The organism is Morganella sp. HSTU-ASny43 (genome assembly GCF_022819185.1).
GTDB lineage: Bacteria > Pseudomonadota > Gammaproteobacteria > Enterobacterales > Enterobacteriaceae > Morganella > Morganella morganii.
The window spans coordinates 115,344-167,114 of the sequence record NZ_WSPG01000004.1 but is presented as its reverse complement, the minus strand read 5'-3'; the positions used below and the strand labels follow the sequence as shown (position 1 = coordinate 167,114).

48 protein-coding genes, 1 tRNA gene and 1 pseudogene (1 of these 50 cut by a window edge) are annotated in these 51,771 nt (G+C 51.4%); 31 read left to right on the top strand and 19 right to left on the bottom strand.

Annotated features, from left to right (window positions below; genetic code table 11):
* The 4 genes from GN208_RS03800 to aspA all read right to left on the bottom strand — a co-directional run bounded on the left by GN208_RS03800 (position 1) and on the right by aspA (position 3,730).
* Positions 1 to 73, bottom strand: a tRNA-Phe gene (locus tag GN208_RS03800).
* Positions 74 to 200: 127 nt separating this feature from the next.
* Positions 201 to 773 (bottom strand): transcriptional regulator, encoded by a 573-nt coding sequence (locus tag GN208_RS03795; RefSeq protein WP_004240606.1) that lies wholly within the window; start codon positions 771 to 773, stop codon positions 201 to 203.
* 115 nt (positions 774 to 888) lie between these two features.
* On the bottom strand, positions 889 to 2,190 hold the full coding sequence (locus GN208_RS03790) for an anaerobic C4-dicarboxylate transporter (protein WP_004234961.1): 1,302 nt from the start codon (positions 2,188 to 2,190) through the stop codon (positions 889 to 891).
* A gap of 115 nt (positions 2,191 to 2,305) precedes the next feature.
* Positions 2,306 to 3,730 (bottom strand): aspartate ammonia-lyase, encoded by a 1,425-nt coding sequence (gene aspA / locus GN208_RS03785; RefSeq protein ID WP_004234963.1) that lies wholly within the window; start codon positions 3,728 to 3,730, stop codon positions 2,306 to 2,308.
* Positions 3,731 to 4,108: 378 nt separating this feature from the next.
* Here aspA and GN208_RS03780 point away from each other — a divergent pair, with 378 nt between their 5' ends.
* From GN208_RS03780 to GN208_RS03750, 7 genes are all read left to right on the top strand, one after another.
* Entirely contained in the window at positions 4,109 to 4,615 is a 507-nt protein-coding gene (locus tag GN208_RS03780; protein ID WP_004234964.1) for an FxsA family protein, read from the top strand.
* Positions 4,616 to 4,787: 172 nt separating this feature from the next.
* Positions 4,788 to 5,081, top strand: a complete 294-nt coding sequence (locus tag GN208_RS03775) for a co-chaperone GroES (protein WP_004240601.1) — start codon at positions 4,788 to 4,790, stop codon at positions 5,079 to 5,081.
* 64 nt (positions 5,082 to 5,145) lie between these two features.
* Positions 5,146 to 6,792 (top strand): chaperonin GroEL, encoded by a 1,647-nt coding sequence (gene groL, locus GN208_RS03770; RefSeq protein WP_004234968.1) that lies wholly within the window; start codon positions 5,146 to 5,148, stop codon positions 6,790 to 6,792.
* A gap of 161 nt (positions 6,793 to 6,953) precedes the next feature.
* Positions 6,954 to 7,694, top strand: coding sequence for a MurR/RpiR family transcriptional regulator (locus tag GN208_RS03765; RefSeq protein ID WP_243828295.1), 741 nt, complete (start codon positions 6,954 to 6,956; stop codon positions 7,692 to 7,694).
* Between the two features lie 270 nt (positions 7,695 to 7,964).
* Positions 7,965 to 9,521: a PTS transporter subunit EIIC gene (locus GN208_RS03760; protein WP_004234974.1), complete on the top strand. Its 1,557-nt coding sequence runs from the start codon at positions 7,965 to 7,967 to the stop codon at positions 9,519 to 9,521.
* Between the two features lie 11 nt (positions 9,522 to 9,532).
* Complete coding sequence (locus GN208_RS03755) at positions 9,533 to 10,903, top strand: adenylosuccinate lyase family protein (RefSeq protein WP_015422996.1); 1,371 nt, start codon at positions 9,533 to 9,535, stop codon at positions 10,901 to 10,903.
* A 187-nt stretch (positions 10,904 to 11,090) separates the two neighbouring features.
* Positions 11,091 to 11,438 carry a DUF4156 domain-containing protein gene (locus GN208_RS03750; protein WP_004234982.1) on the top strand — a complete coding sequence of 116 codons (348 nt, stop codon included), beginning with the start codon at positions 11,091 to 11,093 and terminating at the stop codon, positions 11,436 to 11,438.
* Between the two features lie 15 nt (positions 11,439 to 11,453).
* Here GN208_RS03750 and GN208_RS03745 read toward each other — a convergent pair whose 3' ends face one another.
* The 3 genes from GN208_RS03745 to epmB all read right to left on the bottom strand — a co-directional run bounded on the left by GN208_RS03745 (position 11,454) and on the right by epmB (position 13,900).
* Positions 11,454 to 11,681 carry a hypothetical protein gene (locus GN208_RS03745; protein WP_004234983.1) on the bottom strand — a complete coding sequence of 76 codons (228 nt, stop codon included), beginning with the start codon at positions 11,679 to 11,681 and terminating at the stop codon, positions 11,454 to 11,456.
* A 308-nt stretch (positions 11,682 to 11,989) separates the two neighbouring features.
* Positions 11,990 to 12,772, bottom strand: coding sequence for a class I SAM-dependent methyltransferase (locus GN208_RS03740; protein ID WP_015422995.1), 783 nt, complete (start codon positions 12,770 to 12,772; stop codon positions 11,990 to 11,992).
* 99 nt (positions 12,773 to 12,871) lie between these two features.
* Positions 12,872 to 13,900: an EF-P beta-lysylation protein EpmB gene (gene epmB / locus GN208_RS03735; protein WP_004240597.1), complete on the bottom strand. Its 1,029-nt coding sequence runs from the start codon at positions 13,898 to 13,900 to the stop codon at positions 12,872 to 12,874.
* A 40-nt stretch (positions 13,901 to 13,940) separates the two neighbouring features.
* Between epmB and efp the strand changes: the two genes are divergently transcribed.
* A complete protein-coding gene (efp, locus tag GN208_RS03730) occupies positions 13,941 to 14,507 on the top strand; it encodes an elongation factor P (RefSeq protein ID WP_004234989.1) in 567 nt (188 codons plus the stop codon).
* Between the two features lie 54 nt (positions 14,508 to 14,561).
* Here the strand turns inward: efp and GN208_RS03725 are convergent, their stop codons facing one another.
* Both GN208_RS03725 and eptB read right to left on the bottom strand, forming a co-directional pair.
* Positions 14,562 to 15,401 (bottom strand): hypothetical protein, encoded by an 840-nt coding sequence (locus tag GN208_RS03725; protein WP_004234991.1) that lies wholly within the window; start codon positions 15,399 to 15,401, stop codon positions 14,562 to 14,564.
* A gap of 41 nt (positions 15,402 to 15,442) precedes the next feature.
* Entirely contained in the window at positions 15,443 to 17,116 is a 1,674-nt protein-coding gene (gene eptB, locus GN208_RS03720) for a kdo(2)-lipid A phosphoethanolamine 7''-transferase (protein ID WP_004234993.1), read from the bottom strand.
* Positions 17,117 to 17,372: 256 nt separating this feature from the next.
* Here eptB and GN208_RS03715 point away from each other — a divergent pair, with 256 nt between their 5' ends.
* The 12 genes from GN208_RS03715 to GN208_RS03660 all read left to right on the top strand — a co-directional run bounded on the left by GN208_RS03715 (position 17,373) and on the right by GN208_RS03660 (position 29,126).
* Complete coding sequence (locus GN208_RS03715; RefSeq protein WP_004234994.1) at positions 17,373 to 17,993, top strand: 4Fe-4S dicluster domain-containing protein; 621 nt, start codon at positions 17,373 to 17,375, stop codon at positions 17,991 to 17,993.
* Positions 17,990 to 20,005, top strand: coding sequence for a hydrogenase 4 subunit B (hyfB, locus tag GN208_RS03710; RefSeq protein WP_004234996.1), 2,016 nt, complete (start codon positions 17,990 to 17,992; stop codon positions 20,003 to 20,005). The genes GN208_RS03715 and hyfB overlap by 4 nt, the downstream gene beginning before the upstream one ends.
* A gap of 11 nt (positions 20,006 to 20,016) precedes the next feature.
* Positions 20,017 to 20,967 carry a respiratory chain complex I subunit 1 family protein gene (locus GN208_RS03705; protein WP_004234998.1) on the top strand — a complete coding sequence of 317 codons (951 nt, stop codon included), beginning with the start codon at positions 20,017 to 20,019 and terminating at the stop codon, positions 20,965 to 20,967.
* Positions 20,968 to 20,980: 13 nt separating this feature from the next.
* Positions 20,981 to 22,423: a hydrogenase 4 subunit D gene (locus tag GN208_RS03700; protein ID WP_004235000.1), complete on the top strand. Its 1,443-nt coding sequence runs from the start codon at positions 20,981 to 20,983 to the stop codon at positions 22,421 to 22,423.
* A 12-nt stretch (positions 22,424 to 22,435) separates the two neighbouring features.
* A complete protein-coding gene (gene hyfE / locus GN208_RS03695) occupies positions 22,436 to 23,086 on the top strand; it encodes a hydrogenase 4 membrane subunit (RefSeq protein WP_004235001.1) in 651 nt (216 codons plus the stop codon).
* A 4-nt stretch (positions 23,087 to 23,090) separates the two neighbouring features.
* Positions 23,091 to 24,671 (top strand): hydrogenase 4 subunit F, encoded by a 1,581-nt coding sequence (locus GN208_RS03690; RefSeq protein ID WP_004240593.1) that lies wholly within the window; start codon positions 23,091 to 23,093, stop codon positions 24,669 to 24,671.
* 2 nt (positions 24,672 to 24,673) lie between these two features.
* The gene (locus GN208_RS03685; protein ID WP_015422994.1) at positions 24,674 to 26,407 is read left to right on the top strand and encodes a hydrogenase large subunit; all 1,734 of its coding nucleotides are present in this window, start codon (positions 24,674 to 24,676) and stop codon (positions 26,405 to 26,407) included.
* A 15-nt stretch (positions 26,408 to 26,422) separates the two neighbouring features.
* Positions 26,423 to 26,974, top strand: coding sequence for a hydrogenase 4 subunit H (gene hyfH / locus GN208_RS03680; protein WP_004235005.1), 552 nt, complete (start codon positions 26,423 to 26,425; stop codon positions 26,972 to 26,974).
* A complete protein-coding gene (locus GN208_RS03675; RefSeq protein ID WP_015422993.1) occupies positions 26,971 to 27,753 on the top strand; it encodes an NADH-quinone oxidoreductase subunit B family protein in 783 nt (260 codons plus the stop codon). Before hyfH ends, GN208_RS03675 begins: the two co-directional genes overlap by 4 nt.
* Positions 27,746 to 28,180, top strand: coding sequence for a formate hydrogenlyase maturation HycH family protein (locus tag GN208_RS03670; protein ID WP_004235007.1), 435 nt, complete (start codon positions 27,746 to 27,748; stop codon positions 28,178 to 28,180). Before GN208_RS03675 ends, GN208_RS03670 begins: the two co-directional genes overlap by 8 nt.
* Complete coding sequence (gene hycI / locus GN208_RS03665) at positions 28,177 to 28,668, top strand: hydrogenase maturation peptidase HycI (protein ID WP_004235008.1); 492 nt, start codon at positions 28,177 to 28,179, stop codon at positions 28,666 to 28,668. The genes GN208_RS03670 and hycI overlap by 4 nt, the downstream gene beginning before the upstream one ends.
* Before the next feature lie 143 nt (positions 28,669 to 28,811).
* A complete protein-coding gene (locus GN208_RS03660) occupies positions 28,812 to 29,126 on the top strand; it encodes a hypothetical protein (protein WP_004235010.1) in 315 nt (104 codons plus the stop codon).
* Between the two features lie 55 nt (positions 29,127 to 29,181).
* Here GN208_RS03660 and GN208_RS03655 read toward each other — a convergent pair whose 3' ends face one another.
* The 3 genes from GN208_RS03655 to GN208_RS03645 all read right to left on the bottom strand — a co-directional run bounded on the left by GN208_RS03655 (position 29,182) and on the right by GN208_RS03645 (position 32,854).
* Positions 29,182 to 29,379, bottom strand: coding sequence for a YbdD/YjiX family protein (locus tag GN208_RS03655; protein ID WP_004235011.1), 198 nt, complete (start codon positions 29,377 to 29,379; stop codon positions 29,182 to 29,184).
* A gap of 77 nt (positions 29,380 to 29,456) precedes the next feature.
* The gene (gene cstA, locus GN208_RS03650) at positions 29,457 to 31,559 is read right to left on the bottom strand and encodes a pyruvate/proton symporter CstA (RefSeq protein WP_004235012.1); all 2,103 of its coding nucleotides are present in this window, start codon (positions 31,557 to 31,559) and stop codon (positions 29,457 to 29,459) included.
* 707 nt (positions 31,560 to 32,266) lie between these two features.
* Entirely contained in the window at positions 32,267 to 32,854 is a 588-nt protein-coding gene (locus GN208_RS03645) for a hypothetical protein (protein ID WP_004235014.1), read from the bottom strand.
* Positions 32,855 to 33,060: 206 nt separating this feature from the next.
* Between GN208_RS03645 and GN208_RS03640 the strand changes: the two genes are divergently transcribed.
* Entirely contained in the window at positions 33,061 to 33,456 is a 396-nt protein-coding gene (locus GN208_RS03640; RefSeq protein WP_004235015.1) for a type III secretion system chaperone, read from the top strand.
* Between the two features lie 17 nt (positions 33,457 to 33,473).
* The gene (locus GN208_RS03635) at positions 33,474 to 34,076 is read left to right on the top strand and encodes a hypothetical protein (protein WP_070579689.1); all 603 of its coding nucleotides are present in this window, start codon (positions 33,474 to 33,476) and stop codon (positions 34,074 to 34,076) included.
* A gap of 280 nt (positions 34,077 to 34,356) precedes the next feature.
* Here GN208_RS03635 and GN208_RS03630 read toward each other — a convergent pair whose 3' ends face one another.
* Complete coding sequence (locus GN208_RS03630) at positions 34,357 to 35,268, bottom strand: O-acetylserine/cysteine exporter (protein ID WP_004236215.1); 912 nt, start codon at positions 35,266 to 35,268, stop codon at positions 34,357 to 34,359.
* A 495-nt stretch (positions 35,269 to 35,763) separates the two neighbouring features.
* Here GN208_RS03630 and fdhF point away from each other — a divergent pair, with 495 nt between their 5' ends.
* Positions 35,764 to 37,917, top strand: coding sequence for a formate dehydrogenase subunit alpha (gene fdhF / locus GN208_RS03625; protein WP_079549326.1), 2,154 nt, complete (start codon positions 35,764 to 35,766; stop codon positions 37,915 to 37,917).
* Between the two features lie 232 nt (positions 37,918 to 38,149).
* Here fdhF and GN208_RS03620 read toward each other — a convergent pair whose 3' ends face one another.
* Positions 38,150 to 39,757 (bottom strand): sigma 54-interacting transcriptional regulator, encoded by a 1,608-nt coding sequence (locus GN208_RS03620; protein ID WP_004240587.1) that lies wholly within the window; start codon positions 39,755 to 39,757, stop codon positions 38,150 to 38,152.
* Positions 39,758 to 40,197: 440 nt separating this feature from the next.
* Here GN208_RS03620 and hydN point away from each other — a divergent pair, with 440 nt between their 5' ends.
* From hydN to GN208_RS03600, 4 genes and pseudogenes are all read left to right on the top strand, one after another.
* The gene (gene hydN, locus GN208_RS03615; RefSeq protein WP_015422989.1) at positions 40,198 to 40,746 is read left to right on the top strand and encodes an electron transport protein HydN; all 549 of its coding nucleotides are present in this window, start codon (positions 40,198 to 40,200) and stop codon (positions 40,744 to 40,746) included.
* 10 nt (positions 40,747 to 40,756) lie between these two features.
* Positions 40,757 to 41,098 carry a hydrogenase maturation nickel metallochaperone HypA gene (hypA, locus tag GN208_RS03610; RefSeq protein WP_004236221.1) on the top strand — a complete coding sequence of 114 codons (342 nt, stop codon included), beginning with the start codon at positions 40,757 to 40,759 and terminating at the stop codon, positions 41,096 to 41,098.
* A gap of 36 nt (positions 41,099 to 41,134) precedes the next feature.
* Positions 41,135 to 41,407, top strand: a complete 273-nt coding sequence (hybG, locus tag GN208_RS03605; RefSeq protein ID WP_004236222.1) for a hydrogenase maturation factor HybG — start codon at positions 41,135 to 41,137, stop codon at positions 41,405 to 41,407.
* Between the two features lie 242 nt (positions 41,408 to 41,649).
* Positions 41,650 to 41,841 (top strand): annotated as a pseudogene (locus GN208_RS03600) (glycosyl hydrolase family 32); the annotation flags it as partial.
* A gap of 123 nt (positions 41,842 to 41,964) precedes the next feature.
* Here GN208_RS03600 and frdD read toward each other — a convergent pair.
* From frdD to frdA, 4 genes are read right to left on the bottom strand one after another with little or no spacing between them, the layout of a single operon-like run.
* A complete protein-coding gene (frdD, locus tag GN208_RS03595; RefSeq protein WP_004236224.1) occupies positions 41,965 to 42,321 on the bottom strand; it encodes a fumarate reductase subunit FrdD in 357 nt (118 codons plus the stop codon).
* A gap of 17 nt (positions 42,322 to 42,338) precedes the next feature.
* Positions 42,339 to 42,731, bottom strand: a complete 393-nt coding sequence (gene frdC, locus GN208_RS03590) for a fumarate reductase subunit FrdC (protein ID WP_004236225.1) — start codon at positions 42,729 to 42,731, stop codon at positions 42,339 to 42,341.
* A gap of 11 nt (positions 42,732 to 42,742) precedes the next feature.
* Positions 42,743 to 43,477 (bottom strand): succinate dehydrogenase/fumarate reductase iron-sulfur subunit, encoded by a 735-nt coding sequence (locus GN208_RS03585; RefSeq protein WP_004236226.1) that lies wholly within the window; start codon positions 43,475 to 43,477, stop codon positions 42,743 to 42,745.
* Positions 43,470 to 45,272, bottom strand: a complete 1,803-nt coding sequence (frdA, locus tag GN208_RS03580; RefSeq protein ID WP_015422988.1) for a fumarate reductase (quinol) flavoprotein subunit — start codon at positions 45,270 to 45,272, stop codon at positions 43,470 to 43,472. Before frdA ends, GN208_RS03585 begins: the two co-directional genes overlap by 8 nt.
* 605 nt (positions 45,273 to 45,877) lie before the next feature.
* Here frdA and glpA point away from each other — a divergent pair.
* The 4 genes from glpA (at position 45,878) to GN208_RS03560 (ending at position 50,787) form a co-directional block, all read left to right on the top strand.
* On the top strand, positions 45,878 to 47,524 hold the full coding sequence (gene glpA / locus GN208_RS03575; protein ID WP_243828294.1) for an anaerobic glycerol-3-phosphate dehydrogenase subunit A: 1,647 nt from the start codon (positions 45,878 to 45,880) through the stop codon (positions 47,522 to 47,524).
* A complete protein-coding gene (gene glpB, locus GN208_RS03570) occupies positions 47,514 to 48,800 on the top strand; it encodes a glycerol-3-phosphate dehydrogenase subunit GlpB (protein ID WP_004236229.1) in 1,287 nt (428 codons plus the stop codon). The genes glpA and glpB overlap by 11 nt, the downstream gene beginning before the upstream one ends.
* Positions 48,797 to 49,993, top strand: coding sequence for an anaerobic glycerol-3-phosphate dehydrogenase subunit GlpC (gene glpC, locus GN208_RS03565; protein ID WP_243828293.1), 1,197 nt, complete (start codon positions 48,797 to 48,799; stop codon positions 49,991 to 49,993). Before glpB ends, glpC begins: the two co-directional genes overlap by 4 nt.
* A 125-nt stretch (positions 49,994 to 50,118) precedes the next feature.
* The gene (locus GN208_RS03560) at positions 50,119 to 50,787 is read left to right on the top strand and encodes a DUF3313 domain-containing protein (RefSeq protein ID WP_004236231.1); all 669 of its coding nucleotides are present in this window, start codon (positions 50,119 to 50,121) and stop codon (positions 50,785 to 50,787) included.
* 73 nt (positions 50,788 to 50,860) lie between these two features.
* Here the strand turns inward: GN208_RS03560 and GN208_RS03555 are convergent, their stop codons facing one another.
* Positions 50,861 to 51,771 carry the 3' portion of a glycerol dehydrogenase gene (locus tag GN208_RS03555; RefSeq protein ID WP_004236232.1) on the bottom strand. Its footprint extends 193 nt past the window's final position, so 911 of the gene's 1,104 nt are visible here — the last part of the coding sequence; its start codon lies off the right edge, out of view — the gene reads right to left on this strand; it ends in the stop codon at positions 50,861 to 50,863.

The window sequence follows — 51,771 nt, the reverse complement described above, 5'->3', positions numbered from 1 at the left end:
TGCCCGGACTCGGAATCGAACCAAGGACACGGGGATTTTCAATCCCCTGCTCTACCGACTGAGCTATCCGGGCAACGGGGCGCATTAAACCGTATTCCGTGGTTTGCGTCAATGCCTTTCTGTCAAAAAACCATAAAAAAAGTGTGAGTGTGCTCTTTTTATGCAGAATGCGGACGCAATTTATGCATGTGGTGAATAAATCAGCTGAGTGCGCCGTTTTTACGGCAACGGGCGATAGTCAGCACATCTTCTGCCAGCCGCCGGGCGGTGGCGATATCATCGGTACTGCGGGATATCAGCAGTTTGCTCAGGCATCCTTCCAGAATCAGTTCCAGCTGACGGGCCACCATATCGCAATCATCAATATCCAGCTCTCTGAGCAGCTCTGTGGTAAATGCAAAGGCACTTTGTTTCTGCTGGCGGGATAACTGATGGATAGGGTGATCCGCATCAGGAAAGGCGCTGCTGGCCGCAATAAACAGACATCCCGGAAAACGGTTTTCGCGGACACGTTCCGCCAGTGCCGTGTAACGGGCAAGCAGTTTATCTTCACAGGACAGCGACTCATCCAGCAGAATGCGGCGCTGCCAGATATCAATCTGATTACCGTGGTAACGCAGGCAGTCGTAGAGCAGGTCATTACGGGTCGGCCAGAAAATCCGCAGGCGTTCGGGATCAATGTCCAGGTTATCGTTGAGGGTGGCTTCAGACATCAGAAGGCCGTGGTTTTCCAGCAGACTCAGTGCCTGATTGAGGACGTCTTCACGTTGCACAGCAGGTTCTCCCTGATAAAGGCATATGATCCAGAATAACGTGAGTGCTGATGAAAGGCGAGAGACGCAGGTAAATAAAATCCGCCCCGGAGGGCGGATTTATCAGTGCAGGGAATTACAGAACGACACTGCCGATCAGGAAGCCGAAGCAGACCGACAGTGCGACACCAATGGTGCCCGGGATAAAGAACGGGTGGTTGAAGACCAGTTTGCCGATACGGGTGGTACCGGTGTCATCCATCTGAACCGCCGCGACCAGGGTCGGGTAGGTCGGCAGGATAAACAGACCGGAAACCGCAGAGAAAGAGGCAATGGCAGTCAGTGGTGTAACACCCAGCGCCAGTGCCATCGGCATCAGCGCTTTGGCGGTGGCGGCCTGTGAATAGAGCAGGGCAGAACAGAAGAAGAAAATAACCGCCAGCAGCCACGGATGCTGCGTGATTAAATCACCGGCAGTCAGTTTGATCCACTCCAGATTTGCCTGAACGAAGGTATCGCCCAGCCACGCCACACCCAGGATACAGATACAGGCGCTCATCCCGGCTTTAAAGGTACTGGAGTTCAGGATGATATCCGTCTCTACCTTGCATATCAGGGTAATAAGTGTCGCGACACTGAGCATGATAATCAGAATGGCGTTGGTGGTGGACATAATCGGTTCAGACAGCAGCCCGACACTCTTACTGTTGACAACCGCAAAGACCACAACGGACAGGACACCGAGCAGGAACAGGAGAACAGACAGTTTGGCAGCTGGTTTGATGGCAGCTTTTTCACTGCGGTTCAGTTCCACCACGCCTTCAGCAAGACGTTTCTTAAAGACCGGGTCATTGGCGAGTTTGTCATCAAACAGCCAGGACACAATAAAGGACATCAGGATGATCGCGACAAAGGTGGATGGCAGCAGGATCATCAGCAGATGCAGGTAACTGACGCCCATCGGCTCCATGACCGATGACATATACACCACCGCCGCTGAAATCGGTGATGCGGTGATCCCTATCTGTGCGGCCACAACGGCGGTGGAAAGCGGACGGGAAGGTTTAATCCCCTGTTCTTTGGCAACTTCGGTGATCACCGGCAGGGTAGCCAGTGAAATATTACCGGTTCCGGCAAACAGTGTCAGAAAATAGGTGACGATCGGGGCGAGGATGGTGATATAGCGCGGATTGCGGCGCAGCAGTTTTTCAGTCTGCTGAACCAGATAATCCAGCCCGCCCGCGACCTGCATGGCAGAGATTGCAGCGATAACAGCCATTATAATGGAGATAACGTCGAACGGGATGCTGCCCGGTTTCACGCCGATGGCGGCGAGGGCAAGAACCCCCAGTCCGCCGGCAAAACCGATACCTATCCCTCCGAGGCGCGCCCCGAGATAAATGGCCAGCAGTACGATAATAAATTCGATGGCTAGCATAAGTGCTCCTGTAAAATCCCGTAGAAAAATGTTAAATTTTTGTAGTAGGGTAATAAAAAAGCACGTTACCTTGCGATGACGTGCTTTTGTGTTCTATGTATTTCTTATTATTATATTAGTCATCAAAGCGTTTTGCTTTATAGGCCGGATTCTTTAAGTTCTCAATTGAGAAAATATCATCCAGCTCAGCTTCTGTCAGAAGACCGCGCTCCAGAACCACTTCGCGCACACTCTTGCCGGTTTCCGCACAAATCTTACCGACGATATCCCCGTTATGGTGACCGATGAACGGGTTCAGGTAAGTCACGATACCGATAGAGTTGAACACATACGCTTCACAAATTTCTTTGTTGGCGGTAATACCGGAAACGCATTTCTCACCCAGGTTGCGGCAGGCGTTGCTCAGCAGAGAAATAGATTCAAACATCGCCTGGCCGATAGCCGGTTCCATTACGTTCAGCTGTAACTGACCCGCTTCGGCGGCCATGGTGACGCAGACGTCGTTACCGATGACTTTGAAACACGCCTGGTTTACCACTTCCGGAATCACCGGGTTCACTTTTGCCGGCATGATAGAAGAACCCGCCTGCATTTCCGGCAGATTGATCTCTTTGAGACCCGCACGCGGACCGGAGGAGAGCAGACGCAGGTCATTACAGATTTTGGAGAGCTTCATGGCCAGGCGTTTCAGCGCACTGTGCAGCATCACGTAAGCACCGCAGTCAGAGGTTGCTTCGATCAGATCTTCTGCCGGCACACACGGCAGACCGGTCACTTCCGCCAGTTTTTCCACCGCCAGTTTCTGATAGCCCGGTGCGGTGTTCAGCCCGGTACCAATCGCGGTGGCACCCAGGTTCACTTCCAGCACCAGTTGTGCAGAGTGGTGCAGGTTTTTGACTTCTTCTTTCATCAGGATGGCAAAGGCGTGAAATTCCTGGCCTAATGTCATCGGAACCGCATCCTGTAACTGGGTGCGACCCATTTTTAGGATGTCTTTGAATTCATTTGCTTTGGTATCAAATACGCCTTTCAGATACTCAACGGATTTAATCAGCTGGGTAATTGAATTATAGACGGCGATACGGAAGCCGGTCGGGTAAGCATCGTTGGTGGACTGGGCTTTGTTCAGGTGATCATTCGGGTTGAGGAACTCATATTCCCCTTTTTTATGGCCCATCAGTTCCAGGCCGATATTTGCCAGTACTTCGTTTGTGTTCATATTCAGTGAAGTACCGGCACCCCCCTGGAAAACATCCACAGGGAACTGATCCATACATTTACCGTGGATCAGGACTTCATCGCAGGCTTTGATGATGGTATCCGCAATCGCACGCGGAATAGTGTGCAGTTCTTTATTCGCCATGGCAGCGGCTTTTTTCACCATCACCATGCCACGGATAAATTCCGGGACATCATTGATTGTACGGTCGCTGATATAGAAATTTTCGATAGCCCGCAGTGTATGGACACCATAATACACATCGTCCGGTACTTCGCGTTTACCCAGCAGGTCTTCTTCGATACGAAAATTATTTGACATGAGAACCTTCTTTGATTGAATGGTTGTCTTACTTAATAGTAAAGACAGCAATTATATTATTTTGTCCGATATTAATAGAGAGTATCACTTAGTTTATTGCATTCTCAGTGATGATATTCTGTATTTGCGTTGAATCCTTTTAGCCAGATCACTTATTAACTGAAATGTTTGCACTATTATCACTCTTATGTGCGATAAATCACAAATATCATGTGCGATTCCGGCACATGCCGCGCTTGAAAACGTCTGAAATGACCCCATCATTATGAACATCCATGACTAAAAATCGAATTTACAGCGCGTCTCTTAGAAGTAGTTCACAAAGGCTGACAAAGGGGCGGTTTTTTACATCACAGTGCACCACATAAGGAAGACGTTATGCGTTGGTTACCCCTTATCCTCATTTGTCTGCTGATCTATATTGAGGCGGTCATTTTTGTTCACGTGGCATCCGCCATCGGTGTGTTTATGACACTGGTGCTGGTGGTGCTGACATCCTGTCTCGGCGTATCTCTGGTGCGCAATCAGGGAATGCGTAATCTGAGTCTGATTCAGCAGAAAATTCAGGCGGGTGAGAGCCCTGCGGCAGAGATGATCAAAAGCGTCTCTCTGGTGCTGGCCGGTATCCTGCTGGTCCTGCCGGGCTTTTTCACCGATTTCTTAGGGCTGCTGTTGCTGCTGCCGCCGGTACAGAAACTGCTGGTGTCCCGTGTGCTGCCGTTTATCCGCGTGTATCAGCCGCGGACGAACCCGTTCGCCGGTAACGCGGCAAACCGGGGGAATGTGTACGAAGGGGAATTTGAGCGCCGGGGTGACACTCCATCTCAGCGGCTCAACCAGTCACCGGCGTCACACAACGATGATAATCCGCAGGATAAACCCTGATATCTGAACAGTTTGGACAGAGACCGTGAAATTTCGTATTTTTTTCATCTCTGCCCCCTTGAACTTGTCCGGAACTGACCCCATCTGCTCAAACATGGCAATGGTATTAGTATCCGGCCTGAACCTTTAATCCACGTTATTTGATACGGATTTTTTTACAGGAGATCTATCAATGAAAATTCGTCCTTTGCACGACCGTGTTATTGTTAAGCGTAAAGAAGTTGAAGCGAAATCAGCGGGCGGGATCGTCCTGACCGGTACAGCGGCAGGTAAATCGACCCGTGGTGAAGTGCTGGCAGTAGGTAACGGTCGCATCCTGGAAAACGGCGAAATGAAACCACTCGACGTTAAAGTCGGTGATATCGTGATTTTCAATGATGGTTACGGCGTAAAAGCTGAAAAAATTGATAATGAAGAAGTGCTGATTATGTCTGAAAGCGACATCCTGGCGATTGTCGAAGCATAATTACACCGTACTGGTTGTACTCAGATCTTCTTAAACCATAAAAGCATTCGAAGGAATAGAAATAATGGCAGCTAAAGACGTAAAATTCGGTAACGACGCCCGTGTTAAAATGCTCCGTGGTGTCAATGTTCTGGCAGACGCAGTAAAAGTCACTTTAGGTCCGAAAGGCCGTAACGTTGTGTTAGACAAATCATTCGGCGCACCGGTTATCACTAAAGATGGTGTGTCTGTTGCGCGTGAAATCGAGCTGGACGACAAGTTCGAAAACATGGGTGCACAGATGGTGAAAGAAGTTGCCTCCAAAGCGAACGACGCTGCGGGCGACGGTACCACCACTGCAACCGTACTGGCTCAGTCTATCATCACTGAAGGCCTGAAAGCCGTTGCTGCGGGCATGAACCCGATGGATCTGAAACGCGGTATCGATAAAGCCGTTGTTGCAGCCGTTGAAGAACTGAAAAAACTGTCTGCACCATGCTCTGATACCACTGCAATCGCGCAGGTAGGTACTATCTCTGCAAACTCCGATGAAACTGTCGGTAAACTGATTGCGGAAGCAATGGATAAAGTCGGTAAAGAAGGCGTTATCACTGTCGAAGAAGGCACCGGCCTGGAAGACGAACTGGATGTTGTTGAAGGTATGCAGTTCGACCGCGGTTACCTCTCCCCGTATTTCATCAACAAACCGGAAACCGGTTCTGTTGAGTTAGAAAACCCGTACATCCTGCTGGTCGACAAAAAAATCTCCAACATCCGTGAACTGCTGCCGGTTCTGGAAGGCGTTGCCAAAGCAAGCAAACCGCTGATGATCATCGCAGAAGATGTTGAAGGTGAAGCACTGGCAACACTGGTGGTTAACACCATGCGCGGTATCGTGAAAGTGGCTGCGGTGAAAGCACCGGGCTTCGGCGACCGTCGTAAAGCGATGCTGCAGGATATCGCAACCCTGACCAACGGTACTGTTATCTCTGAAGAGATCGGTATGGAGCTGGAAAAAGCAACTCTGGAAGACCTGGGTCAGGCAAAACGTATCGTTATCAACAAAGATACCACTACTATCATTGATGGTGTGGGTGACGAAGAGACTATCGCAGCACGCGTTGGTCAGATCCGTCAGCAGATCGAAGATTCAACCTCAGATTACGACCGTGAAAAACTGCAGGAGCGCGTAGCGAAACTGGCAGGCGGTGTTGCTGTTATCAAAGTCGGTGCGGCAACTGAAGTTGAAATGAAAGAAAAACGTGCCCGTGTTGACGATGCTCTGCACGCAACCCGCGCAGCCGTTGAAGAAGGTGTGGTTGCCGGCGGCGGTACTGCATTAGTCCGCGTTGCGGCTGCTCTGACTGCCCTGACCGGTGATAACGAAGATCAGAACGTGGGTATCCGTGTTGCGCTGCGCGCAATGGAAGCACCTATGCGTCAGATCGTTGAAAACGCAGGTGAAGAACCATCTGTTGTTGTTAACACCGTGAAAGGCGGTAAAGGTAACTATGGTTACAACGCAGCCACCGAAGAATACGGCGACATGATCGCAATGGGTATCCTGGATCCGACTAAAGTAACCCGTTCTGCTCTGCAGTTCGCCGGTTCTATCGCGGGTCTGATGATCACCACTGAAGCGATGATCACTGAACTGCCTAAAGACGACAAAATGGATTTAGGTGCAGCCGGTGGTATGGGCGGCATGGGCGGTATGGGCGGCATGATGTAATCATGTAGTCTGACTGCAATTGTTTGCTGAAAAAGCCCGTAACCTGATTGGTTACGGGCTTTTTTTGTCTGTCCGGTTTGTATTTTATAATATCCCACTGTTTATCATCATTATGAGGTATTATTGAGAGATACCGCTGCTGAAATGGGGGAGTGCCGGATATGCTGGATTTTCTGAAGAATTACGACAACTTAACCGTCAGTGAGAAGAAAGTATTAAAATATCTTACGGAAAATATTGCCGATATTCCCTGGTTAAATATTAATGAATTAGTCGCCAAAACGTTTGTGTCCAAAACGGTGATTATCAATTTATCTCAGAAATTAGGTTTCAGCGGGTTTAAAGAACTTAAATTTCAGATTAACAATCATATCCTCTCACAAAATAAAGCAGAGAAAAAAGCACCGGCATCCTATAAAAAGCAGCTCGAGAATAATATTCATAAGACCTTCACACTGATTAATGAAGATCAGATCCGCGATTGTGCAAAAACATTGCGCGGTTCACGGAATATCTTTCTGGTGGCACGGGGAACCAGCAAGGCAGTCGGTTACTATCTGGAGCATTTATTATTTTCGCTGGGACTGCACTGCTTTTTTATTAATGATTATAACCTTTCTGATTCCTTTACCCGCCTTGTCAGCAAAGATGACACCGTGATTTTTATCTCCCTTTCCGGCGGAACTAAAAAGATCATTGAAACCGCAAAAATCGTCCAGCTGAAAGATGCCCATATCATCAGTATGACTGCCTTCCACACGAATGAACTGACCACATACGCAAATAACACACTCTTTTGCTTCTCTGACAGTTATGACACCAAACGGGATGACTCAAAGTCCAGAACAGGGTTTTTTATCCTGGTGGATTTATTAATTAATAAGCTGGAAAGTTTGCTGTAAATAAACTCATTATTTAGCTTAAGTTGAATTGAATGCTTTTTGTTCAATAATTCCTGCTTTTTTTAAAATAATCGTTTATTCAGAAAATCATTAACAGAACGTCTTAAAAATTATTATCATCCTGATTTTTAAATCATTATCGCCTTAGAATGACCCGGGTCATAATTTAAGACCTGAGATAATATTTAAAACCGTACCATCATTTCATTTCAAAAACGCAGTGCTAGTATTCCGGGTAATATCAATATTCTTCGTCGCAGGGAAAATAATATGGCTAAAAGAAAATTCGGAGAGTCGATCCAGCGCTTTGGCCGGACACTGCTCCTGCCAATCGGGGTTTTGGCTCCGATAGGTATGATTCTGGGGATCAGTGGTGCATTAGTGCAGACCTACATGATTGCCCGGTTTCCTTTCCTCGGAAATGAAACGGTTAACGCACTGCTTGTCAGTATCCGCTCTATTGCGGGCGTTATTTTTGACAATATTCCACTGCTCTTTGCCATGGGGGTTGCCTACGGGATGAGCCAGCGTGATAAGGGGATCGCGGTCTTCGCCTCCGTGGTGGGGTATTTGTCGCTGATTATCACCATGAATATCTGGCTGGTACTCACCGGCAAACTGGCTGATCCGGCCATTATGGGACAGGTGGGGCAAATTAAGGTTCTGGGGATCCAAACCTTAAATATCAGTGCCGCCGGGGGGATCATTACCGGTCTGATTGCCGCCTGGGCAACGGACAAGTTTTACAACCTTGAACTGCCGACTGCCTTCGCTTTCTTCTCCGGTAAAAAATCCGTTTCCATCATCATGGTCGGCCTGATGATCATGGTCGGCGCGACATTACCGTTTATCTGGGAAGTGCTGGTTCAGGGGCTGATGAAGCTCTCTGCTGTCTTTCTGAGTCCTGTCGGTCCGTTCTTTACGGCGGGCGGTGAGCGTCTGTTTATTCCGTTCGGTCTGCACCACGTCTGGAACGTGCTGTTCAGATTTACCGAAGCCGGCGGTACCTATGTGATTGACGGACAAACCTATGTCGGTGTTGTTCCGGCGCTGACTGAAGTGTTATTCAAACAGGGCCCCGGAACTGAATACTGGGCGATGATGCCAAGCCTGACGCGCTTTATGGCGCAGCAGCAAATGCTGGTGACGCTGTTCCTGTTCCCGGCAATCGCGTTAGCTATCTATAAAACATCGAAGAAAGAGAACCGCGCGGAAGTGAAATCCATGCTGGTGACGATGGTACTGACCGCCATGCTCGGTAACGTCACGGAACCGCTTGAATTTACCTTCGTGTTTATCGCACCGCTGCTGTATTTAATTTATGCCATCATCGTGGGTATTGGTGCGGTATTGCTGTCATTCGCCGGTGTCGCGATTGGTTATATCCGCGGAACCATCTTCGATTTCACGATTTTCGGCCTGCTGTACGAACGTACTAACTGGATATTCCTGGTGCTTATCGGTACCGGTCTGGCGGTGGTGACGTTCTTTATCTTCCGCTGGGCTATCCTCCGGTTTGATATTAAAACGCCGGGCCGTGAAGAATCCAGCAATCTGAAAAACACGTTAATTAAAGAAAAACGTTATGGTGAAATTGCGGAAATTCTTATCGAGGCGTTAGGCGGAAAACAAAATATCCGTAACGTTGATAACTGTATTACCCGTATGCGTATCGATATCGCAGAAGTGAATAAGATTGATAAAGAGTTAATGTCGGAATCAGGATGTACTGCATTCTTCTTTCCATCGGCAAACCACGTCCATGTTGTTTACGGACCGAAGGTTGAATTTGTCCGCAACGCTGTTGATGAAGCAATGAAGAAATAAAAGGATATATGATGAGAGCTTTATATGATTCTAAAAGTAAAACCATCGATGACCGCGGCATAAAAGCGCTGCTGTCAGATGAGGCCAAATACAATACCTGGCTGATGTTTGAATCAGTGCTAGCTCAGGCACAGGCAGAACTGGGGTTTATTCCCCGGTCTGCTGCCGATGAAATTAAAGAAAAGGCGGTTATTGAGAATATCGATTTTGAAGAGATGAGCCGTATCTATCAGAAAATCGGTCATGGCTTCGTACCGTTTTTAAAAGTATTAGTGAATGCCTGCTCGGAAGAGAGTGGTAAATATATCCATTACGGTATTACCACACAGAATATTCAGCAAAGTTCGCAACTGTATATGATGAAGACAGTGCATAATAAATTTATGCTGCTGTTAAGCGAGATCCTCGAAAATTTATCGCGTCTCGCAGAAAAAACCAAACACATGGTGATGCCGGGCAGAACACACGGCCGTCACGCCATTCCTATCACTTACGGCTACAAAGTGGCGGTGTGGATCAGCGATTTTATTGATTGCAGCCAGCGCATGAAAGAGTGTGAAAAGCGTGTATTCACTATCATGATGGGCGGCGCGGTCGGGGCATTTAACACCATGCCGGGCATCGGGCTGGAAGTCCAGAAGCGGGTTGCTGAACTGACCGGCATGCATGCGATGGAAGTGCCGTCCCGCAACCTGAGCACTCATAAACTGGAATATATGGCGAACCTGGCGCTGATGGCGAATATCTGCCACAAAATCGGTGAGGAAGTTTACAGCACCACGCTGGAAGAGATCGCGGAAGTTTCCGAAGGCTTTACCAAGGGTACCGTGGGCAGCAGCACCATGCCGCACAAAATTAACCCGAAACTGGCCAAAGGTATTATCGCGAACTCCCAGAAACTGTACTCACTGCCGGGTGTCGGCATGTACTCCGCCGTCAGACCGTATGAGGGTGACAGCAGCTCTTATATGTTATTCGACGGACTGATCGAGGAAGCACTCGAACTGACCACCGAAGTGCTGCTGAGAACAGAAGAGCTCACCAGAACCATCGTACCTCATGAAGAGAGAATGCTGCACAACGTCATGAGAAACAAAGGGCTGGATAACACCGAATACGTGATGATGAAAATGGCGGAAAAGCTGGGTAAGGATAAGGCGCATTCATTATTGTATGAGGAAGCGATTAAAACCGCTGCAGATGGTGAGGATTTCTACACAAACCTGACGAAAAACGACACTATTACCGCTGCCTTCAGCAATGAAGAAATCAAAGCAATGTTAGATCCGCGCGCGTATATTGGTCTGTCTGTCGAAATCGCCGAAAAAGAAGCGAAACGCGGTTCAGATGCCGCTCAGAAAATTAAAAAAGACTATCAGTAAATTACCGGGCTGACACAGGAAAAACCAAACCGGCACTCTGAGGAAACTCAGGTGCCGGTTTTTTTATGCATAATTTGTGGCTGATTGCGATCAGCGGGTGGTTTTCAGCGATTAGTTTTTGAAGTCGCTGCCACAAAGTGGTTAAATTAGCTGTATAAATTTTTTCCAACCGTGAATGAGGAAAACTATGCGGATTAAAATGTTACCCGGTGCGCTGGCACTGTTATTACTGGCAGGCTGTACGACCACGAACGAACTGAGCTCCGCCGGATCACAGGTCCGCTTTTCCGAAGAGCAGCCACCGGCAGAATGTCAGAAATTAGGTGAAGTTACCGGTGTACAGAGCAACTGGATGACCGGCGTCGGTAACGAAAGCAGCTCCATGCGCGGTGCGGCAAATGACCTGCGTAACAAAGCTGCGGCCATGGGCGGTAACGTGATTTATGGTCTCGGCAGCCCGGCAGAGTCAGCGATTGTGTCCAGCCTGATCCCGGTGGATAGCAAGCTGACGGGTCAGGTATTTAAGTGCCCATAATTTAACGAATTCGCGTCATCCTTCAACCTGCAGCGGTGTTGGCTTCGTTCGGCCACGCGGGTCACATACTGGTGTATGCTCCCCGGATGTCCTCACTTTGCCGCCTTGCTGCAGATTGAATGATTTAGCGAAATTGTCTGAGTCAGATACAAAAAAACCACCGTCAATATAAACGGTGGTTTTTTTATTCAGATGTGAAAAGCGCGGGCGGCGGGTAAAGAAAACAGAAAGCATGCGGGCCATGGATGACGCGCCTGAGCGTATACGCGTCATCCTTTCGCCCATAGCCGCGTTGGCCGCACTCAGTGTCCCGGGTCACATACTGGTGTATGCTCCCCGTGCCCCTTCACTTGCCGCCTTGCTCTGAGCGAAATGATTTAGCGTATAACAGGGATGTGTTTACCGCGTCTTTCTGTTTTTGCCTGTTACCGGTGCAGATACCGTAATCACAGTCTTAAAGTATTCACAGCGACTTTCTGCTTTTACCGGTTATCAGCATGGCACTGTAATCACGGTTTGTTGTATCTGTATTTACAAAAACGCATGAAAAATCAGCCAATCTTCACTGCCGCAGTCGCAATAAATGTCGGCAGATAATTATCGATAACAAAACGCGGGTTCGGTTGCCAGTCCTCATAAAAATCTGTCAGATGAAAACCGGCTTTCAGTTGTCCGCCGATCAAATCTGTCAGGGAATGACCAAACACAAAAGCTTCCTGCCGTGCCTGCTTCTCTGCCAGTTGCTCCGGTGTTAATGCTGTCAGTTCAGAAAACGGCATTTTATATGCTGGTTTTATAATGCCTTCTTCGCGGTATTTCGCATCACGATCGCCGACAAAGACCACTGAATTAAAGAAACTGGCCAGCAGTGTACCACCGGTTTTCAGTACGCGGTGGCATTCACGCCATACCGGATTCACATCCGGGATATACAGATTGGAAATCGGATGGAACACGCAGTCAAAAGTGCCATCCGCAAATGCGCTGAGATCCCGCATATCGCCCTGTACCGCCTTAAGTGTCAGCCCGTCGCGCCGGGCAACCTGACGATCGTGCTCAAGCTGTTTATCTGATAAATCAAACACCGTCACATCCGCACCGGCGGCAGCCAGTACCGGGGCCTGCTGACCACCGGCAGAGGCCAGACAGAGAATGCGTTTACCTTTTACATCCCCCAGCCAGTCTTTCGGCAGCGGCTGCGGGGTGAGATGCACATCCCAGTTTCCTTGTTTGGCAGCCGCAATCAGCTCTGCGCTGACCGGTGTTGACCACGCCTGTTGTTGTTCCGCCTGTTTATCCCACGCGGCCTGGTTTGAGGTTAAAAAATCCGTCATAATTTTGTACTCCATAATACATAATGTACGCAATTTAACCTGTCTGAAGTTACCTGTAAAATACTATTTCTTCAGATGACCGTGTTTACGTGGTAATACTCAGCTCTGACGCAGACGGAGATCGATCGGCGTTTTACTCGGTTCACCGCCGATTTCCCGGGTCAGACGCGGCACCAGATACCCGGAAATACGCGGCAGAAGATCATGCATGATGCGGCGGGCTTCATCATCACTGATCAGAAAATGTCCCGCACCCTGTACTTTATCCAGCACATGCAGGTAATAAGGCAGAATACCGGCGTCAAACAGCGCATTACTGAGCTGTGCCAGCACCTCTGCATTGTCATTCACATCACGCAGAAGAACGCTCTGATTGAGCAGGGTAACGCGGCTTTCACGCAGCTGATTCATTTTTTCTTTCAATGTATCGTCGATTTCATTCGCGTGATTGATATGTGTGACTAAAATTATCTGTAGCCGTGAATCGCGGAAACGCGCGGTCAGTCCCGGCGTAATGCGTTCAGGGATCACGACAGGCAGACGGCTGTGAATGCGCAGCCGCTGAATATGGGGAATCGCTTCCAGTTGCGTCAGCAGCCAGTCCAGTTCATGGTCTTTTGCCATCAGCGGATCACCGCCGGAGAAAATGATTTCATTGAGTTCAGGATGGTTAGCGATATAATCGAGCGCCTGCTGCCAGTTATGTCTGGTGCCTTTATTGTCCTCATACGGGAAGTGACGGCGGAAACAGTAGCGGCAGTTGACCGCGCACCCGCCTTTCACTAACAGCAATGCCCGGTTGTGATATTTATGCAGTAGTCCCGGAACAACACTATGTTGTTCATCCAGCGGATCGTCAGAGAACCCCGGGGTCAGGTCAAATTCAGCCCTGTGTGTCATGGTCTGAAGTAATAACGGATCGCGCGGATTGCCTTTTTCCATTTTGGCGATAAAAGGACGGGGGACACGCAGAGCAAACAACCGGCGGGCATCAGTACCGGCACGCCAGTTTTCGTCCTGTTCCAGACCTAATATTGCCAGCAGTTCTGTTGGGTTAGTGACAGAATCAGTGAGTTGATGCAGCCAGACTTCTCGGGCGGGTTGTTTTTGGGTTACAATATCGACCATTTTTTTGGCTATGCCATTTATTTAAAATTAGAGGATTTCCATGGCTACTTATAGTACCAACGAATTTCGCCAAGGTCTTAAAATTATGTTAGACGGCGAACCTTGCGTGGTTGTTGAAAGTGAGTTTGTTAAACCGGGTAAAGGTCAGGCATTCGCCCGTGTGCGTCTGCGTAAACTGATCTCCAACAAACTGCTGGAGAAAACCTTCAAATCAACAGACTCTGCGGAAGGCGCTGATGTCATGGATCTGAACCTGACTTACCTGTACAACGACGGTGAGTTCTGGCACTTCATGAACAACGAAACTTTCGAGCAGCTGGCTGCGGATGAGAAAGCTATCGGTGATAACGCCAAATGGCTGATCGACCAGGCTGAATGTATCGTTACCCTGTGGGACGGCCGTCCTATCGCGGTTACCCCGCCAAACTTTGTTGAGCTGGAAATCACGGAAACCGATCCGGGCCTGAAAGGTGATACTGCCGGTACCGGCGGTAAACCAGCGACCCTGAGCACTGGTGCAGTGGTTAAAGTACCTCTGTTCGTGCAGATTGGTGAAGTGATCAAAGTTGACACCCGTTCAGGTGAATACGTTTCCCGCGTGAAATAAGATTACGTGATGAATTACAAAACCGCCACTGAATCAGCGGCGGTTTTTTTATATTCAGTAATATTCATAACGGTAACGCTGAATGGTTTGTAAGACCGGCTCCGGATTGTCATCCGCAGAATAGCCGTAATAATCGGCGATATAATTTTTTTGCAGCAGACAGTTACCGTGATGATCCCATTGTTCACAACGTTCGGTGAGTACATTCAGCAGTTCGCTGCCGCTGTAAATAGAGATTAAAGTGACTGATGGCCACGGCTGAGCAGTGTAAGTAAAGCGGGTCTCTGAGGAACCGGAGCCACGGGAAACGTGTGACAGGCGGCCTTGTGAATCATAGCGGTAAAAGAGACTTTCTGATTTTTCTCCGTCCGTTTTCACCTCATCCATACTGTGGAGCCGGCTGTTTTCCCAATTGATACGGGCAGTAACGGCATCCTCCTGTTCATCGTCACCGGTATTTTTATTCAGTAAGGTATAGCCGGCAATCTGTCCTTTATCATTTATCGTCCGGGTGATGTCTGTTTGTGAATTAATGTGTTTACCGTGAAATTTGTATTCTGCTGTGCCGGTCAGGTGAAGCGGATTATCCGGATCTGTTTTGTACTGTTCTTTCCGGTAAACATCCGGGCTTATCAGATAGTACATCTGCTGCTCATACTGCGTCACGGCACCGCACGGTGACAATGTAATGGTGGTTTCGCTGCTGCCGTAAGATTTTTGTTTGTTATTGCGTGTGGTAACCACAGATTTGACCGGCCCGTTCAGATACAGGCCGGTGATAATATAGGTATTTTCCCGGTTCAGCTGACGCTGCGCGTCCGTACAACTGCTGTCGTCTGCCATTGCTGCGGACAGCGGCAGGCAGAGCGCCAGCAGGGTAACTGTTTTTCTCATCCTTAAATTCTCTCTCTGTATCAGCGGATGAGGTTACTGTATCACCGATAGCAGAGATTATTTTTATTATTAATCCCGCCGTCGGATGATGTCACACCGGAACAGCCGAGAATGGTATCGAATAATTCATGATGGAAAAATGTCCGCGTCCGGCTGTTTTCTTTCAGGTTATCAAACAGAGACGGGTTATTTTTGATGTAGTTATCTGACATCCAGACAATAAACGGCACACGGAACTGCTCCGGCGGGGCAATATGCCGTGGCGTACCGTGCAGGCGCATCCCGTTATTTTCGCCCAGGGATTCCCCGTGATCGGAGGTATAAAAGACAATCGCATTTTTGTCTTTTAATTTTTCTGTCAGATCATGCAGAAAGTGATCGGTGTATAAGATCGAATTATCATAAGCATTGATCTCTTCCTGTATGCTGCATTTGGTTCCTTCCTCTGTGCATTCCGGCATATATTTGCGGAACTCAGGCGGATAACGCTTGGAATAAAGATGATGTGAGCCTTTGGTATGTAAAATAATCAGGTTCTGCCCCTGTTTTTTACGGGCGAGCATATCATCAACTTCGTCCATCAGTAATTCATCACGGATAGCTTTGCCCGGCGTTCTGTTCTGAGCGGTGATCATCTCACGGATCAGATAATTATCCAGGTCGAGCCGGTTATAGAACCAGACTTCACTTTGCATGGAAAACAGCTCGGAATAAAAGCCGTTCTGTTTCATCACAGAGAAAACATTATTTTCGGTAACTGTCCGCTGTTCGTTATCTTTTACGCCGCCTTCACGCACAAACATGCAGCGCAGCGATAATTTGGTGGAGGTATCACAGGACTGACCTTTAAAGGCGATAACGTTTTTATCGGCAGATAATAATGGCGTTGTTTCCCGTTCATAACCGAGTAATTGCATATGATCCCAGCGGGCGGTTTCGCCTATCACGAAAACCACATATAAATCGTCATTCTGCGGCGCCGGAGTGTAAGTAAATTCATCGGCCGGGTCGAATAAATCAATTTCATTAAAGGTATCGTCATATTTGACCACCGCATACTGTACCAGCGGCACAATCCAGTTGGTCGGTAAATAGGAGTAACTCAGCTCTCCGCCATAACTCGACACATCAATACTGCCGTTCATTTCAATTTTTTTCTGATTGGCATCCGCCAGTTTTAAATAACCGAAAATCAGAACCGGAATAACAATAAACGTAAACAGAGCGAGTGCCCGGCGGCGTGATGCCGTTTGTATGCTTGTTTTTTTTGCCGACCAGATCAGAAATAAAGCCGGAACGGAAAGCAGTGAGAACCAGAGATAAAAATGCCCGCCGACAGCTTCCTGTGACAGTTCAACACTGTCCGTTGCCAGCGTTGAAACTAAAATTCCGTAACCGATAATCACGTCATAAAACATCACGTAGTAACTGACAGCGATACTGACCAGAATAATAAAGCTGCTCAGAATCTTAAAACTCAGTAATCCGGTTTGGGCAATGAGCCGGAACAAGAAGAAGCTGAACAGAACATTGGCAAAAATTTCAGCAATCAGATAAAGGGAACCATAGTCTCCGGCCAGTAATAACTGGTTCTGAGCACGGGAAAAATACACGGTGTAGTTGAGAAAAAAGCCCAGAAACAGGGCAAGAACAGCAGAAACAACAAATTCATTTCTTAGTGTGTTTAATAACGGACGTATTGGCATCGGGTACATCACTTCATCGCTAAAGAGAGTTAGAGAAACGATCGGTTACTTGGTTCAATATTTATTCATTAATCATCTGCATCATAACTGATGACAGCAGACCGCATGACATTTTTGTCGTCATTAGTGTCGAACCGACAGTTATCCGCCCCTGAAAATTACGACAATATACTGATAAATATCCATTTTTACACATGGCATGAAAAATGCTTAGCAAGGGTATCAAACTATATGACTCGTCTGATTTTTCTGGAGGGTGGGGCGAATGAATCGCTTTGTTATTGCCGACCCGCATCTTTGTATCGGATGTAATACCTGTATGGCGGCCTGTTCTGAGACGCATAAACAGCAGGGATTACAAACACATCCGAGATTGAATGTGGTGAAAATCGGGGAACTGACCGCGCCGATGCTTTGTCGTCAGTGTGATGATGCTCCGTGTGCCCGTGTGTGTCCGGTGAATGCCATTACACACGAAAATGACATGATCGTGCTGAATGAAAGCCTGTGTATCGGCTGTAAACTGTGCGGTCTGGTCTGTCCGTTCGGGGCTATCACCCCGTCAGGCAGTAAACCTGTCGATATGCCGGATTTCTTTGAGCAGTATGTGCCGAAAGAGATGCTGCTGGATGTGCCGGACAGTCTGCCGACCATGAACCCGTTCCTGGCATGGAATGCCGGTATCCGTAATATCGCGGTGAAATGCGATTTGTGTGATTTCAGTGAAGAAGGACCGGCGTGTGTGAAAGTGTGCCCGACCGATGCCCTCCATCTCGTTGAAGAGAATCAGCTGGAAAACGAAAGTGCGAAACGTCGTACCGCGTCTGTCGATGCGATGCCGCCGGAGTTCGACATTTTCGTCTCAGGACAGGAGAGCAGAAAATGACATCTCTTGAATTACTCTTATGGTCCGTTGCCCTGTATACCGCCGGCGGTTTTATTTCGCTGCTGTTTAAACAGCAGGAAAAAATGGCAGTGTATGTTGCCGGGATCACGGCGATTGCCGGCGGGATCCTCGGTTTATTCAGCGCCGTTCCGGTGCTGATGAGCGGCGAAACACTGACGTTCTTCGCTCAGGGACCTTTCCCGTTCGCCCATTTTGTCGTCCGCCTCGACAGCCTCGCCGCCTTTATGGTGATGGTGATTTCGCTGCTGGTGACAGTCAGCGCTCTGTATTCCCTGAACTATGTGCAGGAATATCTGGGACGCGGCGCGTGGAGCATGGGTTTCTTCCTGAACCTGTTTATCGCCTCTATGGTTGCCCTGGTGGTGATGGACAACGCCTTCTGGTTCATCATTCTGTTTGAAATGATGTCGCTGGCCTCCTGGTTCCTGGTGATCGCGGATCAGGATGACAAATCCATCCGCGCCGGTCTGCTCTACTTCTTTATTGCCCACGCCGGTTCTGTGCTGATTATGATCGCTTTCTTCCTGATGTGGCGCGAAAGCGGCAGTCTGGATTTCGATTCCTTCCGTCAGCTCTCACTGTCTCCGGCGATGGCCTCTGTGGTCTTCCTGCTGGGTTTCTTCGGCTTCGGTGCCAAAGCGGGTATGTTACCGCTGCACAGCTGGCTGCCGCAGGCTCACCCGGCTGCACCGTCTCACGCCTCCGCACTGATGTCCGGTGTGATGGTGAAAATCGGTATCTTCGGGATCATTAAAGTCGGTATCGACCTGCTGGGTGCAACCCAGGGCTGGTGGGGTATCGTGGTACTGGGCTTCGGCGCGGTCTCTTCCGTTCTCGGCGTTATGTATGCGCTGGCGGAGCACGATATCAAACGTCTGCTGGCGTGGCACACCGTGGAAAACATCGGGATTATCCTGATGGGTGTCGGTGTGGCAATGGTCGGCATGGCGAATGATATGCCGGTGCTGGCGACGATTGGCCTGCTCGGCGCGATTTATCACCTGCTCAACCATGCGGTGTTTAAAGGTCTTCTGTTCCTCGGTGCCGGTGCGGTGATTTACCGTATCCACACCCGTGATATGGAAAAAATGGGCGGCCTCGCCAAACTGATGCCGCTGACTGCAACCGCGTTCTTAATCGGTTGTATGGCGATTTCCGCGTTACCGCCGCTCAACGGCTTTGTCAGTGAGTGGTACACCTATCAGTCACTGTTCTCAATGAGCCATGACGGCACATTCATCATGAAAATCAGTGGTCCGATTGCAATTGTGATGCTGGCGATTACCGGTGCACTGGCGGCGATGTGTTTCGTGAAAGTGTACGGTGTCAGCTTCTGCGGCGGTCCGCGCAGTGAAGCCGCCACTCATGCCCGCGAAGTGCCGTGGACAATGACTGCCGCAATGCTGATTCTGGCCGTGGTGTGTGTGCTGCTGGGTGTCGGTGCGAGTGTGATTGCACCGGTTCTGGCGAAAGTAGCGATGACCCTGACCGCAGGCACGGATGTGACAGTGGCACAGGGCGCGATGCTGGTACCGGATTCCGCTGCTCAGGCCATGATTTCACCGGCTATGACATTCCTGTTACTGCTGGCACTGCCGCTGATCCCGTTCATCATCTATCTGGTCTTCAAAGGCAAACAGATGAACTTCCGCCGCAAAGGCGACGCCTGGGCGTGTGGTTATGCCTGGGAACGCGATATGTCCGTATCTGCCGGTGGCTTTACCCAGCCGCTGCGCTCAATGTTTGCGCCGCTGTACCGCATGCGCAAACAGCTTGATCCGTCAGCCCGTCTGGCTCACGCCTTAGACGTGACCAAAGCCGGGGCCGGAAAAGTCGAGCCATTCTGGGATGAACGCATTATTTATCCGCTGGTGCGCGGGATTAACCGTTTCGCCAAACGCATTCAGTGCCTTCAGGGCGGGGATTTCAGACTTTACTGTCTGTATGTCGTGGCCGCGCTGGTCGTTCTGCTTGTTGTGATTGCGGCGTAAGGAGAGAAACCATGTCGATTCAGGATACACCTACATTGATGACGGGGCTCTTCGCAGTGGTTCAGGCGATTTTCCTGCTGCTGCTGACGCCGCTGTTTACCGGCATCTCCCGTCAGATCCGCGCAAAAATGCACTCCCGTCAGGGGCCGGGCATTATGCAGGATTACCGTGACATTACCAAACTGCTGAAACGCCAGTCCGTGGCACCGCGTGATTCCGGGTTTATTTTCCGGGTGATGCCGTATGTGCTGCTCAGCAGCATGCTGCTGCTGGCGATGGCGCTGCCGGTTGTTACCACAACGTCACTGTTCAGCGGGGCAGGCGACCTCATCATCATTTTATATATTTTCGCGCTGTTCCGCTTTTTCTTCTCCCTGTCCGGTCTGGATACCGGCAGCCCGTTCGCCGGTATCGGTGCCAGCCGTGAGCTGACCCTCGGCGTGCTGGTGGAGCCGATTCTGTTCCTCGGACTGCTGGTGGTTGCGCTGATCGCCGGTTCGACCAATATCGGCAGCATCAGTGCCGTAATGAGTCAGGGCTGGGTATCACCGACCGCCACTTTCCTGGCCATGCTGGCCTGCGGTTTCGCGACCTTTATCGAAATGGGCAAAATCCCGTTCGACGTCGCGGAAGCCGAGCAGGAACTGCAGGAAGGGCCGCTGACCGAGTACTCCGGTTCCGGTCTGGCGCTGGTGAAATGGGGGATCGGTCTGAAACAGGTGGTTGTGGCAGTCCTGTTTCTCTCGATTTTCTTCCCGTTCGGCAGTGCATCCGTTCTGACCGCAGGCAGTCTGCTGCTGGCGCTGGGACTGATGCTGGTAAAACTGCTGGTGATTTTCGTTCTGGCATCGCTGGTCGAAAACAGTCTGGCCCGTGGTCGTTTTCTGCTGACGCATCATGTGACCTGGTTAGGATTCGGCGTGGCTGCGCTCGGATTCGTGTTCTATCTCACCGGTCTGTAAGGAGCGATAAAGCATGTTAGAAAATATTGCACTGGCGACCCTGCTGATTCCGTTTGCCGGGGCGTTGCTGGTCAGTGTCCTGCCGACGCGCATGGCCCCGTGGCTGAGTACCTTAGTCGCGCTGCTGGCCTCTCTCGGTACGGCGGCACTGGGCTGGCTGTATCTCGACGGCGGTAAGACCGCCACCACACTGGAACTGGTTCAGGCCGGTAATATCGCGCTGTTCGGCTTTACCGTTGACGGCGTGAGCACTCTGATTGCGTTTGCGGTGGTGTTCCTCGGCTTCCTGATTTGTCTGTACTCCACCGGCTACCTGACTGAAGGTAACCGCGAGCACGCTCACGGGCCGACCCGCCGCTATTATGCCTTCCTGCTGATTTTTATCGGCGCGATGGCGGGCGTGGTGCTGTCATCCACGATTCTGGGGCAGTTACTGTTCTTTGAAATCACCGGTGGCTGTTCATGGGCGCTGATTGGTTACTACCAGACAGAAAAAGCCCAGCGTTCCGCAATGAAAGCGCTGCTGATCACACACGTGGGTTCCCTCGGCCTGTTTATGGCGGCGGCAACCCTGTTTATCAGCACCGGTACGTTTGCCCTGAGCGCGATTAACCAGCTGAATGAGGCACAAAGCCTGATCGTCTTCGGCGGGATCCTGTTTGCGGCATGGGGTAAATCAGCCCAGCTGCCGTTACAGGCCTGGCTGCCGGATGCGATGGAAGCGCCGACACCGGTGAGTGCGTATCTGCACGCCGCGTCTATGGTGAAAGTGGGCGTTTACATCTTTGCCCGCAGCATCATGTCTTCTGACCATGTGCCGGAAATCATCGGCTGGGTCGGCGTGGTGATGGCCGTTATCACGCTGGTGTATGGTTTTATGATGTATCTGCCGCAGAAAGATATGAAACGACTGCTGGCCTGGTCAACCATTACCCAGCTGGCGTATATCTTCCTTGCGCTGTCTCTGTCCATTTTCGGATCCAAAGAAGCCTTTGACGGCGGTATCGCGTACATCTTTAACCACGCGTTTGCCAAGAGTCTGTTCTTCCTGGTGGCCGGTGCGCTCAGCTACAGTTGCGGGACCCGTATGCTGCCGCGTCTGCGTGGTCTGTCAAAACGCTATCCGCTGCTGGGTGTCGGTTTCTGTGTGGCTGCGCTGGCGATTGCCGGGGTGCCGCCGCTTAACGGCTTCTTCAGTAAATTCCCGATTTTCGCGGCCGGTTTCGCGTTATCTGAACAGTTCTGGATCTTCGCGCCAATCATGGTGCTGGTGCTGATTGAATCTGTTGCCAGCTTTGCCTGGCTGCTCTACTGGTTCGGCAAAGTTGTGCCGGGCGAGCCGAGCGAAGACGTGGCAAACGGAACTCCGGTTCCGGCAGCAATGCAGTGGGTTATCGGCCTGCTGATTGTGATGTCGTTCTGTTCAAGTGTTATCGCCGTCATCTGGCTCGGTTAAGGGAGAGAAAGTATGACTGGTTCCATTATTGTGAACAATCTGGCGGGGCTGATGATGATCACCTCGCTGCTGGTCATCGGGGCGAAGCGCCCGGTGGCTTCCTGCTGGTTCTATGCACTTCAGTCTCTGGTGCTGGTGGCGATTTTCGCCACGTTGTCACAGACACTGGATGCACCGCAGCTGGGCATGTGGGCGATCACCGCCTTCGCGACCAAAGTGGTGCTGGTGCCGCTGATTATGGGCTATGCCTTCCGCAAACTGTCTGATCCGACCGCCAACGGCGGCGTGATAAGCCCGGCCTGGCTGATGCTGGCTGCGGCGGTGATTGTGGTGCTGTGCTGGTTTGTGGTCGAACCGGTGAAACTGCCGATGGTGGCGGATCTGAAACCGGCACTGGCGGTTTCCCTGGGTCACTTTATGCTGGGCTTACTCTGCATCGTGACACAGCGCAACATCCTGAAACAGGCATTCGGTTATTGCCTGATGGAAAACGGATCGCACCTGACACTGGCTCTGCTGGCGTATAAAGCGCCGGAGCTGGTGGAAATCGGTATCGCGACGGACGCCATTTTCGCTGTGATTATCATGGCGGTGCTGGCACGTAAAATCTATCGCACGCTCAACACACTGAACGTGGATCAACTGACCGCGCTGAAGGGGTGATGAGATGAGTCAAATCATGTTGTTAACGTTATTAATGGCAACGCCGCTGGTGATTTCACTGCTGGCATTTGCCTGCCGCCTGGCAGGCGGCGGGGCGAAAGGTGTGGTCACCCTGGTGCATACCACCGGTATCTCCCTGATGCTCGTCTTCTCGCTGTGGATGGTGTACACCATCAGTGCGGAAGGTGATCTGCTGATGGCGAACCGCTGGATCCACCTGGACAGCCTGGCCGGGTTATTCCTGGCGATCCTCGGGATTGTCGGTTTCCTGACCGGTCTGTACTCCATCGGTTACATGAACCACGAAGTGAATGATGGTGAAGTGAGTGTGGCAACACTCTGTAACTATTACGGTTTCTTCCATCTGTTCCTGTTCACCATGCTGCTGGTGATCACCAGTAACAACCTGATCCTGATGTGGGCGGCAGTAGAAGCCACCACACTCAGTTCTGCGTTCCTGGTGGGTATCTACGGACAGCGCTCTTCCCTGGAAGCGGCGTGGAAATACATCATCATCTGTAGTGTGGGTGTGGCGTTCGGTCTGTTCGGCACCATCCTCGTGTATGCGAATGCGGCGAGTGTGATGCCGGATCCGGAACTGGCTATCTTCTGGACCGAAGTGCTGAAACATACCGCGCTGCTGGATCCGACCCTGATGCACCTGGCCTTTGTGTTTGTGCTGATTGGTTTCGGTACCAAAACGGGTCTGTTCCCGATGCACGCCTGGCTGCCGGATGCACACAGTGAGGCGCCGAGCCCGGTCTCCGCGCTGCTGTCCGCGGTTCTGCTGAACTGCGCACTGCTGATTATCATCCGTTACTACATCATTATCACCTCGGCTATCGGCGGGGAATTCACACAAACACTGCTGCTGGTCTTCGGCCTGCTCTCTGTGGCTGTGGCGGCATTCTTTATCCTGATCCAGCGTGATATGAAACGCCTGCTGGCGTACTCCAGTGTGGAAAACATGGGGCTGATCGCGGTGGCGCTGGGTATCGGCGGCCCGCTGGGTGTGCTGGCCGCACTGCTGCACACACTGAACCACAGCCTGGGTAAAACCCTGTTGTTCTGCGGTTCCGGTAACGTGTTACTGAAGTACGGCACCCGTGATATCACGGTGGTCAAAGGGATGCTGCGCACCATGCCGTTTACGGCAGTTGTCTTTGCGGGCGGCGCGCTGGCACTCGGTGGTATGCCGCCGTTTAACGTGTTCCTGAGTGAGTTTATGACGGTGGTTGCGGGTCTGGCGGCTGATCATTTCTGGCTGACGCTGCTGCTTTTGATCCTGCTCACTATCGTCCTCGGCGGGTTGGTTAGAATGGTATCGAAAACCCTGTTCGGCGCACAGCCTGACTGCGTGTCACGCGGCGAGGCAGGGATCCTGACGACATTGCCGATGGCCATCCTCATTGTACTGATGCTGGTGATGGGCACCCACATTCCGCAGCCGGTCAGCCGTCTGCTCGAAAATGCCGCCACTATTGTCCTGACGGACAGTGCATTACCAGGTACAGAATTAACCACCCCGGACTACCGCTGGCCGTGGGGTGTTGATACAACATCCACATCATCGCAGGAGAAATAAACGTGAGCTATCAGAATTACACAGATACCCTTCAGGGCGTTCGTAAAGGCGCGGGCTATCTGGCACAGGTCCGCGAGAAATTTCCCCATGCGGTGCTGGAAGAAGAGTGGCAGACTGCCAACCAGCTGACCATCACCATCAAAACAGAAATGCTGCCGGAAGTGGTGGAGTTTCTGTACTACGGCTGTGGCGGCTGGCTGCCGGTGCTGTGGGGTAACGATGAGCGTCCGCTTAACGGGCAGTTCGCGGTTTACTATGCACTCTCTATGGAAGAGGGTGAAAAATGCTGGGTGACCGTGAAGGCGTATGTCAGCCCGATCACCCAGGAATTCCCGTCTGTCACACCGCGCGTGCCTGCTGCGGTGTGGGGCGAGCGTGAAATCCGCGATATGTACGGGCTGCGTCCGGTGGGTCTGCCGGATGAGCGCCGTCTGGTGCTGCCGGATGACTGGCCGGATGATCTCTATCCGCTGCGCAAAGACACCATGGATTACCGTCAGCGCCCGGCACCGACCACCGATACCGAAACTTACGAGTTTATCAACGACAGCAAAAAAGATGCGCGCGTTGTGCCAATCGGCCCGCTGCACATCACGTCTGATGAACCGGGTCACTTCCGTCTGTTTGTTGACGGGGAGCGGATTGTCGATGCGGACTACCGTATGTTCTACGTCCACCGCGGTATGGAAAAACTGGCGGAAACCCGTATGGGGTATAACGAAGTCACTTTCCTGTCTGACCGTGTGTGCGGCATCTGCGGCTTTACCCACAGCGTGGCGTACACCACATCCGTGGAAAACGCGCTGGGGATTTATGTGCCGCAGCGTGCGCACACTATCCGCAGCGTGCTGCTGGAAGTGGAGCGTCTGCACAGTCACCTGCTGAACATCGGTCTTGCCAGCCACTTCACCGGCTTTGATACCGGCTTTATGCAATTCTTCCGTGTGCGTGAAAAATCCATGACCATGGCTGAGCTGCTGACCGGTGCCCGTAAAACTTACGGTACCAACCTGATCGGCGGTGTGCGCCGTGACTTCCTCAAAGAGCAGCGGGTGAAAACCATTCAGCTGGTCCGCGAGATGCGTGCGGATGTCACTCAGCTGGTGGATATGCTGCTGAGCACGCCGAACATGGAACAGCGTACCGTCGGTGTCGGCCGTCTGGATCCGCAGGTTGCCCGTGATTACAGCCCGGTCGGGCCGATGATCCGCGCCAGCGGCTTCGCCCGTGACGTGCGTTTCGACCACCCGTTTGCCGATTACGGTAACCTGCCGAAAACCCTGTTTACCATGGACGGCTGTGATGTTTACTCCCGTGTGATGGTGCGTGTCAAAGAAGTGCTGGATTCACTGTCCATGATCGAATACGCGCTGGATAACATGCCGGAAGGGCCGATTCTGACCGAAGGCTTTACCTATCAGCCGCACAAATTTGCGCTGGGTTACACCGAAGCACCGCGCGGGGAAGATATCCACTGGAGCATGCTGGGTGATAACCAGAAACTGTTCCGCTGGCGCTGCCGCGCGGCCACTTACGCTAACTGGCCGGTGCTGCGCTACATGCTGCAGGGCAATACCGTTTCCGATGCGCCGCTGATTATCGGCAGCCTTGACCCTTGCTACTCCTGTACTGACCGTGTGACGCTGGTGGATGTGAAAAAACGCAAAGCGAAAACTGTGGCGTACAAAGAGATCGAGCAGTACAGCATCGATCGCAAACATTCACCGCTGAAATAAGCCGGAGGGAATACCATGTTCAAACTGTTTAAAACCCTCCGCAATGCGGGGACAGCAACAATCAAATACCCGTTCAAACCACTGGAAGTGGCGCACGGGTTCCGTGGTAAGCCGGAATATGTGCCGGAACAGTGCATCGCCTGCGGTGCCTGTATTTCTGCCTGTCCGGCAAACGCCCTGACGATGGAAACTGACCTGGAAAGCGGTGAGCGCCGCTGGCAGTTATTCCTCGGCCGCTGCATTTATTGTGCACGCTGCGAGGAAGTCTGCCCGACCAGAGCTATCCATCTGACCGAGGAGTTTGAAACGGCGGTGATGAACAAGGCGGATCTCTATATGAAAGGGACATTCCGCTTACAGCACTGCCGCCAGTGCGGGGAAGCCTTCGCACCGAAAAAATCCGTGGAATATGCTATGGCGCTGATGGTGGCGTCAGGTGTTGAAGAGAGCGGAATTGAAGCATTGCGGCCGATGTATGAAACCTGTCCGTCCTGTAAGCAGAAAAATAACCTGCTGAACAATGACCGTCAGAACTTCCGTCTGCATATTGAGGGAGAAAAATCATGAGTTTGCCTGAAATCCCGGTGAACCATCATGTCAGCGAACCGCTGAAGATGGATGAGCAGGTGGCGAAACTGAAAAGCACGCTGCTGAAAGATATCAAACGTTCAGCGTATGTTTACCGTGTGGACTGCGGTGGTTGTAACGGCTGTGAGATTGAGATTTTCTCCGCGATTACCCCGGTCTTTGATGCCGAACGTTTCGGGATCAAAGTGGTGGCCTCGCCGCGTCATGCGGATATTCTGCTGTTTACCGGCGCGGTGACCCGCGCTATGCGGATGCCGGCACTGCGGGCGTATGAATCCGCACCGGATCCGAAAATCTGTATCTCTTACGGTGCCTGCGGCTGCGGCGGCGGTATCTTCCATGACCTGTACTGTGTCTGGGGCGGCAGCGAGCACATCGTGCCGATTGATGTCTGGATCCCGGGCTGCCCGCCGACACCGGCTGCAACCATCTACGGTTTTGCGGTGGCTCTGGGTCTGCTGAACCAGAAACTGAAAGGTCAGGATCATGTCGAGGAAGACAATGAGCGCGTTCAGCTGCTGCTGCCTTCCATTCCGCTGGCAACCCGCGTGATGATTGAGCGTGAGGCACGCCGCCAGGCCGGGTATTATCAGGGGCGCGAAATCAGCGACCGCTTCCTGACACTGCTGGAAAATGCCACACCGGAGCAGGTGAAAGGCACAATGCAGACCTGGATGGATGAAGAGCAGGATCCGCGTCTGCGCGAAATTGTGAACCGTCTGGTGACCGTATTACAACAAGGAGGCATTCATGCCTGAACAGACACCCGATCATGCAGGTACTGACGGAAAAGTGATCTTCTGGTCGCTGAGACAGAAATTTGTCGACAGTGATACTGATGTTCCGGAAGAAGCTCAGCAGGTGATGTACTACTCGCTGGCAATCGGCCACCACGTTGGCATGATCGATTGTCTGAATACGGAGCTCATCTGCCCGCTCAGCGGTTATCAGTCCTGGGTGAATGCGCTTCCCGAAGGGGAGGCGCGCCGCAAATTGCAGGGGCTTATCACCTTCGGTGAAATCAATATCGACTCCACGCATACCAACATGCTGGCACTGGCACTGGATCCGCTGACGAAGGATAAAAATCCGGACTTCCGCGAATGGAGTGCCACGCTTATCCGCCTGCTGGGGGAAATTGAGCGTGAACCGGCAATTTACCTGATAGTGAAGCGCCGCCCATGAGTGAAACCACTGCAAAAAATGTGATGCTGGCGGTCGGTAACAGCATGATGGGGGATGATGCGGCGGGACCGATGCTGTCTGATCTGATGGAAGCGAACCCGGTTGACGGCTGGATTGCCGTTAACGGCGGCAGTGCACCGGAGAATGTGGCGCACCAGGTGCGGGCACTGAAACCGGAACGTCTGCTGATTGTGGATGCGGCGGATATCGGCCTGAATCCCGGAGAGATCCGCATTATTGACCCGGATGATATCGCTGACATGTTTATCATGAGCACGCATAATCTGCCGCTCAACTTTCTTATCGATCAGCTGAAAGAAGATATCCCGGAGGTGATTTTCCTGGGTATTCAGCCGGATCTGGTCGGGTTTTATATGCCGGTCAATGAGAAAGTCACCCGTGCTGTACAGCAGGTTTATGACGCGCTGCCGGGTTGGGAAGGGCTGGGCGGATTTACGTTATTTGAAGGTGAGGAAGAGGACGAGTGAGTCAGTTTCTCTGATTATCACAGGAACCGCCGCAGAAATCCGGCGGTTTTTTTATGGATATGCGGATTTAAGGCCGGTATTTGATATCCGGCCGGTGCATTTTTTCTTATGGTCTGAGTTTTCTTTCTGAGAGTAAAAATACCATGAAAAAAATCGCTGTTATTATCCCGTTTGTCTTACTGCTGTCTGCCTGTGCCACCAAACAATACCCGCAGGCCGCAGCGGTATCCGGTGAGGAATCTGCCTTAATGAACTGTCATGATATTAAAACGGAAATTGCCAAAACCCGCAGCATTCAGCAGGAAATTGAAAAAACCGGGCAGTTTGACGGCAAAACGGTGCTGGGATTTCTGGGAGATTTCGGTATCGGTAACGGGATTGCCAAAGATGATGCCAGGGCAAAAGCCACTGTCCGCCTGAGTCAGCTGACGGCGTTACAGGAAAAAAACTGCCGCTGAAATAAAAAAATACCGCAATCAGTGCGGTATTTTTACATGATTGCCGTTGTGCGGCTCAGCAGCATTTCGGGCCGCCTTTGCTGCCGTAACGGGCATCCTGACGATCGCGGAAAAACTCTTCATAGGTCATCGGTGTCTGATCAGGATGGGTGTTTTTCATGTGTTGTACATAGTTATCGTAATCCGGCACACCAATCATCATTTTGGCGGTCTGACCGAGATAACGTCCTGCTTTTGCGAGAGTATCAAACATAATTATGACCCTGAACCTGTTGCGTACGGAGGAGCGGCAGTTGCCTGCCGCTCCTTATTTCACCAGTATATCAGATTTTAGTGAGCGGATTTGCTGTTTGCCACTAAATCAAGATAATTTTCCGGCATTGGCTCGTACGGTGTTTCGTTGTCCGTCGGTTTGTCGGATTTCAGAGCTTTCAGCGCGGTCTTCAGTGAGAAGACAGCCAGCACCACCACAACAACCATAAAGAACAGTGTCAGACCGGCATCGAGACGGTTGTTAAACACCAGCTGTGACAGCTGCGACGCGCTGTACTGCGACGGGATGTTACCGCTGTCAATCATTGCCTGGAATTTATTCGCTACCGCCAGGAAACCGACACGGGCATCTTCGCTGAACACTTTTTCCCAGCCTGCGGTCATGGTACAGATTAACAGCCATGCCATCGGCACCAGGGCCACCCAGGCGTAAGCCTGGCGTTTCATCTTGAACAGCACCACTGCGCACAGCATCAGTGCCATACCGGCCAGCATCTGGTTGGCGATACCGAACAGCGGCCACAGGGTGTTAATACCACCGAGCGGATCCACCACGCCCTGATGCAGGAAGTAACCCCACGCCAGCACACACAGCGCGGTGGCGATCAGGTTGGCAGGCAGGGAATCGGTCCGTTTCAATGCCGGGGAAATCACACCCAGTAAATCCTGTAACATAAAGCGGGCGGAGCGCGTACCGGCATCCACGGCCGTCAGGATAAACAGGGCTTCAAACAGGATGGCGAAGTGATACCAGAAGGAGACATCCATCAGGCCGCCGAGCGCCCCGTGCAGAATATAGGCCATACCGACGGCGAGTGTCGGCGCGCCCCCCGCGCGGGAGATAATGCTCTGTTCGCCCACTTCATTGGCGATATTGGTTAAGGTTTCCGGGGTTATCTGGAAGCCCCAGCTGCTGACCACACTGGCGGCAGACGCGACCACATCAGTGGTACCGGCCGGTGCCAGCATTGCCATCGGGCTGTTCATGGCGAAGTACACACCCGGGTCGATCACACAGGCGGCAACCAGTGCCATAATCGCCACGAAGGATTCCATCAGCATGCCGCCGTAACCGATAAAGCAGGCCTGGTTTTCGTTAGCCAGCATTTTCGGCGTGGTGCCGGAAGCAATCAGGGCGTGGAAGCCGGAGACCGCACCACAGGCAATAGTAATAAACAGGAACGGGAACAGATCCCCCGCCCAGACCGGGCCGGTGCCGTCGACAAATTTAGTCAGTGCCGGCATTTCCAGCATCGGGCGCATAATCAGGATACCGATCGCCAGACCGACGATTGTCCCGATTTTCAGGAACGTAGACAGATAATCACGCGGTGCCAGCAGTAACCAGACCGGCAGAACCGCCGCGACAAAGCCGTAACCGACCAGCATCCAGGTCAGCTGCACGCCGTCATAATCAAAATACGGTGCCCAGGTCGGGCTTTCGGCTACCCAGCCGCCGGAGATAATGGCGAACACCAGGAAAATCAGACCGATAACAGAGACCTCCCCGACACGTCCCGGGCGGATGTAGCGTGTGTAAATCCCCATAAAGAAGGCGAGCGGGATGGTAAAGGCAACGGTGTAGGTTCCCCACGGGCTGTGGGTCAGGGCTTTCACCACGATCATGGCGAGAACGGCGAGGATAATCACCATAATCATAAAACAGGCGATCAGCGCGATAACACCGGCGACATTCCCCATCTCCTCTTTGACCAGTTCCCCGAGGGAGCGGCCGTTGCGGCGGGTGGAAACAAACAGCACCATAAAGTCCTGTACTGCCCCGGCTAACACCACACCGGCGAGCAGCCAGAGCATGCCCGGCAGATAACCCATCTGTGCCGCAAGTACCGGGCCGACCAGCGGGCCTGCACCGGCGATAGCGGCAAAGTGGTGGCCGAACAGCACTTTTTTGTCTGTCGGTACATAATCAAGCCCGTCATTATTTTTAAAGGCGGGGGTCATGCGGGTTGCATCGACTTTCAGCACTTTTTCAGCGATATACAGTCCGTAATAGCGGTATGCCACCAGATAAATACAGACGGCGGCAACGACTATCCAGAGCGCGTTGATCTGTTCGCCTCTGTTCAGTGCGATATACCCGAGGGCAAAGGCACCGACAATTGCGAGCAGCACGCCGGCAAGTTGTTTGAACGCTTTCATAGATTTCACCTGTCCGAATGAGTAAAGAGGAGTAGTTTCAGTTTGTTATTATCCAATTGTACGGGAGAGGAATAACACTTATTTGACTTAGTTCCCAGCAGTAACCTGCGGATAAGATGGATTTATTTCATTATTGTTAGGTTAATCACTGTTAGCGGAATGTAGCGTGATTGTGGTTTCAGGGAGATGATAAGTGTGCGGAGTAAACCCTGATATTCAGAGGGGATATTGGCTGAATAGCCCCTCTGAACCGGGCCGGTATTAAACGTGTTTTACTGCGTTGATCATGACATTCGCTTCAGGATGTCCATGACATGGGTAATATCCTGTTCCGGATAGGATGTTGTCACCCTCGTGCTGAAATCAAATGAACGGTGAACGATATCGTCGATATCTACTGAGCCGGAAGATTTTGCAGGAGATGTGTGTTTTTTCTCTTCAGCGATACGGAGTACCTGTGCTCTTGTCTCTTCTCTGATGGCACTGAAATCCAGAGGCATTTCGGTGTATTTATCACATAACAGTGTATTATAAATATTCTCAGTCAGTGCGTAGTATATATCTGACCGGATTTTCCCCGTCATCATTGTTGTGAGTTTATCATGACTGTTAAGTATGTCAGTTTTATATGCGGAGTATTGTTCAATTAATTTTTTTGTTTCATCATTACTTAACGTTTTTTTTATATGGTTGGCCAGTTCTTTTTTTTAATTATCTGACATTTCAGGCATTTTTTTAGTAAAGTCGTGACTTAACTGTTTTTTTATCCCCGGCTCATTAATTTCGTTAGTCAGGATATTATTAAGCTTAAGAACGGACGGAGTGGAGCAGTTAATCCCGGGTTTTTCCAGCTCTTTGTTTCCGAGATGTTTTTCTTTAACAATATCAATTATTTTGTCCAGTTCTTCTGGTGTTGTCACAAGCTTTTTCTCTGCATACATCAGGTCAACTTCCCGTTTGATAATATTTACCGGTATGATACTTTTTTCCTGGGTAAGCCATTTTTTCACACCATCATTAATTTCTTTTTGTCTGTTTTCTGATTTTTCGTGGTTATTTCCGGCGCCGGGAATTGAGAGTTCTGATTTATAAACAAAGGATAATATCTGCCTGCTCAGAGTTGTGGTGTCGACATCAATATTGACGTAGTTTCCTGTAAGTTTGACATTCGTATTTTGCGGTGCGCTTAACCGATCCAGTAGTTTTTTCAGAAAAGGTATTTTTGACATGTCCTTCAGGTTGCTTTCTTCCGGGATTATTCTTTGAGTGCCGGATAGTTTGTTAACTAAATTCATTTTTATGATTTCCTTCCATATGTAAAACCAATGATTTTATTTTTAATTAAAATAATTTCTTTAATAAAAGAAAGATCATGGATTTTTTATAACTCCTGATTATATTCCAATTATGAAATAAATTTTTAATATTAATAATATATGAAAGTAATAGTAATGACGGTTTGTCATGATGAGATCATCATTTCATTAATCAGGAAACAGAGATGCAGGATTTATCCCCGTTTCACCGCACAGCCATGATGCTGCTGCGCCATATCAGGCTTGACGCCCCTCAGCCCGCTGCTGATCAGCATACATTTATGTTAACAATTGACAGCCGGTATTCATTATCGCTGGCCGTCATTGATGAGACTGACTGGTATCTGTCAGCAAATGCCGGGGAATTACCACACATTAACCAAAATAATGAATTACTGCAGAAAGTCCTGAAGCTGAATACGTTAACACAGCTTTCCGGGCAACCGGTGATTTCCCTGAATGAGAAAAATGAGTGGGTGATCTGGAGTCGTCTGTCACTGAATGGTACAGAAGATAGCCATATTATTGAATTATTTGAATATATTTTAAAGTCAGCGGATTACCTGCTGGATCTTCACTAATCACAGAGGGAGTTACTATGGGACCAATACAGGGACATCAGGCGATTCAGACCCTGAACAATGATATTTACGGTTCAGCGGGCAGTAACAGCTCATCATCGTATGTCAGTTCATCCGGGATTAAATCCGTTTTATTAAATGCATGGAATGCCGTTAAATCCGCTGTTTCTGGTATGTTGTCATCATTTGGTCTGCATCTCAGCGGACAGCAGGGCAGTGATAAACCGGACAGAGAAATTGTGATGGATATGTCTTCACGGCCGGCGCAGCCGTTACCGGTTGATATTCAGTTTGATAATGATATTTATGAGAGCAGTGGCGGGAATGTTTATGATTCGGTTTCATCACCGGGACAGGGTTCACTGAGTTCGTCATTATCGGCATTTGAATCAGAGAATCTGTATGAGGAAATCGGTACCGGTCAGATACACACTCTGCCTGAGATTCCGCCGCCGGTAAATCTTTCGACCCATCCGTCATTATCTGCATCGGAGTCAGAGCATCTGTATGAGGAAATCGGTGCTGGTCAGATACACACTCTGCCTGAGACTCCGCCGCCGGTGAATCTTTCAACCCATCCGTCATTATCGCGGTTACCCGGCCCTGATGACGATATTTAGGCAGAGCCGCGTGACAGTCTGAAAACAGTCAATGAGGCGCAATCAGAGGCAATATAGCTGATAAGTACATCGATGGATGATAATTATGCTGTTCCGTAGGATGTTATGAGTGCGGGCAGTACACCGGAGAATGATCCGCGGGGAGACAGTGACTATGATACTCCGTGGAAATTGCAGCCGGATCAGCAATTACAGCCAGGATTCGTGAAAGACTGAACACACTGTAACGTCACAGGTCAGTCTGCCCGTAAAACCCGGGCGGACTGACTGTTTATTCTCTTCAGACCGCTTTTCTGCGGGTCAGCAGTGTCACCAGACGTTTGCCGAATACCGTCAGAATCAGGCCCGCCATAATAAAGCCGAGACCGGCGAACTGCATCATGGTGATGGTTTCCCCCAGCAGCAGCGCACTGCTGGCAATCCCGGCAAACGGCACCAGCAAAGCAAACGGCGTGACACGCCAGGTTTCGTAGCGGCCCAGCAGACGGCTCCATAAGGTATATCCCACAAAGGTGGAGAGATAAGCGAGATACATAATCGCACCCACGGTCAGCAGGCTGATATGGGAAATACTGCTGACAATCGCGTCCGCACCTTCCATCCACAGCGACATCAGGATAAACGGAATAATCGGTACCAGCGCACTCCAGGCCACCAGTGACATCCCGTTACAGTCCGGTGTCTCTTTCATAATGATACGGTTGCAGATATTACCGCAGGCCCAGGAGAAGCCCCCGGCCAGGGTCATCATCAGTGCCATCAGCGGAATGTCGGTCAGACTGCCGCTGTCCCCGCCTTTCGCCAGCACGGTTAAACCGGCCACAGCGACAATAATGCCGATTACCTGGCTGATTTTCAGCGACTCTTTCAGAATCAGGCCACCCAGAACAATGGTGAAAAAGACCTGGGACTGCAATACCACAGAGGCGATCCCGGCCGGCATCCCGGCTTTGACCGCACTGAACAGAAAGGCAAACTGGCCGAAGCAGATGGTCAGGCCGTAAATAACCAGGCGGCTCAGGGCGATTTTCGGGCGCGGAATAAAGAAGACGGCAGGCAGGGCCACAAACAGAAAACGCAGTGCCCCGAGAAACAGCGGCGGAATGCCGGTGACCCCCACTTTGATCACCACGAAGTTCACCCCCCAGATCACGGCGACCAGCAGGGCGATTAAAATATCATTAATTTTCATATCAGGTTTTTATCTCTCTTTTATTATTTTGATAATACGCGGAGCCACGCGCAGTATCAGACAGGAAGCGCCGTGAAAAATTAAGTCATTGTTAGTGTCATTGTAAAACAGCACCGGGGAACCGATATCAACAGTCAGCGGGAAATTATTCGTAAACTGTTATGAAATACGGGAAAAACCGGCGGTGCGGATGATTGATCACCATCATATTGTACTTCTTTAACACAGTTATAATTCATCATGCAATTGTAAAATTGTTCTGAAGGGACGCGCCTGCGTCAGTGTCGTTGTCTGACACCGGGCAGAACCGTTCGACATTTTTGACGATCCCGTCGGTGCCATCGCCTGTCATGGTCATAACAAAAAAATTAAAACAAAATATATTCAGTAAGTTAAAGGGATTTTATTTCAGCTTTAAAATTGGCATAAACCCTGCATGACTGGTGGTGATAAGGCGGTATTTATCCGCTAAGAGAAGATATAGGAGCAATGTTGATGGAAAAAGTCATCACCGTCTGCCCGTATTGCGCCTCAGGCTGTAAAATTAACCTGAAGGTGGAGAACGGGAAGATCATTGGCGCGGAGGGCGCGAATGGTCACACCAATGAAGGAGAGCTCTGCCTGAAAGGGTATTATGGCTGGGACTTCATTCATGACACCAAGATTTTAACCCCCCGCTTAAAGACCCCCATGATCCGCCGTCAGCGTGGTGGCAAACTGGAACCGGTCTCCTGGGAAGAGGCGATTGAGTTTGCCAGTTCCCGCCTGTTGGCTATCAAAGAGAAGTACGGCCCGAAAGCGATTATGACTACCGGTTCATCCCGTGGTCCGGGTAACGAAGCCAACTTCGTGATGCAAAAATTTGTTCGTGCAGCAGTCGGCAGTAACAATATTGACTGCTGCGCACGTGTCTGACACGGCCCTTCGGTTGCAGGTCTGCAGCGTTCGGTCGGTAACGGCGCAATGAGTAACTCAATCGTCGAGATTGAGGATACCAAATGTATTTTTATCTTCGGTTACAATGCCGCAGATTCACATCCTATCGTCGCCCGTCGTATTGTTAAGGCGAAAGAGAAGGGTGCACAAATTATTGTCTGTGACCCGCGCTATATTGAATCAGCGCGTCTTGCTGACATTCATTTGGCACTGAAAAACGGTTCAAACATTGCGCTTATCAATGCGTTAGCGCATGTGATTATTGCGGAAAACCTGCACGATAAAGCCTTCATTGACGGCCATACCGAGCAGTTTGAGGAATACCGCAAGCTGGTTGAGCCGTACACACCGGAGTCCGTGGAAGCGATCACCGGTCTGAAAGCTGAGGATATCCGCAAAACGGCCCGTATGTATGCGAAAGCTGAAAATGCGGTCATTCTGTGGGGTATGGGTGTGACGCAGTTCTATCAGGGTGTGGAAACTGTCCGCGCACTGACCAGTCTGGCGTTACTGACCGGCAACCTGGGTAAACCGCATGTCGGTGTCGGCCCGGTCCGTGGTCAGAACAACGTTCAGGGTGCCTGTGATATGGGCGCACTGCCGAACACACTGCCGGGCTATCAGTATGTGGAAGACAAAGCCGCACTGGAGAAATTTGCCAAATTCTGGGGCATCGAAAAAATGCCTGCCGAAAACGGTATTCCGCTGAGTGAGGTTCCGCACTTTATCGACGAAGGCGTACTGAAGGCGCACTACGTGATGGGTGAGGATCCGCTTCAGACTGAACCGGATCTGGCCACTATCCGCCGCACCTTCGATAAACTGGAGCTGCTGATTGTCCAGGATATCTTTATGACCAAAACCGCGTCGATTGCTGACGTGATTTTCCCTGCCACCTCCTGGGGGGAACATGAAGGTGTGTATACCGCAGCGGATCGCGGGTTCCAGCGCTTCTATAAAGCGGTTGAGCCGGTCGGCGATGTGAAACCGGACTGGGAAATTATCAGTCTGATGTCCACTGCCATGGGTTATCCGATGCATTACAACAACACCAAAGAGATCTGGGATGAGTTACGTGAACTCTGCCCTATCTACTATGGTGCGACCTACGAAAAAATGGCGGACCTGGCTTATATCCAGTGGCCGTGCCGCGATGTGGCGGACAGCGATCAGGGTACAGAATACCTGTACGACGGCGGTATCTTTGATACTCCGAACGGCAAAGGTCAGTTCTATACCTGTGAATGGCGTGCGCCGATCGACCAGGTCAGTGATGACTACCCGATGGTGCTGGCCACCGTCCGTGAAGTGGGGCACTACTCCTGCCGCTCCATGACCGGTAACTGTAAAGCACTGGCGGCACTGGCGGATGAGCCGGGCTATATCCAGATCAATACCGCAGATGCTGCTGCACTGGGGATTAAAGATCAGGAACTGGTCTGGGTGGCATCCCGTCAGGGTAAAGTTATCACCCGCGCGAATGTCAGTGAGCGTCCTAACAAAGGGGCGGTTTACATGACCTATCAGTGGTGGATTGGTGCGTGTAACGAGCTGGTGGCGGAAAACCTCAGCCCGATTACAAAAACACCGGAGTATAAATACTGTGCTGTCCGCGTCGAACCGATTGCGGATCAGAAACAGGCTGAGCATTATGTTGTTCAGGAATATACCGGTATTAAGCGCCGTCTGCGTGAAGCAGCGGAAGGGTGTTAATCAGTTCGTCTTAATATGATAAAAAACCGGCGCTCAGAAATGACCGCCGGTTTTTTTATATTTTCATTTTTTGTTTAATTATGATCTCAGTCGTATTCAGTTTCTGAATTTTGATCACATATTATTGCCTGAGAAATAAATGAACATATTACGACAGATATTCTGTTTCTTTTGCGATATGTTTTTATTTGCGAGATATTCTTATTTCAGTGGCTGCAGTTTAAATATCAGCTTAGTGATTATCTTCTTCGAATATATCCTGTACAGAAATACCTAACCGCTGCATACGGGATAATAATGTTGTCCGTTTCAGTCCCAGACGGGTTGCGGCACCCCGGGCACCGGCAACAACGCCGTTGGTGGCCTTCAGGGCAGCAATAATCCGGTCGCGCTCTTCGTCATCATTCTCCGGTGCAGCTGTCTGCATCCGTTTTTCCAGTGAGCTCGGGGTTTCCAGCGCCGTTTTCAGGCGTGAATGCTTTGGGATATTCAGTTCATGTAACTGAATGTTAAGGGTATTCCCGCGCGTCAGGATCACCGCCCGTTCAATCACATTTTCCAGTTCACGCACGTTGCCGGGCCACGGATAGCGGCTCAGCTGTTCGAGGGCATCACGCGGAATGCAGTCGATATTGCGGTTCATCCGGCGGGCAATCTTCTGTGTGAAGTAGGTCGCCAGCAGCGGAATATCCTCCGGACGTTCGCGCAGCGGCGGGATCCAGATAGGGAACACATTCAGCCGGTAGTAGAGATCTTCGCGGAACTCGCGCTCATCGGTCATGGATTTCAGGTTGCGGTTAGTGGCGGCAATCAGCCGCACATCCACCGGAATCACCTTATTACCGCCAATGCGCTCAATTTCCCGCTCCTGTAACACCCGCAGCAGTTTGGGCTGGAGATCCAGCGGCATATCGCCGATTTCATCGAGGAACAGGGTGCTTTTATCCGCCATTTCAAAGCGGCCGATATGAGTGGTGGTCGCGCCGGTGAAGGCGCCTTTGTCATGGCCGAACAGGTCGCTTTCCAGCAGCCCGGACGGGATGGCCGCGCAGTTCATTTTGATCATGCTGCGGTGATGGCGGTCACTCAGACGGTGGATGGCGCGGGCGATCAGCTCCTTCCCGGTGCCGGTTTCGCCGAGGATAAGCACGGTGCTGTCACTGGCGGCAACCAGATCCACCTGCTCCAGAATGTTGCGCATGGCATCACTCTGGAAAATGATTTCACTGAAACTTTCGTTGTTGTGAATCTGTTCGTTCAGCCACAGGTTTTCATGCTTGAGGCTGTCTTTCAGACGGGTGATCTCTTCATAGGCCGCAGCATTATCCACCGCAATGGCAAACCGGGCGGCTATCTGCTTGAGCAGATTACAGTTATCGTCAGTAAAAATATGATTATTTTCATGAGATAATATCAGAACGCCCAGCGGCTTATGGTTAAATGCCAGCGGCAGCAGCAGGGTTTCTGTCATGCCCTGCGCACAGACATGCTGATACAGCGGATCCTCTGTGGCACTGTCGAGTGTCAGGCGCATCGGCTGGTTACTGTCCAGAACCTGTGCCAGATCAGGATGCAGTTCATCCAGATGATATAATGTCTTTTCTGCGGGTTTGCGGGCCTGGTAATAGCTGGAATAACAAAGATATACAGCAGAACTGTAATTATCACACAATGCAATGCTTATCTGGCTCAGCCCGAAAAACCGGTGGATCTCGCGGGAGACCTCAGCAACCAGGCCGTCCATCTCCAGATGGGAAAGCACTGAGTTGGTGATATCTACCAATATCCGGTACTGGTCACGTTCATGGCGTATGTGTTCGGTCTTGTCAGTGTTGTCCACAACGTCTCCGCTCGTCTTCGTCTTTCACATTCCTGATCCGGACGGATTGCTCTTAAAATTAATTCCCCTCTGCGTAGTTATAGGTATAAATAAGGTGCAGAGAGGTAATAACCATTATTGTAATGACTCTGTAAGAAAAGAATATCGCTGTCTGATTTAAGTTTGATCCAATCCCCTATTTTTCGGCGGGATGAAAACCTAATATATTATGACACATATTGATGATAGAAATTATCGTCAAAAATGTCGAACTGTGTGACGAATATTCTCATTATGACACACAGCGCGGCAGCTTTATTTATTAATACGCTGATTTCACTGAAATTAAAAAAAATGCCAGACTGGCACGATGCATGCTTATTTCCTGATTATTCTAACCAGAGGACGGCTGCACCGGAGTGCCGGAAGTGAAGTCGCCGCGTATCATTCAGGAGAGTATGATGAACCGTTTCATCATTGCAGACCCAAAAAAGTGCATTGGCTGTCACACATGTGAAGTCGCTTGTGTTGTTTCGCATCAAGAGCAGGAAACCGGTATTGAAACAGTGGTGAAAGATGAATTCTTTCCCCGTATTCATGTGATGAAAGGGTACACCATCAGTACGGCGGTTGTCTGCCGTCAGTGTGAAGACGCACCGTGTGCCAATGTCTGCCCGAACGGCGCTATCAGCCGTAAAGATGATTTTGTGTATGTCGATCAGACCAAATGTATCGGCTGCAAAACCTGTGTGATTGCCTGTCCTTACGGCACCATGGAAGTGGTCAGCCGTCCTGTTGCACAACAGACCACTGCGCTGAACACCATTCCGCAGTACCGCGCGGAAGGCCACAAGTGTGATTTATGCCATACCCGTGCGGGCGGACCTGCCTGTGTGGAAGTGTGTCCGACTCATGCATTAATGGTGGTTGACCGTAATAAGATGGATGAGATTGTCAAAGAACGCCGCCGTCGCGCCGCATTTGAAATGCCAGCCGACCTGATGTCCTGAGGACAGACGGATGCATGAGGTGACGTTATGCCAGAATGCGCTTGATATTATCGAGCAGCAGGCAAAGCAGAGCGGGGCGCAGCGCGTCACCGCTGTCTGGCTTGAACTGAGTGCGGTATCCTGTATCGAAGAAGATGCCCTGCATTTCTGCTTTGATATCGTCTGCCGTGATTCACTGGCGGAAGGGGCTGAACTGCATGTCACCACCGTCCCGGCGCAGGCCTGGTGCCGGGAGTGTCAGAAACCGGTCAGTGTGGCCGGATTTAACACCGGATGTCCGCACTGCGGCAGCCATAACCTGCAGGTGGACAGCAGTGATGCCATGCAGGTCAGACAAATCGAAATTCAGTAGTCCGGTAAGGACTTATCAGTCAATCAGGAGCCGGTTATGTGTTTAGGTATTCCCGGGCAAATCGTTGCCGTGGGTGACTCTGTAACAGACAATGCGCAGGTGGAAGTGTGTGGTGTCAGACGGGATGTGAACATCGCACTGGTTTGTGAAGGTGAGCCATCAGAAATGCTGGGGAAATGGGTGCTGGTTCATGTCGGTTTTGCCATGAGCATTATCGACGAACAGGAAGCCCGCGATACGCTGGATGCATTACTGGCTATGGAAAGTGTCGAAGAGGATGTGTCGTATTTTTTACGTGGTAATGCGTAGCGGTATGCTGTCCGGTTATCCTGCTGAAACACCTGTTCTGACAGGTGTTTAATTCCGCTGTTTTCTGCCGTATCCCTCCGTTCTGTTATTCTTCCGCAAGACTGTTTTTTTATTCAGGACATGGCTTTTATGCCGGTCTGATAATGCTGTTACCCATCGGATTCTGAATTATCTTAGAGGGTTGGTGCCAGTATTCAGTACCGTATCTGTGCTTTTATGGTTTCTGAAAAAACAGAACAGGGGATACTCATTATCCCGGCTGGCATACTGCGCCGGTGTGCGGCCTGATGAATGATCCGGCCGGATTTATCTGTCATAACGGCCTCTGGCACCTGTTCTGGCAGTGGAACCCGTTTGGCTGCGAACATAAACATGCGTGCCGGGGGCACTGGTCTTTGGCGGATCTGGTCAGCTGGACAGATCCGCCTGTCGCGCCGCAGTCTGGTCAGTGGTGACTGGCAGCACCGCTACTGGCAGCTTAACCGTGCGGAAGTGGCCTGACGGCAGATAAAAAAAGACCGGCGTTTAAGCGCCGGTCTTTTTATGACAGACAATGATTACAGCGTGATGACACCAATCACGGCCATCACACTGAGGATGGTTGCCAGGCCGTAAAAGACCCAGCGTCCCGCAGGAACATGAATTTTCAGGTCATGCATGCAGTGGTGGATACGGTGAAGCGCACACCACAGCGGCAGGATAATCATCAGCAGCAGGAACGCTTTGCCGATAAAGCCCTGGCAGAAGGCCAGGATACGGCTGTAACTGAGCATATCCGGTGCGACAGCAAACGGGACCAGAAAAGCCAGCAGCACAATAACGGCCGGTGAAACAATGGCACTCCACATGCCGCCTGCGCCAAACAATCCCCAGAAAACCGGTTCCTGTGAGCGTTTCGGATTCGGATTAATCATATCAGTTTCCTTCCTTATCACAGTAACGCAACGGCCAGAATGACGGCGTTAACAATGAGGGTCACCACCCAGAGCAGACGGACAATCGGCTCCGGTCCCATTTTTTCGTCTTTGATAACGATATTGACGGCTTTCGGTGCCAGCTGGAACCAGGTCACCGTGTGCAGCAGGGTACCGGCCAGAGTCAGGATATTAACCAGTACCACCACCGGATTCTGCAGGAAGTGGACATACCCTGCCCAGTCCGCCGGGCCGCCCTTAAGACAGTAAACGCCGTACATAACCAGCAGACTGAACCAGAGCTGGACCACTGCGGTGCCTTCCCGCAGCATGTAAAAACGGTAAAAACCGAGTTTATTCCACCATGTCGGTGTCATTTCACGCACATAAGGCTTACGTTTGGTCGTCATTTCTCTCTTCCTTATTGTGGTTTCAGACGGGCAATAATGTAATCTTCCGCACTGGCGGCTTTACCCTGCTGAATAGCGGCTGCCGGGTCCACATGTTTCGGACAGACTTCCGAGCAGTAACCCACGAAGGTACAGGTCCATACGCCGTTATCGCCGTTGATTTGTTTCATCCGCTCTTTTTTGCCGTGATCGCGGCTGTCGGTGTTATAGCGCTGTGCCAGTGTCAGCACACCCGGGCCGAGGAATTCCGGATTCAGACCAAACTGCGGACAGGCCGCGTAGCACAGACCGCAGTTAATGCAGCCGGAGAACTGATGGTATTTTGCCATCTGTCCCGGAGTCTGGTTATTCGGGCCTTCGGACGGTTTGCGGTCATTGCCGATAATATAAGGCTTGATAGCTTCCAGGCTCTCGATAAAGTGCGTCATATCCACAACCAGGTCGCGTTCGATCGGGAAGTTGCCGAGTGCCTCAATGTCCATGCCCTGCGGATATTCGCGCAGGAAGGTTTTACAGGCGAGCTTCGGCACCTTATTGACCATCATGCCGCAGGAGCCGCAGATAGCCATCCGGCAGGACCAGCGGTAGGAGAGATCCGGCGCCAGGTTGTCTTTGATATAGCCCAGCGCATCCAGCAGTGAGGTCTGCTCATCGTAAGGCACCTGATACGTGACAGCATGCGGCTCATTATCCGTTTCTGGGTTATAGCGCATCACTGACATTTTCAGCATTTTCATCTCAGCCATTGACGTTTTCCTTCTCTTTTGCCGCCTGTTCAGCCGCTGCCGCTTCACCACCGTAGACACGTTTTGCCGGGGCGGATTTGGTTATCTTCACATCACTGTATTCCAGATGCGGCGAACCGTCCGGATTGTGGAAGGCGAGGGTGTGTTTCAGGAAATTGACATCGTCGCGCTCAGTACAGCCTTCATCCAGACGCTGGTGCGCACCGCGTGATTCTTTACGGTTAAAGGCGGAGTGCGCCATACATTCCGCGACATCCAGACCAAAGCCCAGCTCAATAGTGTAGAGCAGGTCGGTATTGAAGACAGAAGAGCGGTCAGTGATTTCAACGCGTCTGAAGCGCTCTTTCAGCTCAGCCAGTTTATCGATGGTTTTCTGCATCAGTTCCGGTGTGCGGTAGATACCGCAGCCTTCTTCCATTGCCTCACCCATCTCATCACGCAGTTTTGCCCAGTTTTCAGAGCCTTTCTGGTTCATCAGCGCTTTCAGATTGTTTTCAATGTCAGCGGTGCGGGCATCGATAGCATTACTGTTGGCAGCGTGTGTTTCCTGTGCGTGCTTAGCCGCTTCTTCCCCGGCCAGACGACCGAAGACCACCAGTTCCGCCAGGGAGTTGGAACCGAGGCGGTTAGCGCCGTGCAGACCGACGGAGGAACACTCACCGACAGCAAACAGCCCTTTGATGCGGGTTTCACAGCGCTGGTCGGTTTCGATACCACCCATGGTGTAGTGCGCGGTCGGACGGACAGGGATCGGCTCTTTGACCGGGTCCACGCCGACATACGCTTTCGCCAGCTCGCAGATAAACGGCAGGCGCTCCAGCAGTTTTTTCTCGCCGAGATGACGCAGATCCAGATAAACCACATCACCACGGTTGGTTTTGATAGTCCGGCCTTTGCGCCACTCGTGCCAGAACGCCTGGGAGACTTTATCGCGCGGGCCGAGTTCCATGTATTTGTTTTCCGGATGGCCGAGCGGGGTTTCCGGCCCCATGCCGTAATCCTGCAGATAGCGGTAGCCGTCTTTGTTGACCAGAATACCGCCTTCGCCCCGGCAGCCTTCTGTCATCAGAATACCGGAACCCGGCAGACCGGTCGGGTGATACTGAACGAATTCCATATCCCGCAGCGGCACGCCGTGACGGAAAGCCATTCCCATTCCGTCGCCGGTAACAATCCCGCCGTTGGTGTTATAGCGGTAAACACGACCGGCGCCGCCGGTGGCCATAATCACGGAATTGGCGCGGATCTGAACTTTTGTCCCTTCCATCATGTTGAGTGCCACCAGACCGCGCACATGGCCTTCATCCACAATGATATCGAGGACAAAATGCTCATCAAAACGCTGGATCTGAGGGTATTTCAGAGAGGTCTGGAACAGGGTGTGCAGCATATGAAAGCCGGTTTTATCGGCGGCAAACCAGGTCCGCTCGATTTTCATACCGCCGAAACGGCGCACGTTGACGGAACCGTCTTCTTTGCGGCTCCACGGGCAGCCCCACAGTTCCAGCTGGGTCATTTCTGTCGGACAGTGTTCGACAAAATACTCCACCACATCCTGCTCACATAACCAGTCGCCCCCGGACACCGTATCACTGAAATGATAATCATAGGAATCATGGGATTGTGTCACAGCCGCAGAGCCACCTTCTGCGGCCACGGTGTGACTGCGCATCGGGTAAACTTTTGAGATCAGAGCAATTTTCAGGTTCGGGTTAGCTTCCGCAGCGGCAATCGCCGCCCGCAGCCCTGCACCGCCTGCTCCGATAATTGCGATATCGGCATTAAAGGTTTGCACTGTGCTTCTCCATTGTTCAGGTAAATCGAAAGTTAAAATGTAAAAACGAAATCTGAAACGGGTACTTAAAATTGTTATCAGTAACCGAATCCTTTCAGTTGATAAAAACGCTAATCATTTTCGGTTACTGACTGGTTATAAAATCACATTCTGTTCAAAGTATAGCGAATAGCTGATCGTTTAAATTTGATATAACCAAGGGTTTTAAGCGCTAATTTTGCATTTTTGCGGATGAATAACCGGATATTTCAGGTAATCACCTAAGTAATTACTTGTGTGTAGTTATTTTGTTTTATTCCGGTTACATAAAATATACAGGGTAAACATATAATTAGCGCTAAAAGCATAGCGTATATCAGCGGCGGCACAATAACTAAATATCAGAGGTGTGAATCAGACAGAAAACAGGCGGAAAATCAGTCAGTTTACGGGTATTTCCTGCGGGAAAATCCGGATGTTGCGGATATGTGATATTCATCACGACTATGGATTATTTCGCTCTTATTTTTGGTGTTTTGTTTTCGTTTTTGCTCATTATCAATCATATGGAAAGAAAAAACGGCTAAGCTATAACCATAATAAAGGAACATGACTGAGAGGAACCCATGTCTGATTCACCTGTCAATGAAGCGGATGTCATTATCATCGGCGGTGGCGCAACCGGTGCCGGGATGGCGCGGGACTGTGCCCGGCGCGGCCTGCGCACTCTGTTACTGGAGCAGTTTGATATCGCGACCGGCGCGACCGGCCGTAACCACGGCCTGCTGCACAGTGGTGCCCGTTATGCGGTGACGGATCCGGAATCCGCCCGGGAGTGTATTTCGGAAAACCGGATCCTGCGGCGCATTGCCCGCCACTGTGTTGAGGAAACAGACGGCCTGTTTATCACACTGCCGGAAGATGAGATGGCGTACCAGGCCACGTTTACCGAGGCCTGCCGCGCGGCGGGTATTGAGACACAGGTGATGTCCCCGCAGGAGGCGCTGCGTTTTGAGCCGTCTGTAAACCCGGCGCTGCTGGGGGCGGTGAAAGTGCCGGATGGCACCGTGGATCCGTTCCGTCTGACTGCCGCCAATATGCTGGATGCGCGGGAGTACGGTGCGCAGGTGCTGACTTATCACGAAGTCGCGGATGTACTGCGTCAGGGCGATCAGGTAACCGGCGTGCAGGTTTATGATCATCAGAATCACCGCCGTTATCCGCTGTATGCGCCGGTGGTGGTTAATGCGGCAGGGATCTGGAGCCAGCGTATCGCCGGTTTTGCCGGGGTGCATATCAGTATGCTGCCCGCCAAAGGATCACTGCTGATCCTCGGGCACCGCCTTAACCAGCGTGTTATTAACCGCTGCCGCAGACCGGGTGATGCGGATATCCTGGTGCCGGGGGATACCATTTCCCTGATCGGCACCACTTCTGTTCATATTCCTTATGATGATATCGACAACATGATTGTCACGGCGGATGAGGTCGATACCCTGATCCGCGAAGGCTCACGGCTGGCACCGGCGATGGCGCAGGCGCGTATTCTGCGGGCGTATGCGGGTGTTCGTCCGCTGGTGGCGGCGGATGACGACCCGACCGGGCGCAGTATCAGCCGGGGGATTGTGCTGCTGGATCATGAAAAACGCGACGGACTGCGCGGCTTCCTTACTATCACCGGCGGCAAGCTGATGACTTACCGGCTGATGGCGGAGTGGGCGACAGACGCGGTGTGCGCGAAGCTGGGTATAACGGCGCACTGTTCCACGGCGGAGGAGCCGCTGCCGGGCTCGGCGCATTCGGCGGAACAGACACTGCGTAAAGTGATCTCCCTTCCTGCCCCGTTACGCGGATCGGCGGTGTACCGTCACGGCGATCGCGCGGCAGAGTTGCCGCACACCACGCGGCTGGATAAAAGCCTGGTCTGTGAGTGTGAAGCGGTCACTGCCGGTGAGGTGCGCTATGCCACAGAAAGCCTGACGGTGAATAACCTGCTGGATCTGCGCCGCCGTACCCGTGTCGGCATGGGCACCTGCCAGGGCGAGCTGTGCGCCTGCCGTGCGGCGGAGCTGCTGACTCAGCTGAAAGTCACCACTGCTGAAAAATCCGAAACCGAACTGATGCATTTCCTGAATGAACGCTGGAAAGGTGTACGTCCGGTGGCGTGGGGAAATGCGCTGCGGGAGAGTGAATTTACCGGCTGGGTGTATCAGGGATTATGCGGGCTGGAAAACAGCGGGACAGAAGAACAGGGAGAGCAGCATGAAATATGATGTGGTTATCGCGGGCGGCGGTCTTGCCGGTCTTTCCTGCGGCGTGAAACTGGCAGAGAGCGGACTGAGCTGCGCCATTATCAGCGCCGGACAGAGCGCGCTGCATTTCTCATCGGCGTCACTGGATCTGCTCTCGGCGCTGCCGGACGGGCAGCCGGTCACGGAGCCGCTTTCGGCACTGGCGGCGCTGGCACATCAGGCGCCTGCTCATCCTTACAGTGTGATAGGGGAAAGCGCGGTGCGCCGCTGCGTGTCACAGGCAATGTCGCTGTTACAGCAGGATACTTTACCGTTACAGGGATCGGCGGAGTGTAATCACTGGCGTCTGACCCCGGCAGGGCAGTGGCGGATGAGCTGGCTGACACCGGATGTGGTGCCGGTTCTGAGCGAAAAAATGACTGAAAACTGGCAGCCGGCTGCGGTTATCAGCATCACCGGTTTTCTTGATTTTCAGGCGGAAATGGCTGCCGCCGCACTGACCCGTCAGGGATATCCGGCGCAGGCGTATACCCTGCATCTGCCGTGCCTGGATAAATTACGTAATAATCCGAGTGAGTTTCGCTCTGTCAATATTGCCCGTGTGCTGGATTTGCCGCAGAACCGGCAGGAGTTGGCTGATGAGCTGGCGCAGTGCGGGATCACTGAACAAACTCTGATTTTACCGGCTTGCTTCGGGGCGGAAAACAGTGACGGAATTGCCTTCTTACAACAGCAACTGAATAAAACGGTTTATCAGCTGCCGACCCTCCCGCCGTCACTGCTGGGGATCCGCCTGCATCAGGCATTACTGCGCCGTTTCCGCCGTGCGGGCGGATTTGTGATGCCGGGGGACAGTGTCATTTCTGTCCGTCGTGACGGTGAGCGGATCACTCAGCTGTTTACCCGCAATCACGGTGATATTCCGGTACAGGCTGAGCAGTTTGTGCTGGCGACCGGAAGTTTCTTCAGTAACGGGCTGGCGAGCGATATTGATCATATTTATGAGCCGCTGCTGAATCTGAATCTGACTGAAACATTGCCGCGCCGGGAATGGACATCGGCAGATCTGTTTGCCCGTCAGCGCTATCTGGAGGCCGGGGTGGCGACAGATGCATATCTGCATCCGGCGGATGCGCACGGCACTATCACTAACCTGTATGCCGCCGGGGCGGTACTGGGCGGGTATAACCCGTTACAGGAGGGATGCGGGGCGGGTGTTTCTCTTGTCACTGCGATGTACGCAGCGGAACAGATTCTGGCGCAGATTGGCGTGGTGGTAACGGAGGCACAGGTATGAGTACGGGACAAACACAGTTCGAGAACTGCATCAAATGTACAGTCTGTACAACTTACTGCCCGGTGGCGAAGGTGAATCCGGATTATCCCGGCCCGAAACAGGCGGGGCCGGACGGCGAGCGGCTGCGCCTGAAAGACGCCATGCTGTATGATGATGCGCTCACCCTCTGCACCAACTGCAAACGCTGCGAAGTGGCGTGCCCGTCAGATGTCCGTATCGGGGATATTATCGCCCGCGCCAAACTGACGTATTCTCCGTCACGGCCTAAGATCCGCGACGCGATTCTGAGCCACACTGATCTGATGGGATCACTTTCCTCGCCGTTTGCGCCGGTGGTTAACACCATCACAGGCCTGAAACCGGTGCGTAAACTGCTGGATACCGCTCTGAAGATTGATCACCGCCGTGAGCTGCCGAAATATTCGTTCGGCACCTTCCGCCGCTGGTACAAAAAACAGCAGGAAAAACAGGCAAAATTCGGCGAACAGGTCGCGTACTTCCACGGTTGTTATGTGAATTATAACCATCCGCAGCTCGGTAAAGATGTGATTAAGGTCTTTAACAGCATGGGGATCGGCGTGCAGTTGCTGGAGCGGGAAAAATGCTGTGGTGTGGCGCTGATCGCTAACGGTTTTGCAAAGCAGGCGAAAAAACAGGCGGCGGTGAATGTGGAATCCCTCACCAAAGCCATTGTTGAACAGAAGATGCCGGTGATTGCGACATCCTCCACCTGTGCTTTTACCCTGCGGGATGAATATCCGCATATCCTGGATGTGGATACCGCGCCGCTGCGCGATAACATAGAGCTGGTGACCCGTTATCTTTACCGGCTGATGCAGGACGGGCGCAAGCCGGTGCTGCGGTACATGCCGCTGAAAGTCGGTTATCACACGCCGTGCCATATGGAAAAAATGGGCTGGACGGCCTATTCCCTTGAGCTTATCCGCTCAATTCCGGGGGTGGAACTGATCGTGCTGGATTCACAATGCTGTGGTATCGCCGGAACTTACGGGTTTAAAAAGGAAAACTACGAAACATCTCAGGCGATTGGTTCCCCGCTGTTCCGCCAGATAGAGGAAAGCGGTATTGATCTGGTGATCAGTGACTGTGAAACCTGCAAATGGCAGATTGAGATGTCCACCAGCAAAAAATGCGAGCACCCGGTATCTCTGCTGGCGCGGGCGCTGGCATAAATAAAGGATGACAGAAACCGGCTGAATATTACGTATAAACCGCATTTTCTATTCACTTTCCTCTCCCGCCCGGTGCTAGCATCGGGCGGATTTTTAAAGAAGATGATAAAGATATTGAGAGGAAAATGAACAACTTCGCATCACATTCAGTCACTAAATATATTATTGCCGTCTCCGTGGTATTCCTGCTTTCCGCCTGCTCAAGCCGTTTACCGGATCACACCGAACAATCTGATTTTCTGAGTGATTATCAGCGCCTGGCCGAAACAGAAACAGCCTCCGGTGAGGTGATTAAATCCTGGCGTGCTGACGATTTCACCGCAGAAAGCCCGAAAACAAAGCTTATCTTCACGCCGGTTGTGTTTAATCCGCTGAATGAAAATAACAAAATGGGTAAACAGTTTATGACTGTACTGCTCAATTACACCAATCAGCAGATCAAAAGTGAGCTGGCAAAACGGTATCAGCTGACAGAAACTGCCGCACCGGGTGTGCTGCGTTTTGAGGGCGTGGTTACTGCCGTTAAGGTCACCAACAAAGATTTCAAACCCTATGAGGTCTTACCGGTGATGCTGATTGTCGCCGGAACACAGCTGGCAATCGGTAACCGTGATGCGGATACGTCAATGTATTTTGAATGGAAAATCACCGATTCCGTATCAAAAAAACCGTATCTTGAAGCGATCCGCAAAAATAAAGGTGAGCAGATGAGTAATAAGGATCAGACCATCACCTTACAGGAACTGAAAGCAGCGGTTGATACGATCGCCGCAGAGATCCTGCCCGCCGCATAATGAATACCGGCGGCGGATTACAGGCAATAACGCCCGGTTAGTCCGGGCGTTACGGAACAGCATAATAAGCAGATTAATACAGCCAGTCGCGTCCCATGCGGTCAGCGGCCATAATAGCGGCATAGACCTGGTCGGAATCGACTTCAAACGGCATGTTGTAGATGGTTTCGTTGTCCGCGCAGCTCAGCTCGGCAACCGCCATCACTTTCTCTTCCAGCTCGGTACCGATGCTGTCCACACCCAGTTCTTCCAGGGTGATTGGCAGACCGACCTGTGCACAGAATTCCAGTACGGTTTCCAGCTCTTCCGCCGGGGCATTTTCCAGTACTAACTGCACGAGGGTACCGAACGCCACTTTTTCACCGTGGTACATGTGGTGGCACTCTTCCAGCGCGGTAAAGCCGTTGTGGATTGCATGTGCCGCCGCAAGACCGGCACTTTCAAAGCCCAGCCCGCTGAGCAGGGTGTTGGCTTCAATGATGTTTTCCACCGCTTTGGTGCTGACCCCGGCTTCCACCGCCAGTTTGGCTTTGATGCCGTCGCTGAGCAGAGTATCAAAGCAGAGATTCGCCAGTGCCAGTGCCGCCAGTGTGGTGCTGCCGCCGGCCATAGTGGCTTTTCCGGCGGCGCTGCATGCACGCGCCTCAAAGTAAGTGGCCAGAGCATCACCCATTCCGGCAACCAGCAGACGTGCCGGCGCGCGGGCAATGATATTGGTATCCATCACCACCACGTTCGGGTTCTGCGGATAGAACAGGTAGCTGTCGAACGCACCGAGTTCATTATAGATAACGGACAGTGCGCTGGTCGGCGCATCGGTTGATGCGATAGTCGGGGCGATGATCACCGGCAGTTTGGCAAAATGCGCCACGGCCTTGGCGGTATCCAGTGTTTTACCGCCGCCCACACCCAGTACCGCCTGGCATTTGTGGTTTTTCGCCAGTTTGGTCAGACGGTCGATCTCCTCGTGAGTACACTCGCCGC

Bases quoted from the DNA above. Each gene is read 5' to 3' on its own strand.
- GN208_RS03790 (WP_004234961.1), bottom strand. From the start codon at position 2,190: ATGCTAGCCATCGAATTTATTATCGTACTGCTGGCCATTTATCTCGGG.
- aspA (WP_004234963.1), bottom strand. From the start codon at position 3,730: ATGTCAAATAATTTTCGTATCGAAGAAGACCTGCTGGGTAAACGCGAA.
- GN208_RS03780 (WP_004234964.1), top strand. From the start codon at position 4,109: ATGCGTTGGTTACCCCTTATCCTCATTTGTCTGCTGATCTATATTGAG.
- GN208_RS03775 (WP_004240601.1), top strand. From the start codon at position 4,788: ATGAAAATTCGTCCTTTGCACGACCGTGTTATTGTTAAGCGTAAAGAA.
- groL (WP_004234968.1), top strand. From the start codon at position 5,146: ATGGCAGCTAAAGACGTAAAATTCGGTAACGACGCCCGTGTTAAAATG.
- GN208_RS03765 (WP_243828295.1), top strand. From the start codon at position 6,954: ATGCTGGATTTTCTGAAGAATTACGACAACTTAACCGTCAGTGAGAAG.
- GN208_RS03760 (WP_004234974.1), top strand. From the start codon at position 7,965: ATGGCTAAAAGAAAATTCGGAGAGTCGATCCAGCGCTTTGGCCGGACA.
- GN208_RS03755 (WP_015422996.1), top strand. From the start codon at position 9,533: ATGAGAGCTTTATATGATTCTAAAAGTAAAACCATCGATGACCGCGGC.
- GN208_RS03750 (WP_004234982.1), top strand. From the start codon at position 11,091: ATGCGGATTAAAATGTTACCCGGTGCGCTGGCACTGTTATTACTGGCA.
- GN208_RS03745 (WP_004234983.1), bottom strand. From the start codon at position 11,681: ATGGCCCGCATGCTTTCTGTTTTCTTTACCCGCCGCCCGCGCTTTTCA.
- GN208_RS03740 (WP_015422995.1), bottom strand. From the start codon at position 12,772: ATGACGGATTTTTTAACCTCAAACCAGGCCGCGTGGGATAAACAGGCG.
- epmB (WP_004240597.1), bottom strand. From the start codon at position 13,900: ATGGTCGATATTGTAACCCAAAAACAACCCGCCCGAGAAGTCTGGCTG.
- efp (WP_004234989.1), top strand. From the start codon at position 13,941: ATGGCTACTTATAGTACCAACGAATTTCGCCAAGGTCTTAAAATTATG.
- GN208_RS03725 (WP_004234991.1), bottom strand. From the start codon at position 15,401: ATGAGAAAAACAGTTACCCTGCTGGCGCTCTGCCTGCCGCTGTCCGCA.
- eptB (WP_004234993.1), bottom strand. From the start codon at position 17,116: ATGTACCCGATGCCAATACGTCCGTTATTAAACACACTAAGAAATGAA.
- GN208_RS03715 (WP_004234994.1), top strand. From the start codon at position 17,373: ATGAATCGCTTTGTTATTGCCGACCCGCATCTTTGTATCGGATGTAAT.
- hyfB (WP_004234996.1), top strand. From the start codon at position 17,990: ATGACATCTCTTGAATTACTCTTATGGTCCGTTGCCCTGTATACCGCC.
- GN208_RS03705 (WP_004234998.1), top strand. From the start codon at position 20,017: ATGTCGATTCAGGATACACCTACATTGATGACGGGGCTCTTCGCAGTG.
- GN208_RS03700 (WP_004235000.1), top strand. From the start codon at position 20,981: ATGTTAGAAAATATTGCACTGGCGACCCTGCTGATTCCGTTTGCCGGG.
- hyfE (WP_004235001.1), top strand. From the start codon at position 22,436: ATGACTGGTTCCATTATTGTGAACAATCTGGCGGGGCTGATGATGATC.
- GN208_RS03690 (WP_004240593.1), top strand. From the start codon at position 23,091: ATGAGTCAAATCATGTTGTTAACGTTATTAATGGCAACGCCGCTGGTG.
- hyfH (WP_004235005.1), top strand. From the start codon at position 26,423: ATGTTCAAACTGTTTAAAACCCTCCGCAATGCGGGGACAGCAACAATC.
- GN208_RS03675 (WP_015422993.1), top strand. From the start codon at position 26,971: ATGAGTTTGCCTGAAATCCCGGTGAACCATCATGTCAGCGAACCGCTG.
- GN208_RS03670 (WP_004235007.1), top strand. From the start codon at position 27,746: ATGCCTGAACAGACACCCGATCATGCAGGTACTGACGGAAAAGTGATC.
- hycI (WP_004235008.1), top strand. From the start codon at position 28,177: ATGAGTGAAACCACTGCAAAAAATGTGATGCTGGCGGTCGGTAACAGC.
- GN208_RS03660 (WP_004235010.1), top strand. From the start codon at position 28,812: ATGAAAAAAATCGCTGTTATTATCCCGTTTGTCTTACTGCTGTCTGCC.
- GN208_RS03655 (WP_004235011.1), bottom strand. From the start codon at position 29,379: ATGTTTGATACTCTCGCAAAAGCAGGACGTTATCTCGGTCAGACCGCC.
- cstA (WP_004235012.1), bottom strand. From the start codon at position 31,559: ATGAAAGCGTTCAAACAACTTGCCGGCGTGCTGCTCGCAATTGTCGGT.
- GN208_RS03645 (WP_004235014.1), bottom strand. From the start codon at position 32,854: ATGAATTTAGTTAACAAACTATCCGGCACTCAAAGAATAATCCCGGAA.
- GN208_RS03640 (WP_004235015.1), top strand. From the start codon at position 33,061: ATGCAGGATTTATCCCCGTTTCACCGCACAGCCATGATGCTGCTGCGC.
- GN208_RS03635 (WP_070579689.1), top strand. From the start codon at position 33,474: ATGGGACCAATACAGGGACATCAGGCGATTCAGACCCTGAACAATGAT.
- GN208_RS03630 (WP_004236215.1), bottom strand. From the start codon at position 35,268: ATGAAAATTAATGATATTTTAATCGCCCTGCTGGTCGCCGTGATCTGG.
- hydN (WP_015422989.1), top strand. From the start codon at position 40,198: ATGAACCGTTTCATCATTGCAGACCCAAAAAAGTGCATTGGCTGTCAC.
- hypA (WP_004236221.1), top strand. From the start codon at position 40,757: ATGCATGAGGTGACGTTATGCCAGAATGCGCTTGATATTATCGAGCAG.
- hybG (WP_004236222.1), top strand. From the start codon at position 41,135: ATGTGTTTAGGTATTCCCGGGCAAATCGTTGCCGTGGGTGACTCTGTA.
- frdD (WP_004236224.1), bottom strand. From the start codon at position 42,321: ATGATTAATCCGAATCCGAAACGCTCACAGGAACCGGTTTTCTGGGGA.
- frdC (WP_004236225.1), bottom strand. From the start codon at position 42,731: ATGACGACCAAACGTAAGCCTTATGTGCGTGAAATGACACCGACATGG.
- GN208_RS03585 (WP_004236226.1), bottom strand. From the start codon at position 43,477: ATGGCTGAGATGAAAATGCTGAAAATGTCAGTGATGCGCTATAACCCA.
- glpA (WP_243828294.1), top strand. From the start codon at position 45,878: ATGTCTGATTCACCTGTCAATGAAGCGGATGTCATTATCATCGGCGGT.
- glpB (WP_004236229.1), top strand. From the start codon at position 47,514: ATGAAATATGATGTGGTTATCGCGGGCGGCGGTCTTGCCGGTCTTTCC.
- glpC (WP_243828293.1), top strand. From the start codon at position 48,797: ATGAGTACGGGACAAACACAGTTCGAGAACTGCATCAAATGTACAGTC.
- GN208_RS03560 (WP_004236231.1), top strand. From the start codon at position 50,119: ATGAACAACTTCGCATCACATTCAGTCACTAAATATATTATTGCCGTC.